The organism is Pseudomonas sp. QS1027 (assembly GCF_002814235.1).
In the GTDB taxonomy this organism is placed as follows: Bacteria; Pseudomonadota; Gammaproteobacteria; order Pseudomonadales; family Pseudomonadaceae; genus Aquipseudomonas.
In genome coordinates this window covers 1-54,639 of the sequence record NZ_PHSU01000026.1, presented here as the reverse complement: position 1 = coordinate 54,639, position 54,639 = coordinate 1, and the positions used below count along the sequence as shown (strand labels likewise).

General features: G+C 63.4%; 58 protein-coding genes (1 of these 58 only partly in view). 29 read left to right on the top strand and 29 right to left on the bottom strand.

Features of this window, described 5'->3' with window-relative positions:
• Positions 1–375, top strand: the 3' portion of a protein-coding gene (gene dnaQ, locus CWE01_RS22510) for a DNA polymerase III subunit epsilon (RefSeq protein ID WP_100942752.1). It extends 381 nt beyond the left edge of the window; 375 of the gene's 756 nt are visible here — the last part of the coding sequence; its start codon lies beyond the left edge, outside the window; the stop codon is at positions 373–375.
• A gap of 163 nt (positions 376–538) precedes the next feature.
• Positions 539–1,111, top strand: a complete 573-nt coding sequence (locus tag CWE01_RS22505) for a GNAT family N-acetyltransferase (protein WP_100942751.1) — start codon at positions 539–541, stop codon at positions 1,109–1,111.
• A gap of 12 nt (positions 1,112–1,123) precedes the next feature.
• Here the strand turns inward: CWE01_RS22505 and CWE01_RS22500 are convergent, their stop codons facing one another.
• On the bottom strand, positions 1,124–2,014 hold the full coding sequence (locus CWE01_RS22500) for a LysR family transcriptional regulator (protein WP_100942750.1): 891 nt from the start codon (positions 2,012–2,014) through the stop codon (positions 1,124–1,126).
• A gap of 99 nt (positions 2,015–2,113) precedes the next feature.
• Positions 2,114–2,350 (bottom strand): hypothetical protein, encoded by a 237-nt coding sequence (locus tag CWE01_RS22495; protein ID WP_100942749.1) that lies wholly within the window; start codon positions 2,348–2,350, stop codon positions 2,114–2,116.
• A 217-nt stretch (positions 2,351–2,567) separates the two neighbouring features.
• Between CWE01_RS22495 and CWE01_RS22490 the strand changes: the two genes are divergently transcribed.
• Positions 2,568–3,128, top strand: a complete 561-nt coding sequence (locus CWE01_RS22490; protein ID WP_100942748.1) for an NADPH-dependent FMN reductase — start codon at positions 2,568–2,570, stop codon at positions 3,126–3,128.
• On the opposite strand, the gene CWE01_RS22485 is transcribed toward CWE01_RS22490, so the two are convergent.
• Positions 3,125–3,787 carry a TetR/AcrR family transcriptional regulator gene (locus CWE01_RS22485; RefSeq protein ID WP_100942747.1) on the bottom strand — a complete coding sequence of 221 codons (663 nt, stop codon included), beginning with the start codon at positions 3,785–3,787 and terminating at the stop codon, positions 3,125–3,127. The genes CWE01_RS22490 and CWE01_RS22485 overlap by 4 nt on opposite strands.
• Positions 3,788–3,841: 54 nt before the next feature.
• Here CWE01_RS22485 and CWE01_RS22480 point away from each other — a divergent pair, with 54 nt between their 5' ends.
• A complete protein-coding gene (locus tag CWE01_RS22480; RefSeq protein ID WP_100942746.1) occupies positions 3,842–4,945 on the top strand; it encodes a DUF2855 family protein in 1,104 nt (367 codons plus the stop codon).
• A gap of 9 nt (positions 4,946–4,954) precedes the next feature.
• On the opposite strand, the gene phnX is transcribed toward CWE01_RS22480, so the two are convergent.
• Both phnX and CWE01_RS22470 read right to left on the bottom strand, forming a co-directional pair.
• Entirely contained in the window at positions 4,955–5,782 is an 828-nt protein-coding gene (phnX, locus tag CWE01_RS22475) for a phosphonoacetaldehyde hydrolase (protein WP_100942745.1), read from the bottom strand.
• Positions 5,783–5,836: 54 nt separating this feature from the next.
• Positions 5,837–6,946, bottom strand: a complete 1,110-nt coding sequence (locus CWE01_RS22470; protein WP_100942744.1) for a 2-aminoethylphosphonate--pyruvate transaminase — start codon at positions 6,944–6,946, stop codon at positions 5,837–5,839.
• Positions 6,947–7,059: 113 nt separating this feature from the next.
• Here CWE01_RS22470 and CWE01_RS22465 point away from each other — a divergent pair, with 113 nt between their 5' ends.
• Positions 7,060–7,944 carry a LysR substrate-binding domain-containing protein gene (locus CWE01_RS22465; protein ID WP_100942743.1) on the top strand — a complete coding sequence of 295 codons (885 nt, stop codon included), beginning with the start codon at positions 7,060–7,062 and terminating at the stop codon, positions 7,942–7,944.
• Here CWE01_RS22465 and CWE01_RS22460 read toward each other — a convergent pair.
• On the bottom strand, positions 7,890–9,722 hold the full coding sequence (locus CWE01_RS22460; protein ID WP_100942742.1) for a type VI secretion system Vgr family protein: 1,833 nt from the start codon (positions 9,720–9,722) through the stop codon (positions 7,890–7,892). The genes CWE01_RS22465 and CWE01_RS22460 overlap by 55 nt on opposite strands.
• Before the next feature lie 214 nt (positions 9,723–9,936).
• Between CWE01_RS22460 and CWE01_RS22455 the strand changes: the two genes are divergently transcribed.
• On the top strand, positions 9,937–10,641 hold the full coding sequence (locus CWE01_RS22455) for a YebC/PmpR family DNA-binding transcriptional regulator (RefSeq protein ID WP_100942741.1): 705 nt from the start codon (positions 9,937–9,939) through the stop codon (positions 10,639–10,641).
• A gap of 169 nt (positions 10,642–10,810) precedes the next feature.
• Here CWE01_RS22455 and CWE01_RS22450 read toward each other — a convergent pair whose 3' ends face one another.
• Positions 10,811–12,121 carry a leucine-rich repeat-containing protein kinase family protein gene (locus CWE01_RS22450; protein ID WP_100942740.1) on the bottom strand — a complete coding sequence of 437 codons (1,311 nt, stop codon included), beginning with the start codon at positions 12,119–12,121 and terminating at the stop codon, positions 10,811–10,813.
• Between the two features lie 99 nt (positions 12,122–12,220).
• Positions 12,221–13,366, bottom strand: a complete 1,146-nt coding sequence (zapE, locus tag CWE01_RS22445) for a cell division protein ZapE (protein ID WP_100942739.1) — start codon at positions 13,364–13,366, stop codon at positions 12,221–12,223.
• Positions 13,367–13,654: 288 nt separating this feature from the next.
• On the opposite strand from zapE, the gene CWE01_RS22440 reads away from it, so the two are divergent.
• The 8 genes from CWE01_RS22440 (at position 13,655) to CWE01_RS22405 (ending at position 20,836) form a co-directional block, all read left to right on the top strand.
• Positions 13,655–14,197, top strand: coding sequence for a spore coat U domain-containing protein (locus CWE01_RS22440; protein ID WP_100942738.1), 543 nt, complete (start codon positions 13,655–13,657; stop codon positions 14,195–14,197).
• A 243-nt stretch (positions 14,198–14,440) separates the two neighbouring features.
• The gene (locus CWE01_RS22435; RefSeq protein WP_100942737.1) at positions 14,441–14,965 is read left to right on the top strand and encodes a spore coat U domain-containing protein; all 525 of its coding nucleotides are present in this window, start codon (positions 14,441–14,443) and stop codon (positions 14,963–14,965) included.
• 101 nt (positions 14,966–15,066) lie between these two features.
• Positions 15,067–15,591, top strand: a complete 525-nt coding sequence (locus tag CWE01_RS22430; protein ID WP_100942736.1) for a spore coat U domain-containing protein — start codon at positions 15,067–15,069, stop codon at positions 15,589–15,591.
• Positions 15,592–15,607: 16 nt separating this feature from the next.
• The gene (locus tag CWE01_RS22425) at positions 15,608–16,144 is read left to right on the top strand and encodes a spore coat U domain-containing protein (protein ID WP_371315563.1); all 537 of its coding nucleotides are present in this window, start codon (positions 15,608–15,610) and stop codon (positions 16,142–16,144) included.
• A 5-nt stretch (positions 16,145–16,149) separates the two neighbouring features.
• Positions 16,150–16,650 carry a spore coat U domain-containing protein gene (locus tag CWE01_RS22420; RefSeq protein ID WP_100942734.1) on the top strand — a complete coding sequence of 167 codons (501 nt, stop codon included), beginning with the start codon at positions 16,150–16,152 and terminating at the stop codon, positions 16,648–16,650.
• Between the two features lie 35 nt (positions 16,651–16,685).
• The gene (locus CWE01_RS22415; protein WP_100942733.1) at positions 16,686–17,480 is read left to right on the top strand and encodes a molecular chaperone; all 795 of its coding nucleotides are present in this window, start codon (positions 16,686–16,688) and stop codon (positions 17,478–17,480) included.
• Between the two features lie 43 nt (positions 17,481–17,523).
• Positions 17,524–19,848 carry a fimbria/pilus outer membrane usher protein gene (locus tag CWE01_RS22410; protein WP_100942784.1) on the top strand — a complete coding sequence of 775 codons (2,325 nt, stop codon included), beginning with the start codon at positions 17,524–17,526 and terminating at the stop codon, positions 19,846–19,848.
• Between the two features lie 22 nt (positions 19,849–19,870).
• The gene (locus CWE01_RS22405) at positions 19,871–20,836 is read left to right on the top strand and encodes a spore coat U domain-containing protein (protein ID WP_100942732.1); all 966 of its coding nucleotides are present in this window, start codon (positions 19,871–19,873) and stop codon (positions 20,834–20,836) included.
• A 10-nt stretch (positions 20,837–20,846) separates the two neighbouring features.
• Here CWE01_RS22405 and CWE01_RS22400 read toward each other — a convergent pair whose 3' ends face one another.
• Genes CWE01_RS22400 through CWE01_RS22370 form a run of 7 tightly spaced genes read right to left on the bottom strand, consistent with a single transcriptional unit; the run spans position 20,847 to position 27,448 of the window.
• A complete protein-coding gene (locus CWE01_RS22400) occupies positions 20,847–21,899 on the bottom strand; it encodes an ABC transporter substrate-binding protein (protein ID WP_100942731.1) in 1,053 nt (350 codons plus the stop codon).
• A 33-nt stretch (positions 21,900–21,932) separates the two neighbouring features.
• A complete protein-coding gene (locus tag CWE01_RS22395) occupies positions 21,933–23,048 on the bottom strand; it encodes an FAD-binding oxidoreductase (RefSeq protein WP_100942730.1) in 1,116 nt (371 codons plus the stop codon).
• Entirely contained in the window at positions 23,045–24,400 is a 1,356-nt protein-coding gene (locus tag CWE01_RS22390; RefSeq protein WP_100942729.1) for an NAD(P)/FAD-dependent oxidoreductase, read from the bottom strand. Before CWE01_RS22390 ends, CWE01_RS22395 begins: the two co-directional genes overlap by 4 nt.
• Positions 24,401–24,454: 54 nt before the next feature.
• Entirely contained in the window at positions 24,455–24,745 is a 291-nt protein-coding gene (locus CWE01_RS22385) for a (2Fe-2S)-binding protein (RefSeq protein WP_100942728.1), read from the bottom strand.
• A gap of 7 nt (positions 24,746–24,752) precedes the next feature.
• Entirely contained in the window at positions 24,753–25,547 is a 795-nt protein-coding gene (locus tag CWE01_RS22380) for an ABC transporter permease (RefSeq protein ID WP_100942727.1), read from the bottom strand.
• On the bottom strand, positions 25,548–26,423 hold the full coding sequence (locus CWE01_RS22375; RefSeq protein WP_100942726.1) for an ABC transporter permease: 876 nt from the start codon (positions 26,421–26,423) through the stop codon (positions 25,548–25,550).
• Positions 26,420–27,448: an ABC transporter ATP-binding protein gene (locus tag CWE01_RS22370; RefSeq protein WP_100942725.1), complete on the bottom strand. Its 1,029-nt coding sequence runs from the start codon at positions 27,446–27,448 to the stop codon at positions 26,420–26,422. Before CWE01_RS22370 ends, CWE01_RS22375 begins: the two co-directional genes overlap by 4 nt.
• Before the next feature lie 247 nt (positions 27,449–27,695).
• Here CWE01_RS22370 and CWE01_RS22365 point away from each other — a divergent pair, with 247 nt between their 5' ends.
• Entirely contained in the window at positions 27,696–28,532 is an 837-nt protein-coding gene (locus tag CWE01_RS22365) for an IclR family transcriptional regulator (protein ID WP_100942724.1), read from the top strand.
• Positions 28,533–28,547: 15 nt separating this feature from the next.
• Here CWE01_RS22365 and CWE01_RS22360 read toward each other — a convergent pair whose 3' ends face one another.
• Together CWE01_RS22360 and CWE01_RS22355 are read right to left on the bottom strand one after the other, a co-directional pair.
• Positions 28,548–29,297, bottom strand: a complete 750-nt coding sequence (locus CWE01_RS22360) for an anti-sigma factor (protein ID WP_100942723.1) — start codon at positions 29,295–29,297, stop codon at positions 28,548–28,550.
• Positions 29,294–29,800 carry an RNA polymerase sigma factor gene (locus CWE01_RS22355; protein ID WP_100942722.1) on the bottom strand — a complete coding sequence of 169 codons (507 nt, stop codon included), beginning with the start codon at positions 29,798–29,800 and terminating at the stop codon, positions 29,294–29,296. Before CWE01_RS22355 ends, CWE01_RS22360 begins: the two co-directional genes overlap by 4 nt.
• Positions 29,801–29,985: 185 nt before the next feature.
• Between CWE01_RS22355 and CWE01_RS22350 the strand changes: the two genes are divergently transcribed.
• Entirely contained in the window at positions 29,986–31,065 is a 1,080-nt protein-coding gene (locus CWE01_RS22350) for a catalase family peroxidase (protein ID WP_100942721.1), read from the top strand.
• Positions 31,062–31,601 carry a cytochrome b gene (locus tag CWE01_RS22345; protein ID WP_100942720.1) on the top strand — a complete coding sequence of 180 codons (540 nt, stop codon included), beginning with the start codon at positions 31,062–31,064 and terminating at the stop codon, positions 31,599–31,601. Before CWE01_RS22350 ends, CWE01_RS22345 begins: the two co-directional genes overlap by 4 nt.
• Before the next feature lie 135 nt (positions 31,602–31,736).
• On the opposite strand, the gene CWE01_RS22340 is transcribed toward CWE01_RS22345, so the two are convergent.
• Positions 31,737–32,975, bottom strand: a complete 1,239-nt coding sequence (locus CWE01_RS22340) for an MFS transporter (RefSeq protein WP_100942719.1) — start codon at positions 32,973–32,975, stop codon at positions 31,737–31,739.
• A gap of 99 nt (positions 32,976–33,074) precedes the next feature.
• Between CWE01_RS22340 and CWE01_RS22335 the strand changes: the two genes are divergently transcribed.
• Positions 33,075–33,527 (top strand): helix-turn-helix domain-containing protein, encoded by a 453-nt coding sequence (locus CWE01_RS22335; protein WP_100942718.1) that lies wholly within the window; start codon positions 33,075–33,077, stop codon positions 33,525–33,527.
• A 133-nt stretch (positions 33,528–33,660) separates the two neighbouring features.
• On the opposite strand, the gene CWE01_RS22330 is transcribed toward CWE01_RS22335, so the two are convergent.
• Both CWE01_RS22330 and CWE01_RS22325 read right to left on the bottom strand, forming a co-directional pair.
• On the bottom strand, positions 33,661–34,377 hold the full coding sequence (locus CWE01_RS22330; RefSeq protein ID WP_100942717.1) for a FadR/GntR family transcriptional regulator: 717 nt from the start codon (positions 34,375–34,377) through the stop codon (positions 33,661–33,663).
• 7 nt (positions 34,378–34,384) lie between these two features.
• Positions 34,385–34,600: a hypothetical protein gene (locus CWE01_RS22325; RefSeq protein WP_100942716.1), complete on the bottom strand. Its 216-nt coding sequence runs from the start codon at positions 34,598–34,600 to the stop codon at positions 34,385–34,387.
• A gap of 129 nt (positions 34,601–34,729) precedes the next feature.
• Here CWE01_RS22325 and CWE01_RS22320 point away from each other — a divergent pair, with 129 nt between their 5' ends.
• Positions 34,730–36,085, top strand: a complete 1,356-nt coding sequence (locus tag CWE01_RS22320) for an MFS transporter (protein WP_100942715.1) — start codon at positions 34,730–34,732, stop codon at positions 36,083–36,085.
• 28 nt (positions 36,086–36,113) lie between these two features.
• The gene (gene gudD, locus CWE01_RS22315; protein WP_100942714.1) at positions 36,114–37,466 is read left to right on the top strand and encodes a glucarate dehydratase; all 1,353 of its coding nucleotides are present in this window, start codon (positions 36,114–36,116) and stop codon (positions 37,464–37,466) included.
• A 3-nt stretch (positions 37,467–37,469) separates the two neighbouring features.
• On the opposite strand, the gene CWE01_RS22310 is transcribed toward gudD, so the two are convergent.
• A complete protein-coding gene (locus tag CWE01_RS22310; protein ID WP_100942713.1) occupies positions 37,470–38,117 on the bottom strand; it encodes a carboxymuconolactone decarboxylase family protein in 648 nt (215 codons plus the stop codon).
• Positions 38,118–38,271: 154 nt separating this feature from the next.
• Between CWE01_RS22310 and CWE01_RS22305 the strand changes: the two genes are divergently transcribed.
• On the top strand, positions 38,272–39,264 hold the full coding sequence (locus tag CWE01_RS22305) for a diaminopimelate epimerase (RefSeq protein ID WP_100942712.1): 993 nt from the start codon (positions 38,272–38,274) through the stop codon (positions 39,262–39,264).
• Between the two features lie 172 nt (positions 39,265–39,436).
• Complete coding sequence (locus tag CWE01_RS22300; RefSeq protein WP_100942711.1) at positions 39,437–40,021, top strand: hypothetical protein; 585 nt, start codon at positions 39,437–39,439, stop codon at positions 40,019–40,021.
• On the opposite strand, the gene CWE01_RS22295 is transcribed toward CWE01_RS22300, so the two are convergent.
• The 3 genes from CWE01_RS22295 to CWE01_RS22285 are packed head-to-tail and all read right to left on the bottom strand — an operon-like array spanning position 40,018 to position 43,033.
• Positions 40,018–40,989, bottom strand: a complete 972-nt coding sequence (locus CWE01_RS22295; protein ID WP_100942710.1) for a hypothetical protein — start codon at positions 40,987–40,989, stop codon at positions 40,018–40,020. The two genes, CWE01_RS22300 and CWE01_RS22295, sit on opposite strands and share 4 nt — an antisense overlap.
• Positions 40,986–42,230, bottom strand: a complete 1,245-nt coding sequence (gene codA, locus CWE01_RS22290) for a cytosine deaminase (RefSeq protein WP_100942709.1) — start codon at positions 42,228–42,230, stop codon at positions 40,986–40,988. Before codA ends, CWE01_RS22295 begins: the two co-directional genes overlap by 4 nt.
• A 26-nt stretch (positions 42,231–42,256) precedes the next feature.
• Positions 42,257–43,033, bottom strand: coding sequence for a helix-turn-helix domain-containing protein (locus tag CWE01_RS22285; protein WP_100942783.1), 777 nt, complete (start codon positions 43,031–43,033; stop codon positions 42,257–42,259).
• 110 nt (positions 43,034–43,143) lie between these two features.
• Here CWE01_RS22285 and CWE01_RS22280 point away from each other — a divergent pair, with 110 nt between their 5' ends.
• The gene (locus tag CWE01_RS22280; RefSeq protein ID WP_100942708.1) at positions 43,144–43,953 is read left to right on the top strand and encodes a sulfite exporter TauE/SafE family protein; all 810 of its coding nucleotides are present in this window, start codon (positions 43,144–43,146) and stop codon (positions 43,951–43,953) included.
• A 51-nt stretch (positions 43,954–44,004) separates the two neighbouring features.
• Here the strand turns inward: CWE01_RS22280 and uvrB are convergent, their stop codons facing one another.
• Positions 44,005–46,020 (bottom strand): excinuclease ABC subunit UvrB, encoded by a 2,016-nt coding sequence (uvrB, locus tag CWE01_RS22275; protein ID WP_100942707.1) that lies wholly within the window; start codon positions 46,018–46,020, stop codon positions 44,005–44,007.
• 325 nt (positions 46,021–46,345) lie between these two features.
• Between uvrB and CWE01_RS22270 the strand changes: the two genes are divergently transcribed.
• Positions 46,346–47,542, top strand: a complete 1,197-nt coding sequence (locus CWE01_RS22270) for an amino acid aminotransferase (protein ID WP_100942706.1) — start codon at positions 46,346–46,348, stop codon at positions 47,540–47,542.
• A 472-nt stretch (positions 47,543–48,014) separates the two neighbouring features.
• Complete coding sequence (locus CWE01_RS22265) at positions 48,015–49,343, top strand: OprD family porin (protein WP_177144758.1); 1,329 nt, start codon at positions 48,015–48,017, stop codon at positions 49,341–49,343.
• 42 nt (positions 49,344–49,385) lie between these two features.
• Here CWE01_RS22265 and CWE01_RS22260 read toward each other — a convergent pair whose 3' ends face one another.
• From CWE01_RS22260 to CWE01_RS22245, 4 genes are read right to left on the bottom strand one after another with little or no spacing between them, the layout of a single operon-like run.
• Positions 49,386–50,159 (bottom strand): GGDEF domain-containing protein, encoded by a 774-nt coding sequence (locus tag CWE01_RS22260; protein WP_100942781.1) that lies wholly within the window; start codon positions 50,157–50,159, stop codon positions 49,386–49,388.
• A 22-nt stretch (positions 50,160–50,181) separates the two neighbouring features.
• The gene (locus CWE01_RS22255; protein ID WP_100942705.1) at positions 50,182–50,571 is read right to left on the bottom strand and encodes a DUF1987 domain-containing protein; all 390 of its coding nucleotides are present in this window, start codon (positions 50,569–50,571) and stop codon (positions 50,182–50,184) included.
• A gap of 19 nt (positions 50,572–50,590) precedes the next feature.
• A complete protein-coding gene (locus CWE01_RS22250) occupies positions 50,591–51,160 on the bottom strand; it encodes a SiaB family protein kinase (RefSeq protein WP_100942704.1) in 570 nt (189 codons plus the stop codon).
• On the bottom strand, positions 51,153–52,376 hold the full coding sequence (locus tag CWE01_RS22245; RefSeq protein WP_256579402.1) for a SpoIIE family protein phosphatase: 1,224 nt from the start codon (positions 52,374–52,376) through the stop codon (positions 51,153–51,155). The genes CWE01_RS22250 and CWE01_RS22245 overlap by 8 nt, the downstream gene beginning before the upstream one ends.
• Positions 52,377–52,687: 311 nt before the next feature.
• Here CWE01_RS22245 and CWE01_RS22240 point away from each other — a divergent pair, with 311 nt between their 5' ends.
• From CWE01_RS22240 to CWE01_RS22225, 4 genes are read left to right on the top strand one after another with little or no spacing between them, the layout of a single operon-like run.
• Positions 52,688–52,960 (top strand): DUF2282 domain-containing protein, encoded by a 273-nt coding sequence (locus tag CWE01_RS22240; protein WP_100942702.1) that lies wholly within the window; start codon positions 52,688–52,690, stop codon positions 52,958–52,960.
• Positions 52,957–53,394, top strand: coding sequence for a DoxX family protein (locus CWE01_RS22235; RefSeq protein WP_100942701.1), 438 nt, complete (start codon positions 52,957–52,959; stop codon positions 53,392–53,394). The genes CWE01_RS22240 and CWE01_RS22235 overlap by 4 nt, the downstream gene beginning before the upstream one ends.
• Before the next feature lie 56 nt (positions 53,395–53,450).
• The gene (locus CWE01_RS22230) at positions 53,451–54,215 is read left to right on the top strand and encodes an alpha/beta fold hydrolase (protein WP_100942700.1); all 765 of its coding nucleotides are present in this window, start codon (positions 53,451–53,453) and stop codon (positions 54,213–54,215) included.
• A gap of 58 nt (positions 54,216–54,273) precedes the next feature.
• Positions 54,274–54,540: a hypothetical protein gene (locus tag CWE01_RS22225; protein ID WP_100942699.1), complete on the top strand. Its 267-nt coding sequence runs from the start codon at positions 54,274–54,276 to the stop codon at positions 54,538–54,540.
• Positions 54,541–54,639 lie beyond the last annotated feature (99 nt).

The window sequence follows — 54,639 nt, the reverse complement described above, 5'->3', positions numbered from 1 at the left end:
GAACGGCACCCGGGGCAGCGCAACAGCCTTGATGCCCTGTGCAAGCGCTACGGCGTCGACAACTCCGGCCGCGAACTGCACGGCGCCTTGCTCGACTCGGAGATTCTCGCCGACGTCTACCTGACCATGACCGGTGGCCAGACCAGCCTGTCCCTGGCCGGCAACGCCACCGATGGCAACGGTTCCGGTGAGGGCTCGGGCAACCAGGCCAGCGAAATCCGCCGCCTGCCGGCCGATCGCCAGCCGGCGCGGATCATTCGTGCCAGTGAAAGCGACCTGGCCGAACACCTGGCGCGTCTCGAGGCCATTGCCAAGTCCGCCGGCGCCCCGGCGCTCTGGACCCAACTGGCCGAGGCCGACGCGCAACGCCACTGAGACTTGCGGATGATCTTTTGTGCAGCGGCGATTGACCTTCTAAGCTGAAGGGGCCGGTGCAGCGAGGCTCACTGTCCGGGGATTGGATGTCCCCGGACAGGAGCTCGACGTTTCTCCTCCCGATCGTGCACCGTGACATCAAGGCTTGAGGATGGTTGGCCCAATGCATTTAGTCACGAACCCGAAGTATCCCGAGGTATCGGTCCGTGTGGCTGACGCTGGTTTCTCCGAGTACATCTGGGGCAGCGATTTCAGCTTTCAGGTCAAGGCCCATGGCTTGGCCGAGATCGGCAAGCGGGTCGATCAATGGCCACTGGTCCCGGTGGCGCCTTATCGCAAGTGTTATGGCATCGATCCCGAGGAGTTCGCCAGCTACCGCGCGGCGGTGGACAGCGAAATCTTCATGGCCTATCTGGACGGCCGCGCGGTCGGTCATGTGGTGGTCAGCACCAACTGGAACGGCTTTGCCCATGTCGACGAGCTGGCGGTCGACGCCTCGGCGCGACGCCATGGGGTGGCCCGGGCGCTGCTGGATGTGGTGCGTTTCTGGAGCCACAAGAAGAACCTGCCGGGGATCATGCTGGAAACCCAGAACAACAACCTGGGCGCCTGCCGCCTGTACGAACGCTGCGGTTATGTCCTGGGCGGGATCGATCATCTGCGTTATCGCGGGATCGATGCGCAGACCGCGGAGGTGGCGGTCTTCTGGTACCTGTTGTTTGCCGGACAGCCCTGACGGGGCGGTGGCTCAGAGCAGCATCGCGGTGGCTTTCTCGCCGACGATTTCCAGCAGGGCCTTCAAGGCGGCGCCCGGTTCGCGCTCCTTGAGGGTCAGGGCGTACAGGGTGACGCCGATGGCCGGTGACACCGGGCAGACATCCAGGCCGCCAGCCCTGGCCCCGACGGCCGTGAACGGGTCGACAATCGCCAAACCTTCGCCGGCTTCGACCATGCTGCGCATCATCTGGTAGGTCTGTACCCGCGTCTGCACCTGGGGCGCCGGTCTCAGGGCCTGCAGCTTGCTGTCGAGCATCAGGCTCAGGGTGTCCTGCTCTTCCAGGCCGACCATCGATTGCCCGGCCAACTCCTGCAGGGCGATGTATTTCTGTTTGGGTTGCAGCCAGCCATGGGGCGCGAGCAATTGCAGCTTGCCCTCGGCCAGGGCCTGGGCGTGGATCTGTGGATGATCGGGGTTGTGCAGGCTCAGGCCCAGTTCGACCTCCCTGAGCAGCAGATCGCGGACGATCTCGCGGGTGTGCTGGCTGGCGAGGGTGCAGGGGGTTTCGCGAAAGCGTCGGCGCAAGGCCGCCAGGCTCTGGGGCAGCAGTTGCTGGGCCAGGGTCGGTGTGCAGACCACCCGCAAGGCGGGGTCCTGATGCTGACGCAGGCTGCCGGCCAGTCGCCGTAGCGGTTCCACTTCCGCGTACAGGCGGTGCAGCAGGGGTTGCAGCTCGCGGGTCTCACGGGTCGCCTGCATCCGCCCGCGCACGCTGGCGAACAGCAGGAAACCCAGCTGCTGCTCGGCATCCTGCAGAGTAGCGCTGACGGTGGCCGCTGGCAGCTGCAGCAACTCGGCGGCGGTGCCGAGATTGCCGGTCTGCAGGAGGGCCTGGATTACTTCGATATGGCGTAAACGCATGCTTGAAGTCCGTGTCCAGCCGGGAGGGAATCAGTGGGCTGATCCTAACTCAAGTCTGCGCACATGACTTCAGGTGGCTGCTGCGCCTGTTGTCCCAGGTCAGGAAGCGGTCGATGTCTCGGGTTCACGGGTGAGCGTGATCCCGGATTGAACCAGCTGGAATGAATTGTGGTCGATTTTGTTAACGCGATCGCCAATGGCCAGTTTATAGGTGGTGACAGGCTCCGTGCCGGCCAGGCCTTCGGCTGAAGGCGTGGATTCCTGGAATTCATGCACGGAATAGACGCGACCTTCCGCATCCCTGGCATGAAATTGTCCGACGAGTACTGCGGCCATCTGTTTAGAACCTCTGGAAATGAACACCCGATTTGCGGCTCAGTAGACCGTGGTTTGGCGGGGGAAGTTTTGCGTGGTGGAAAATATAGTCGCTCTACTCTACAGGCTCCGGGGCATCGATGGGGAAAGCAGTGGACTGACGGGAGAAAAACGTCGGGACAATGGCGCCCGATCATCTATAACTACTGTTCCTTCGCACAGATAGTCGAGAGTTCTCATGAGCAACGTCTACAAGGTCGCTGTCCTGGTTGGCAGCTTGAGAAAACAATCCATCAACCGCAAGGTGGCCCTGGCCCTGGCCGAGCTGGCGCCGGCGAACCTGAAGCTGGTGATTATCGAGATCGGCGATCTGCCGCTTTACAGCGAGGACATCGATACCGACGCGCCGCCGGCGGCCTACAAGGCTTTTCGCGAAAAGGTCCGGGCCACCGACGCGGTGCTGTTTGTCACCCCGGAATACAACCGCTCGGTGCCCGGCGTCCTGAAAAACGCTATCGACGTCGGTTCCCGGCCTTATGGCAAAAGTGTCTGGAGCGGCAAGCCGGGGGCGGTGATCAGTGCCTCGCCGGGAGCGATCGGTGGCTTTGGCGCCAATCACCATCTGCGCCAGTCCCTGGTGTTCCTCGATGTGCCGTGCATGCAACAGCCGGAAGCTTATCTGAGCGGTGCGGGCAGTGCGTTCGACGAGGCGGGCCACCTGTCCGAGTCGGTCAAACCCTTCCTGCAGGGCTTTATCAATGCCTATGGGCACTGGGTTGAGCGCAACAAAAAGGTCTAGAGCGGATTTTCCAGGCGCTGACGGATCAGCCCCTGGGTTTCCCGCAGCCAGGCCTCAATCTGTGCCGCCGACAATTGCGCGGTGATGCAGTAACGCCGCCCACCCCAGACCAGCACCAGCCAGGCATCGATGGCCTCGTCCGAAGGTCTGGAGGCGAGGTCGGTGCAGGCGTCGAAGGCCTCCCGCCATTTCTGTGACAGTTCCTGGAATACCCGTTGATGGTGCTTGGGCTCGGCGATCTGATGTTCGAGCATCAGCAGCGGGTAGTCGAACAGCGGCTGTTCAGGGCTTGCCGGATGACCGCTGAGCTGTACCAGTCGTTCGACCCGTGCCTGCCAACCCAGGCCTGCGGCGCGGATCACCTGATCATCGAGCTGGCACAGCAAACGCTCGACGCTATGGCGAACATAACCGGAGAGCAGCGCGGCCTTGCTCGGGAAATAGTCGTACAGCGTACCGATGGCCACCCCGGCTTCCAGGGCGACCGCGCGGGTGGTCAGGACCGGCCAGCCGCTGCGTTGCCAAATCCGAACAAAGGCTTCGTAAATGGCCTCGACGGTGAATATCGCCCGGGCCTGGCTGGGCCGCTTGAGCGGCTTGGCGCGGGGCTTGAGGCTGTTTGCGGCCGGCTTGCCGGCGTTTCCGAACCCGTTCTTCATGGTCTGCCATTAAGCTGGTTCCATCCCGCAATCGTCGCAGAGAGGAGTCTGATTATGCCAAGTGCCAGCACGGTAACACGACTGATTACCCGCAAGAACGACCTCGACCAGAGCCGGATCGAAACGCAGGAGCGTGCCCTGGTGGCGGGTCCCGGCGAGGCGATCCTCAAGGTCGAACGTTGCTCCCTGACGACCAACAACATTACCTACGCCGCCTATGGCGACTCGATGAACTACTGGGGTTTTTTTCCTACCGGGGAGGCGGAGTGGGGGCATATACCGGTATGGGGCTTTGCCGATGTGCTGGTGTCGAATGTAGACGGGGTAGCGGTGGGTGAGCGCTTCTACGGTTACTTTCCGATGGCCAGCCATCTGTGGATGAAGCCGGAACGGGTGACCGAGCGGGGTTTTTATGACGCCGCCGAGCACCGCAAGGACCTGACCTCGGCCTACAACCAGTACACCCGTTGCAGCTGGGACCCTTACTACAGCGCGGACACCGAGGATTTGCAGATCCTGCTCAAGCCGCTGTTCCTGACTTCGGCGATGCTTGCCGACTTCCTCCAGGACAACCAGTTCTTCGGCGCCACGCGCCTGGTGTTTTCCAGTGCGTCGAGCAAGACCGCCTTTGGTACTGCGGTGTGTCTGGAGGGGCGGCCCGAGTTGACCCGTGTGGCGTTGACGTCGTCGGCCAACCGGGCGTTTGTCGCCGAGTTGGGCTGTTATGAACAGACCCTGGCCTACGATGAACTGGGCTCGTTGGACACTGATCAGCCGACGCTGTATGTGGACTTTTCCGGTGATCTGGCGCTGCGTGATCGAGTGCATCAGCGCCTGGGCCGGCGGTTGCTCTACAGCTGCTTCGCCGGCTCCGCGCAAACCACGGACGAGGCCCGGCTCACGGCGATCGAAGGGCCGCAGCCGGTGTTCTTCTTTGCACCGATCCAGATCCGCAAACGTAACGCCGAATGGGGGCCGGAACGGGTCAGCCAGTACATCGGCGAGGGCCTGCAGCGGTTCTACCGGACGGTGAGCGAAGGGCCGGCGCCGCTGCTGGAGGTGGTCGTGGATGAAGGCTACGAGGCCGCCCGGCAGTTGGTCTCACGCCTCTATCACGGGCAGGTGCCGCCGACCCAGGGCAATATCATCAAGCTCTGAAGCCCCGTATCAGTTGCCCTGCGGCATTTCACCCTTCGCCAGGCGCTTGTTGATATCGACGATCACCTGCGGCAGGTCATTGAGGGTGTCGATCAGGTAGTGTGGCCGGGAGCCGGCGAACAGTGCGTGGATGCGCTGGCGCTCGGCGTCCAGGGTCGCCCGGTCGAGGTCGCGGTACTGCTCGTAGGTCAGCCCCAGCGCATTGCCCGAACACACCAGGGCGACGGTCCACATGCCGGCCCGGCGGCCTTCGAGGATCCCCGGCACCGTGTCGTCGACCTTGACGCAGGCGGCGACATCGTCGATGCCCAGGGCGATCACGTTGGCCAGGGCCTGGGCCGGCCACGGGCGACCGTTCGGCACCTCGTCGGTGGCCACTACATGGTCGGCGACATAACCGTTGCGGGCGGCCAGGGCCACGACCTTCTCCATGACCCGGGCCGGATAACCCGAGCACGAACCGATCTTCAGGCCCTGCTGGCGTAGTGCGGTGATGGTTTCCAGGGCACCGGGAATCAGCGCCGAGTGTTCGGCGATCTTCTCGATCTGCAGGGGCATGAAGCGCTCGTAGATGGCGGTGACGTCCTCGTCGCTCGGCGCGCGGCCGAAGGCCTTGCGGTAGCGTTCGGTGATTGCCGGTTGATCGCACAGCGTGCGGATATGGTCCCATTTGCCCATGCCCATGGGGCCACGGGCTTCTTCGATGGAAACTTGCACGTCGAACTCGGCGAAGGCCTCGACAAAGATCTGGGTCGGGGCGAACGAACCGAAATCGACGACGGTGCCGGCCCAGTCGAGAATCGCGGCTTGCAGTTGGGTGGGGTTGCGGTAGTTCATGTCGATCAGCCTTGAATACGATGAGATAGAAAAGAGAGGCGCGCTTTTGCGTTTCTAGATATCCAGCACTTCCATTTCCCGCAGGACCTCTGCGATAGCGGCAACCGCCGCCTGCATATCGCTGCGCCCGACCTGGCCGATACAGCCCACGCGAAAGGTCTCGACCCGGGTCAGCTTGCCCGGATAAAGAATGAAACCCTTGGCCTTGACCCGTTCGTAGAACGCCTTGAACTGGTAGCGCGGATCTTTCGGTGCATGGAAGGTCACGATGATCGGCGCCTGGATCGCCGCAGGCAGGAAACTGCGCAAGCCGAGCCCGGCCATTTCTTCCAGCAGCACCTGGCAGTTGTCGGCATAACGGCCGAGACGGGCGGGCAGGCCACCTTCTTCGTGGTACTGCACCAGCGCCTCGTGCAGCGCCGCGACCACATGGGTCGGCGGGGTGAAACGCCATTGGCCGGTCTTGGCCATATAGGCGTGCTGATCGTGCAAATCCATCGCCAGCGAATGGGAGTTGCCGGCGGCCGCGGCCAGCGTTTCCTTGCGGGCCAAGACAAAACCCATCCCGGGCACGCCCTCCAGGCATTTGCCCGAGGCGGCGATCAGCGCATCGAACGGCACCTGGCGAGCGTCGATGGGTAGGGCGCCGAACGAGCTCATGGCGTCGATGATCAGGCGTTTGCCGTGACGCGCGACCACCTCGGCGATGTCCGCCAGCGGATTGAGGATGCCGGTGCTGGTCTCGCAATGAATCAGCGCGACATGACTGACGGTCGGATCGGCCAGCAGCAAGTGCTCGACATCAATGGCGGTGGTCGGCTGGTCCTCGGCGGTTTCGAAGGTGCTGAACGAACGGCCGAGCACTGCGCAGATCTTCGCCAGGCGCTGGCCGTAGGCGCCGTTGATCAGCACCAGGACTTTCCCGTCCCGTGGCACCAGTGTGCCGATGGCCGCCTCCACGGCAAAGGTGCCGCTGCCTTGCAAGGGCACGCAATAGTGGCTGTCGGCACCGTTGACGATTGCCAGCAGTTGCTCGCAAAGGCTCGCCGTCAGCTGGTTGAAGCCCTCATCCCAGGAGCCCCAGTCCTGGCTCATCGCCTGACGGGTGCGGGCTGAGGTGGTCAGTGGACCCGGGGTGAGCAGGAGGGGAGCGGCAGTACGCATGCTGGTTTCTCGCGGCGGGGATCGTTGACGGGATACAGGGCATAAATTGCAGTTTGGCTTGTCATCAATCAAATTGTTTGTTGTTATGCGAGCTATCAGTGAGGCCGATAGCCATGAACCTGTTCCAACTGCGCGCATTCGATGCCGTGGCCCGCGAGGGTAGTTTTACCCGTGCCGCGGCCCGGTTGTTCATCAGCCAGCCAGCCGTGACCGGACATATCAAGGCCCTGGAAGAGCACTACCAGGTCACCTTGCTCAGGCGCACCGCGCGACGGGTGGAGCTGACCGCCGAGGGCACCCGGCTGGCGGCGATTACCCGGGCCATGTTCGGCCTGGTCGAGGAAGCCCAGGCCATGCTCGAAGCCAATCGACAGCTGTTGACCGGACGTCTGGAGATTGCCGCCGACGGGCCGCATATGGTCATGCCGATGCTCGCCCGGCTGCGGGCGCGCTACCCGGGGATTACCGTCAACCTGAGGTTGGGCAATGCCCAGGAAACCCTGGCGGCGCTGTTGTCCGAGCATGCCGATGTGGCGGTGCTGACCGAGGTCGAGCCACGCAAGGGCCTGTACCTGCAACCGCTGAGCGAGTCACGGATCTGTGCGCTGGTGCCCCAGGGGCATCCGTGGCTGGCCGAACCGCAGGGCATTGCCCTGGAGCAACTGGACCAGGTGATCATGGTGCTGCGTGAGCCGAGCTCGATCACCCGGCGCACCTTCGACCAGGCCTGTGCCCAGGCTGCCGTGAATCCGCGGGTACTGCTGGAGCTGGACAGCCGCGAGGCGGTGACCGAAGCGGTGGCCGCGAAGCTGGGGGTGGGCATCGTCTCGTCGTTGGAAGTCAGTCCTGACCCCCGGGTACGGGCGTTGCCGATCAATGGTGACGGCCTCGGCAACCGGCACCAGATCGGTTGCCTGGAGCGCCGCAAGGAACTGCGGCTGATTCAGGCATTCCTTGGGCTGGTGCCGGAAACGCTGGAGGCATTCAAGCCATCCTGAAGAAAGGCCTGGCGCTGGCGCAGGCTCCAGTGCTGCTGGATGTACGCATGCAGGGCCACGCATTGTCCGGGGTAGAGCAGCCACAGCTGTTCCGGCGTGGCCGCCAACTCCAGGGCCAGTCGCCGTCTGCCGGCGGAACTCAGCAGGGCGGCGCCACGGCTGTCACTGCGGCCTTCCAGCAGGATGTCATCGCGGCTCAGGCGCGCCAGTTCCTTGAGCCCGGGCCGGGGCATTCGCACGACGTACCAGATGTTTTCGCATAGGCAGCGGGCGGCGGCTATCGGTGGTTCACAGGGTTGCTCATACAGATAGAACTCCCCGGGGTCATCGTCCGGCGCCCCGCCGCTGTCCTGCCCCTCCCACGGCGCAGCGGCACCGGGAGGTTTGTCGGCCAGGGGCGGCGGGTCAAAGGCGGCGTACAGGTCCCGATCGGTGAGAAAACCACAGATCACCGGTTGGTCCGGCTCGTTCTCGACAAAGTCGATCAGTACCTGGCTGCCGACCCGTGGGGGCTGGCTTTGCACGACCCCGGGCGATACCCAACAGCCCGGCGCGCAGTCCGCGGGCTGGACGCTGTTCGGCAATTGCACCCGCAGGCGTCCCTGGGCATCCGGCCGGGCGGTGCCGGCATGTGTACCCAGGACCGTGCCGATCTGATAACCCGGCGCCGTCGGGCGTTTTTCCCGCAAGGAGGGGCGAAACGGCGTGGCCCAGGGGATGGCCCTGAAGTGATTGCTGTAGCCGTCGCTGAAACACTCGTCATGCGGGCCGTCATCCTCCTCGATACTGAAGGCATCGACGGGATATCGGTCCAGGCACTGTTCGCCCAGATGCTGCACCTCGGTGATCAGCCATTGATCGTTGAGTGCCTGCCGTGGATGGCCGCCGATCCGCCGGACTTCGCCGCTGCGCAGGCTGTCCAGGTTGCTGTAGCCCCGGATCTGGCGTTGTTCGCAGCGCAGCCGCTCGAGGGTGCGCTGGCTGCGTTGCTGCTCGTGGCGCTGGCGCTCGGTGGGGCTGGTGGTGTGCAGGCCGTAGGCGTTGGTCTGGTTGGCGGCGCCGTCGTCGGGCGCTTGCAGCGGCCACGCGCAAGCATGCCCGGGCAGTCGGCTGTCATGGCTGGCGAGCATCTGGTGACGCTCGTAGAGTTGGCTGATAAAGGCCTGTTCCAGTCCCGCGGCACTGTCGTGACAAGGCACGACACCGGCCCGTTCGGGAAAGCTTTGCGGGTCTTCGGCGAATACCAGGACATGTCGGTGCGGCGCCTGTTCGAAGTGATAGTGGATGCCTTCTTCCTCGCAGAGCCGGTTCAGCAACTGCAGGTCGTTTTCATCCTGTTGCAGGCACAGGGCCCGGCGCGGGTACAGGCCACGCTCGAGCTCGAAGCGGTAATCGGCGGCCTCCAGGTCGTGGGCTTCAAGCAGCCGCAGGAGAATCGCCGGTACGCTCAGGTCGCAGAAGGCCCGGCGTCGTGGGCAACGTGCCAGGGCTTGCAGGCGGGGCATCAACACCACCTGGTAATGACAGAGTCGTGGCTCCAGGTAGCGGCTGCTGATCTCCTCAATGATCCCGTGCCAGCTGGCCTGCCCGTGGCCCAGACTCAACAGGGCCGGGCGATGCAGCAGGGGCTCGAGGTCCAGGGCGGTGTCGCCCAGCAGTTCCATTTCGAAGCGAAAGGGTTCGTTCAAGGCCTCGCGGCCCTTGAAGCGGATGACCGGCAAGGGGTCAGGGAGCAGGCCGATGCTCAGTGAGATCTGTCGTTCCTTGTCCTGAGGCATTTCGTCTCTTCTCCACGGATTTGCGGCAGAGGGTACGAAAAGCCGTGGGCGCATGGACACCGCAAAACGATGTTTGGGAAATTGCCTACGAACATCAGGGTAGAGTCGTAATCTTCGTCAGGTTTTGGTCGATTGGCGGGGACTGGCCGTATAAACTGGGCGGCAAAGCGTCGGCCAATAAATGTCACGACGCCTCTGATCGAGAGAGTGAGTAATGGGCGCACAGTGGAAGGTTAAACACAAAGAAGCGGCGGCCAACGCCAAGGGCAAGATTTTTGGCAAGCTGGTCAAGGAAATCACCATCGCCGCGCGCAACGGTGCGGACGTTTCCACCAACGCACACCTGCGTCTGGTGGTCGAGCAGGCGAAAAAGGCCTCGATGCCCCGCGAGACCCTGGAACGCGCCATCAAGAAAGGCTCGGGCCAACTGGGCGAAACCGTTCAGTATCACCGCGTGACCTACGAAGGCTTCGCCCCGCACCAGGTGCCGTTGATCGTTGAATGCGTCACCGACAACATCAACCGCACCGTCGCGGAAATCCGCGTGGCGTTCCGCAAGGGCCAACTGGGTGCGTCGGGCTCGGTGTCCTGGGACTTCAACCATGTCGGCCTGATCGAAGCCTCTCCGGACAGCCCGGATGCGGACCCGGAAATGGCGGCGATCGAAGCCGGCGCCCAGGATTTCGAGCCGGGTGAAGAGGGCGCGACCCTGTTCCTCACCGAGCCGACCGATCTCGATGCGGTGCAGAAAGCCCTGCCGGAGCAAGGTTTCACCGTGTTGTCGGCCAAGCTGGGTTACCAGGCGAAGAACCCGGTCAGCGGCCTGAGCGACGAGCAGATGGCTGAAGTCGAAGCCTTCCTCGAAGGCCTGGACAACCACGACGACGTGCAAGACATGTTTGTCGGCCTGGCGGGCTGATCCCAGCGTACCGCAGGAGCCGGCTTCGAGGGCCTCATCGCCAGCAAGCCGGCTCCTGCAAGTCCGTGTTTCACCGCAAGCTATCGCCGAGCCCGGCCCTGTAGGAGCCGGCTTGCTGGCGATGGCGGCCTGAGCGGCGCTGCCAGTCTCCAGAGATTGTTCGCTGTTACTACAGCAAATCCGCGCAGATCGCCTCGAACCCCGGGCGAGCCAGCACATCCGGCTGGATGCAGCGCAGCTGCAGGTCCTTGAGCGATTCAAGCACGCGCGGCTCCATCTCCCCGTCGATCCGCTCCAGCAACTCGCCGAGCAGAATCCCGAATGCACGCACCTCGATCCGTTGCAGCGCGCGGGTTTCCAGGCTGTCGGTCGGTGCATGGAATGACGCGGCGCCAAAATCCCCGAGCAGGCAGTCTCCGGCTTCGTTGTAGAGAATATTGTGTGCGTACAGGTCGCCATGGCAGAGCCCCAGGCGATGCAGGTGCGCGCCCACCGAGGCGATCCCGCGCGCCATGCGCAAGGCTTGTCCGGGGCTGAAGCGGGTCTCGTCCTGGTACACATCCCGGCTGCACGAGTCGAGACTCGGCAGCGCGGCAAGATTGGCGAACTGCGGATCGATCAGTTCCATCACCAGGCCGGCCTGGGCATCGGGATGGCCGGCGATGCGCCCTTCGACCTTGATCAGGTTCGGATGCAGGCCCGCCGCGATGCAGGCATTCATTTCATTCAGGGGCGAACCGTCGCTGGTCATGCTGCCCTTGTACAGCTTGACCGCCACCGGCAAGGCCGGCGCCTCGGCACGGTTCCAGCGGGCCTGGCTGATCACTCCCGAGGCGCCTTCGCCCAGGCGCTGGGCCAGTTGCAGCTGGCTCCAGTCGATGCTCGGCGTGGTGTCGCCGACCAGCACTTCACCGGTGTGATCGAGCTTCGGGTTACCGGCATAGGCGATCCAGGCCAGGCTCGGCAGGGTCAGCAGCCACTCGGGCAGCTCGTCCAGCTGGTTGGCGGCGATGCGGATCAGCTCCAGCCGGTGACAGTCCGCCAGGCTGGCGGGCAAGGTACGCAGGCGATTGCCCGCCAGCATGAGCTTCTGCAGCAGGGGCCGGCGCCCCAACTCCTCCGGCAACTCGGTGATGCGATTGTCGGTCAGGATCAGCCAGCGCAGCAGGGGCGGCAGGGCGGCGGCCGGCACCTGCTCGATACGGTTGGCCTTGAAGGCGACCATGCTCAATTTGGCACACTGGCCCAGGCACACCGGCAACTCGGTGAACTGGTTGTCCGAGCAGAACAGGATGCGCAGGTGTGGCAGCCGATGCAGGTCGTCCGGCAGGCTGCTCAGGGCGTTGCCGCTCAGGTTGAGGATTTCCAGGGAGTCGGCCAGCTGGAAAATTTCCCGGGGGAACTCGGTCAGCCCGCAGGACAGGTCGAGTCGCTTGATACCGGTCAGTTGACCGGCGCGCAGTTGGGCAAGGGTATCCATAAGCGGGCGTGAGTACTCGTCGCGATCATCGAAAAAAGATCGCCATGATAGCAATGTTGTTCAGCGACGGCGCTCTGATGAGCGAGTGCGGGGCGGGTGTCAGCCCGGGTTGAGGGACTCGGGCCCGACTTCGACCAGTTGCCCCAGCCGGCTGCGGGTGCGTGCCAGGTCGATGGCGTTGCCGCCGAGGCTGTCGCGCAGCGGCCGTTCGCCGATCAGCAACAGGCGCTTGTCCTGGTCGTAGAGCACGTCGATCAGGTTGATAAAGCGCTGCTGGGCCGCGATCGAGCAGTCTTCCAGCCTGGGCAGTTCATCGACGATCCAGGTGTCGAAACGTCGGCACAGTTCCAGGTAGTCCATCACGGCCGTGGGCTGGTCGCACAGGTCGGCGAACTCGAAACGCACGGTGTGTTCGCTACACAGGCGCACCTTCAGTTGCCGGGCGCCGACCTGCAGGGCAAAGGCCTGGGCCTGGCGCTGCGGTAATTGCAGGGTCTGGCGTTGTGCCGGACTGCCCGGCCAGACGTACTGGCCCAGGGTGAATTGCTGTTGGTCATGGCTGCGCGGCTGGCTGCGGTAATCATGCGGGCCGCCGACTTCCATGACTTCCATGCGAGCGTTGATCAGGTCGATCACCGGCTTGAAGCGGGCGTGATAGAGCGGGTTGGGCAGCAGGCCTTCGGGCGGGTAATTGGAGGTCACCAACAGCAGCACGCCACGCTGGAACAGCGCCTTGAACAGCCGATTGATGAGCATGGCATCGCCGATGTCATGGACATGGAACTCGTCGAAGCACAGCAGCCGGCAGTCCTTGAGCAGTTCGTCCAGGGTCTGGCCCAGGGCATCCGGCGCTTCCCGGTGGCGGAACATGCCCTGGTGCAGGTGGGTAAAGAAATCGTGGAAGTGCACCCGTTGCTTCTCGGCAATCGGCACGGCCTGGAAAAAGCCGTCCAGCAACCAGCTCTTGCCACGTCCGACCGCGCCGTGCAGGTACAGGCTGCGCTGGCGGCCCTGGGGCGCGCTGTACAGCAACGCAGTGGCCTGTTGCGCCATGCGTTCGATGACCCGCTGCTGGCTCAGGCTGAGGGTGTAGCCCTGATGCTTGGCTTTGCGGTGGAAATACTCGTGCACGTCGTGGGACGGCGGTGCGACGCTGCCCCTGCCGGCGAAAGCCTTGCCGAAAAAGCGGCGCAAGGCGGGCCAACGGGATTTCACGCCAGGGCGATGGGGAGGCAGAGCGGCCAACGGAGAAGATCCCCTTGCATGAAAGTCCAGATCGAGTTCATTCGTCAGATGCATCAGAAAAGGCGTGAAGGCATATCGCCATATCGATTAATCTTTAACCACTTTCAAGTTTTACCGTGACGCTTCAATCAAGGCAACCTCTATCCAAAAGGAATGAGGCCTTTGAAAACTCTATGGTTTGGGCGTTGTCCCTTGTTCCGGGCCCTGTAAACCTGCCGTCCGGCGCAGGCGCAGGCGCAGACCAGGCCCCTGTTTGTACACCGTCCTGAATCCTGGTGGTATCGAGCCATGAAACACCTCAAGCGCGCAGGGACGGTTTTCGGCCTTGCCTGCCTGCTGATCAACAGTGCGCAGGCAGCGGTCAGCGGGCATATCCAGGCCCAGTTGATTATCAGTGCCGGCTGTCAGGTCACCAGTGGCACCATCGGCGCTGGGGCTGCTGGCAATAATTCGGGCCTGCTGGATTTCGGTAGCCAGGGCCCGACCTGGAACGCTCCGTTGAATGCCCAACTGCACAGCAGCAACGGCAACCTGGCGGTGACGTGCGGTGCCACGTCCAGTGGTCCCACCAGCTTCACCGTGAGTATCAATGGCGGCACCCACGGCGACGGCATTTCCCGTTATTTGAGCAACGGCAGCCGGAACGTTCCCTACCGGCTCACCGTCGACGCCGCCGGCACCGACAACTACCGCATCGGTCAGCAACATACCTTTGCCGCGGGCAGCGGCACGCAGATCCCCATTCCCGTCTATGGCGCCGTTTTGGCCAATCAGGGAGCCCTGCCAGCCGGGACTTACAGCGATACCCTGACCGTTACGCTGGACTGGTAACCGCGTAATCACGATGCGCCTGGGCGATACCGACGGTGTGCTGCCGGACGTGGGCTTCTCAAGGGGCACGGAAACAGGATCATGCGGTTGATAGAGGATTACCCAGTGGAAACATGGGTAAGCTTTACATCATCAGGTATGAAAACGCCTACGAATTGTTACTAAATGTCTTACTTTGCTGGACGCATTTTCCTTCACTGCTAACCTGATTTCAGCAAGCCATCCCTCAAAAGGATTGAGGCCGTGAATGGATCTGTTGTTTTGGCAATATTGAGCACGCTGTGCTGCGTGCCGGTACTGGCCGCGCAACTCCAGGTGGAGGTGCGAGTCAATGTGCAGCGTGGTTGCCAGTTGGTCGGCGTGACCCGTGATTCGGGCATCGAGCAACTCGGCGTGCTGGATTTTGGCGATATCGCCCGTCTCGACGGCCCGTCGGGGGCGCTGGGGGCCACGTTGTCGAATCATCGCCTGCCGCGCCTGGAATGCAATCCCGACACCCCTTATCAAATGCGCATCGACGGCGGCCAGCATGGCGGTGTCGGCGATGTCCGCTATCTGGCCGGCAGCGATCCCGGCAGCACCATTCCTTATCGACTCTACCGTGATCCGGCGCGGCGTATTGCGCTGCCGGTCAATCAGCCCGTCACTGGCACCGTGCCCGACAGTGGCTCCGTTGAGTTGCCGTTGTATGGGCGAATCGAGCCACTGGCGCAAATACCGCGCGTCAGCCGTTATACCGATGTGGTGAAGGTGACCGTCACCTGGTAGCACTGCTCATGCAGGACCTGTCGGTGGATCCGGCAGGAAAGGGAACGCCGCCCAGGGTGGGTGGCCAGTAGGTTCAATCCTGATGGAATTAGGATCGGCATATGAAGTCTGGCAACCACGCATTGATTGCTGTCGGCACCTTGTTCTTTCTGGCCGACAGTGCCCACGCGGCGATCACCGGGCAAATCCAGGCCCGGCTGGTGATTTCCTCCGCCTGTGAGGTGAGCCGCGCCACTCCCCTTGGCGCGAGCATGGCCGCCCGCCTGGACTTCGGCAGCCAGGGCCCGACCTGGAACCGTCCGCTCAACGCCAACCTGCAAGGCAACAGCAGCAATCTCCAGGTGACCTGCAATTCCCAGGTCACCGGCTTCACCGTGACCATTGATGGTGGCAGCAACGGCGACGGTGTCTCCCGTTACCTGAGCAATGGCCGGCAAAGCATTCCCTACCGACTGTTCATCGATGCCGGCGGCACCGACAGCTACAGCATCGGTCAGCAACGCAATTTCGCGGTGGGCAACGGCACCCAGGTACCGATTCCGGTCTATGGCGCCGTGGTCGCGAATACCAATGCACTGCCGGAGGGCGTCTATAGCGACCTTCTGACCGTCACGTTGGACTGGTAACTCAACAGAGGAAAGCATCATGCAGCTTGTATCGCGACTCGGTTTGTCATTGCTCGGCCTGACGCTGATGACCAGCGCCAACGCCGCCACCACGGTCACCGGCCAGATCAGCTCGACCCTGATCCTGACCAGCAGTTGCCTGGTCAACGGAGGCGCCGGCAGCAGCGGCCTGAACTTCGGTTCGCTGAATTTCGGCACCACCACCAGCCTGTTCACCAATACCGGCACCCAACTGACGGCCGCTGGCGGCGGGGCGGTGTCGATCCAGTGCTCGTCCGGGACCACGCCGACGGTGACCATCCAGGGTGGCCTGCATGACGGCCAGTCCCCCGGTGGCAGCCGGGCCCTGTACGACGGGGTGGCCAATTTCGTGCCCTACGACCTCTACACCGACTCCGGCTACAACAACCTGCTGACGAGCACCGGGGTGATTCCCCTGGCGGCCAGCACGGGGGCGGCCCAGACCATCAGTCTTTATGGCCGGGCGGTGGGTAAACCCGGGCTGCCGGCGGGGACCTATACCGACACCATTGCCGTACAGCTGAGCTTCTAGGTGCGATGGCCGGGCATGGATGCGCCCTGGTGCTGCTGGCCTGCGCGAGCAGCCTGCCGCAGCCGCTGGCGGCGGTGACCAGCGCGAGCTTCCAGGTCAGCGCCAGTATTGTCGCCGGTTGCCTGGTGGTGGGCGGCGGCTCCAACTACGGCAACCTGAACTACGGCAGCTACTCGGCGTTGTCCACCAGCACGGTATCGAGCGCCTTGACCGGCGGGGTGCAATTGCAATGCACACCAGGGGTGACCTTGAGCATGAGCGTCGACGGCGGACAGAACAACAGCAGCGGCCGGCACCTGAAGCTCAACAGCGGCAGTGCCCAGGTGGCTTATCAGTTGTTCAGCGACGCCGGCCTGAGCCAGAGCCTGGGTATCAGCCAGAGCATCAGCGTGGCCTATGGCAACGCGAACAACATCAGCCTGCCGATCTACGGCCGGGTGGTTTTACCGGGTAATCAGCCGGCGGGGACCTACAGCGATGTGCTGCAGGTACAGCTGTCCTGGTAGGGGGCGTTTTAATTGAAACAACAAGGAGTTGGCCTATGTGTTCAGCCTCCCGGCGCTTGCCGGCCGTGCGTTACGGACTGCTGGCGGTGCTTTTGCTGGGTGTGGCCAGGGTTCAGGCGGCGAGTTCGGTCCTGATCTGGCCGATCGATCCGGTGCTGGAGGCCGATCAACAGGCCAGTGCCCTGTGGCTGGAGAATCGCGGCAATGAAACCGCCAATCTGCAGGTGCGGGTATTCGCCTGGAGCCAGAGCGGTTTCGACGACCAGTACCAGAATCAGCGCGACGTGATCGGCAGCCCGCCGGTGGCGCGGATCGAGCCGGGGCAGAAACAGTTGGTGCGCCTGACCCGCACCCGCGACGTGCCCCCCGGCCAGGAACAGGCCTACCGCATCATCATCGACGAGATCCCGGCGGCGAAGGCGCCGAACGGGCCCGAGTCGGACGGCAAGACCGCGGCGGCGATCCAGTTCCAGATGCGCTACTCGGTGCCATTGTTCGCCTACGGTGCGGGACTCTGGAGCAAGCCGGACCTGACGCGCCCGCGTGACCCGAAAGGCGCCGGGGTCGCGGACCTGAGCTGGCGCAAGGTGAGCCAGGGCGGGCGTGCCTACCTCGAGATTCGCAACCGCGGCGCGGTGCACGCGCGGCTGACCGATGTGGCGGTCAAACAGGGCGGCCAGACCCGGCCGTTGGCCGAAGGGCTGATGGGCTATGTGTTGCCGGGCGCAACCATGCGTTGGCCGCTACCGGAGCCATTGGCCGGCGGCCAGGAATTGCTGCTGCGGGTCAACGGTGCGCCGCAGACCCAGAGCGTCAAGGCGGATCAGTGAAGAACAGGGAGTGAGCTGAGTGTGGGCTCGTTATATCCAATGTCTGCCGTGGATCGCGTCGGGGTGCTGCTGGCTGGTGTTCATCCCCAGGGCGGCTGCCGGTGAGCTGCCGCCACCGCCCAGCAGCCTGGAGGCGATCGCCGATGCGCAGTTGTACCTTGAGCTGCTGGTCAACCAGATGGATACCGGCAAGGTCATCGTCGTCGATCAGCGGGCGGGCCACTTGTTTCTGCCGGCTTCCGACCTGCAGGCGCTCGGCATGAAGTTGCCGGCGTCGGTGGCCGCCGAAGTGGCGCTCGACCAGTTGCCGGGGCTGCACAGCGAATACGACAGCCAGGGCCAGCGCCTGTTACTGACCGTGCCGCCGGACTGGTTGCCGGCGCAGTTCCTCGGCAACCGCCAGGCCTACCCGCGGACCCAGGCGCTGACCAGCTTCGGCGCGTTGCTCAACTATGACCTGTACCTCAACGACACCGACGATGCCGGCACCTACCTGGCCGCCTGGAACGAAGTGCGGGTGTTCGACACCTGGGGCACCGTCTCCAACACCGGCCAGTACCGCAGCAGTATCGGCGCGAGCGCGGGCGGTGGGTTGAACAACGGTTATCGGCGCTACGACACCACCTGGCGTTATTCCGACGATGAGAGTCTGTTGACCTACGAGGCCGGCGACGTGGTCAGCAGTGCCTTGCCCTGGAGCAATTCGGTGCGCCTGGGCGGGGTGCAACTGTCGAGGGACTTCAGCGTACGCCCGGACCTGGTGACCTATCCCTTGCCGCAATTCGCCGGCGAGGCGGCGGTGCCGTCCTCGGTGGACCTGTTTATCAACGGTTTCAAGTCTTCCAGCAACAACGTGCAGCCCGGTCCCTATACCTTGACCAATATTCCGTTCATCAACGGTGCGGGCGAGGCGGTGGTTGTGACCACCGATGCCCTGGGGCGGCAGGTCTCCACCACCGTGCCGTTCTATGTCACCAGCGCCCTGCTGCAAAAGGGGATGTCGGACTTTGCGCTGACCGCCGGTAACCTGCGCCGCGATTATGCCTTGCGGGATTTCGGCTATGGCCCGGGCGTGACCTCCGGCAGCCTGCGTTACGGCCTGAGCGACAGCTTCACCCTGGAAAGCCATGCCGAGGCTGCCAGTGACCTGACCCTCGGCGGGATCGGCGGCAACCTGCGCCTGGGCAACCTGGGGGTGCTCAACAGCGCCATCAGCCAGAGTCGTTACGATGGGCGCCAGGGTCAGCAGATCAGCCTCGGCTACCAGTACAGCAGCCAGCGCTACAGCCTGTCCTACCAACGGATCGAGCGCCACGATCAATACGCCGACCTGACGCTGATCGACACCCCCAATATCAGCCTGAGCAAGCGCAGCGAGCAGGTCACCGCCAGCCTCAACCTCGACCGCTGGGGCAGCCTGGGCGCCGGTTATTTCGATATCCGTGCCGCTGACGATACCCGCACCCGTTTGCTCAACCTGACCTGGAACCGTCCGCTGTGGGGCAACAGCAGCTTCTACTTGTCGGCCAACCGCGAAATCGGCGACAGCCACTGGGCGGTCCAGGCCCAGGTGGTGATTCCCTTCGACCTCAGCGGCAGCCTGAGCCTGAGTGTCGAGCGCAGCAAGACCGGCGAGAGTCGCGAGCGGGTCAACTTCAGCCGCGCCGTACCGACCCAGGGCGGGGTGGGCTACAACCTCGGTTATGCCCATGGCCAGGGCCCGGACTATCGCCAGGCCGACCTGACCTGGCGCCTGCAGTCGGTGCAGTTGCAGGCCGGCGTGTATGGCAGCAGCGATGCCGAAACCCGCTGGGCCGACGCCAGCGGTTCGCTGGTCTGGATGGACAAGCAGGTGTTCGCCGCCAACCGCATCGACGATGCGTTCGTGGTGGTCAGCACCAACGGTTATCCGAACGTTCCGGTGCGTTACGAAAACCAGCGGGTGGGGGCGACCGACAAGTCCGGGAAGCTGCTGGTGACCGGCAGCAGTGGCTACTATCGCGGCAAGTACGAGATCGATCCGCTGAACCTGCCGGCCAACGTCCAGAGTCCGAATGTCGAGCAGCGCGTGGCGGTCCGCCGGGGCAGCGGTTACCTGCTGGAGTTCCCGTTGAACCGGATCATTGCCGCGAGCGTTGGGCTGGTGGATGTGCAGAACAAGCCATTGCCGTTGGGGGCCAACGTACTCCACGAGCAGACCGGGGCCAGGGCGGTGGTGGGCTGGGACGGCCTGGTCTACCTGGAGAACCTGGCGAAGCAGAACAGCTTGCAGGTGACCCTGGCCGACGGCAGCCGCTGTCGGGTGCAGTTCGCCATGGACGATTCCACCGAGCAGGTGCCGATGATCGGTCCGCTGGTTTGTCGATAGACACAGGAGGTGTCGGGTGGGGATGCGGAGTGTGGTGTTGGGCGTACTGTTGAGCGGGTTGGCCAGCCAGGCCCAGGCGTTGTGCTCGGTGATCGCGACCAACGCGATCGGTTTCGGCGCGGTGAGCTCGATCCTGGTCCGCACCACCGCGCAAGCCTCGTCCACCACCAACGCCGGGTTGCGCTGCACCGGTTCGCTACTGACCCTGCTGACCCTGAACGATCATTTCTATGCCACGGTCAGTGCTTCCACCACCGGCATGGTCGGACCGACCGGGGACGTCATCAGCTACAACCTCTATGCCACCAACAACACCGGCGCCGCCTACCTGGTGAACCGGGGCACGGCTTATGATTTTGCTCGCAACGGCATTATCGACGCCCTCGGACTACTCGGTGGTAGCACGCCCAAGACCGTGCCGATCTATGTCAATACGATTATCGGCAGCAACGTGGCGGCGGGGATCTATACCGAGACCCTGAGCATTTTCTGGGACTGGAGTTACTGCGCCGGCATCGGCGCGCTGGGCGTCTGCCTGGGGCGTGACACCAACTCGGGGACCGCCAGCCTCACGGTGAACATGACCGTCAACAACGACTGCACGGTGACCGCGCCGAATATCAGCTTTGGCGGCTTTCCGGTGATCAGCGCCTTCAGTCCGGTCAGCCAGACGGTCAATGTTTCCTGCACCAAGGGCAGCCCCTACACGGTCGGCCTGGACCCGGGCCAGAACGCCAGTGGCGGGCGCCGGCGGATGGTCTCGGGGGGCAACTACCTTTCCTACGACATCTTCAAAAGTGCCGGGACCACGGTCTGGGGCAGCGTCGGCGCGGCCCGGCGATCAAGCACCGATGCCGAGATCAACCCGGGTAACGGCCTGGGCACGGGCAGCCAGGTGTTCAACTACAACGCCAGGGTCTACACCGACCAGAGCACGCCGCCAGCCGGGGCCTATACCGACAACGTGATTCTGGACGTGGGCTTTTGAGGGACGTCTTCTAGCGCTCGATACTGCGGTTCCAGCGTGCGTTCCACTCAGGCCGCAGCAGGTTGACCTGATCCCAGTCGATGGCCACCGCGGTGTCCAGATATTGCTTCATGGCCTCGACCTGGCCGCGGGTCTTGTCGGTGGTCGGGGTGTTGGGGTTGGACGGAATCTGGTCGCCATCCTCCAGCGCCGCCGCCTGGGCCTCAGGGGTCAGCAGGAACTCGGCGAGTTTCTGCGCCAAGGCCGGCTCGGTGTTGTTGGCAATCGCACACTCGGCGACGTTCAGCACCACCGCGCCTTCCTTGGGTTGCGCGTACTCCACCGGGATGCCCTTGAGCTTGAGCGCGGTGACCTGGGTCGGGGTCAGCGGAAACAGCGCCGCTTCGTCGGTCTGGACCATCTCGGAAAGCTTGGCCGAACTCGGGATGTACTCCAGCACATTGCGTCCCACACTACCCGGCCAGGCCTTGAAACCCGGCTCGACATTGGTCTCGCTGCCGCCCTGGATCCGGTTGAACATCAGGAAACCATGGAGGCCGAAGGTCGAGGACGACATTGACTGGAACACCACTTTGTCCTTGTACTTGCTGTCCGCCATGTCCATCCACGAGGTCGGCGCGGCCCAGCCTTTTGCCTTGAACAGCCGGGTGTTGTAGGCCAGCCCGGTCACCCCCAGGCTGACCGCCACCGCCTGGTCCTTGATCCGGCCCTTGGCCGGGATCTGCGCCAGGGTCGGGCTGTCTTCGAGCTTGCTGCACAGGCCCATGGAGATGGCTCGGTACATGATCCCGTCATCGAGAAAGATCACGTGCAACTGCGGATTGTCCTTGCTCGCCTGGACCTTGGCGAGGATGTCGGCGGAGGTGCCCGGCACGATGACCACCTTGACGTGATTGGCCTTTTCGAAGGGCGGCAGCACCTCGTCGGTGTACAAACGCTCCATGGTCCCGCCGTTCATGCCCAGGTACAGCGTCGGCTCGGCCTGGGCCGGCGCGGCGCTCAGCAGGGCCATGAGAGGCAGGCAGGACAAACCGATCAGGGCATTGCGTTGAGTCTTCTTCATGGCGCGATCTTCCTCTGGGTTCTGACGGCCCGCTCAAACGGCGGGAGTGGCGTGGAAACGGGTAATGGAAAAAGCTTCTATCGGCGTCGACGACTGGCCCTGGCACACCAGCTCGGCGAGGACTTCGCCCACCGCCGGAGCGATCTGGAAGCCCGCCCCGGCAAAGCCGAAGGCGTGCAGCAGGCCGGGTTGGGTACTGCTCGGGCCGATCACCGGCTGGCGGTCGGGCAGGTAGCCTTCGGTGCCGCTCCAGGTGCGAATCGCCTGGGCTCCCTCAAGAAACGGATAGAGTTCGACGGCCTGGCGCAGAATCTCCAGCACGGCGCTCTGCCCGGGTCGGGCCCGGGCGTGGTCGAGGGCAAAACCCTGGCCGCCACCCAATACGCAGTTGCCGCGACTGACCTGGCGGGCATAGATGCCGCCGCCCTCGACACCGGTGCTGGCGTCCATCACCAGGGGCAAGGGTTCGGTCACCAGCATCGCCGGATGGCCGGCGTGCATCGGCACCGCTTCACCGAACTGTGCGGCGAGGCTGCCGGCCCAGGCACCGGCGCAATTGAGCAGCCAGGGCGCGCGGACTTCGAGGCCCTTTTGCGTGCGCAGGACAAAACGTCGGCCGTCGTGCTCGACCTCGGTCACCTCGCTCTGCTCCAGTACTGTCGCGCCGAGCCGGCGGGCGGCCCGGGCAAATGCCGGAGAGACCAGCCGGGGATTGGCGTGACCGTCGTCGGGGCAGAAGGAGGCGCCCTCGGCGACCTGGCCGACCCACGGAAAACGTTGGCGTAATTGCTCGCGGTCAAGCACTTGCAGGTCGAGCCCGAAGCCCTGGCTGCTGTCGGCATAGGCTTGCAGGGCGGCCAGGTCGTCGAGGCTGCGGGCCAGCTTGAGATGTCCGGAGCGCTGGTATTCACCGTCGATGCCGATCAGCTCAGGCAGACGGGCCCAGATCCCGTGGGCACGCTGGGACAGCGGCAACTGCGACAACGGTCGACCCTGGCGGCGCACGCCGCCGTAGTTCACACCGCTGGAATGCGAGCCGCAGAAGTCCCGCTCCAGCAGCGTCACGCTGCGGCCTTGACGACTCAGGGCCAGGGCCGCCGAGGCACCGACAATGCCACCGCCGAGAATCACCACGTCGACTTCGATCATGGCGCGACCTCCACACCGAACGGCAGCGGCTTGATGGGCGCCTGGGCCCGCAGGCGACCAATGCTGTCCAGGGCCAGGCCACTTTCACAGGCGATGATTTCCGCCGCCGCCGCGCCGCAGATCCGGCCCTGGCAGCGGCCCATGCCGACCCGGCAATGGGCCTTGACCCGATTGATTTCCCAGTGGCCTTCGCGGACCACCCCACGCACCTCACCGACGCTGACTTCCTCGCAACGACAGAGCATCAGCGTGTCCGGGGCGTCCGCGGCCCAGCGTTCAGGGAAGGGGAAGGCCTGTTCCAGGCCTTGGCGGAAGCCGCCGATACGCTCCAGGCGACTCTCCAGAAAGGCTATTCGATGTGGATCGACGACGCGGCCGAGGTCCTCCAACAGGGCCAGGGCGGCGCGTTCGCCGGCCATTTCCGCCGCGTCGGCGCCCATGATCCCGGCGCCATCGCCGGCCAGATATACGCCCGCCACGCTGCTGCGTCCGGCGCTGTCGCGCTCCGGCAGCCAGGCGCGGTTCAAGGGGTTCCAGGCGAAACGGCAGCCGAGCAGATCGGCCAACTGGGTTTCGCTGCGCAGTCCGTGGGCGAAAGCCAGCGCGTCGCAGTCAAGCGAACGCGGGACGCCGCCCTGGCGCCAGTGCAACGACTGCACGCGCTGCTCGCCGTCAATCTGTTGCAGCTGGGCGTCCTGATGTACCGGGATACCGTGGGCCGTCAGCCAACTGCGGTAATACAGGCCCTTGGCGAGGGTCAGCGGTTGCCTGAGCAAGCCGGGCAGGGCGCGGCACTGGGCGCTGAATGGCGTGCTGTCGAGCACCGCCACCACCTTCGCCCCGGCCTTGGCATATTGATAGGCCACCAGATACAGCAGTGGTCCGCTGCCGGCGAATACCACCCGTTGGCCGATGGCACAGCCCTGGTATTTCAGGGCAATCTGCGCGGCGCCGAGACTGTAGACCCCGGGCAAGGTCCAGCCGGGGATCGGCAGCACCCGGTCGGTGGCGCCGGTGGCGACGATCACTTGCGAGTAGTCGAGGCGCCCGGCCCGGCCTTGTTGCAGTGTGTCGAGGGCAGCGTCTTCGGCGTTCCACACCAGGGTGTCGGGCCGGTAGTCGAGCTGTCCGCGCAGATGCTCCAGGGTCTGGTGAATCGCGACGGCCTTGCGGGCTTCGAACCCATAGAGCTTCACTGGCGAACGCCGGAAGTTTTCCGGCTGACGCCGATAGATCTGCCCGCCGCCGCGCGCGGCTTCATCCAGCAGGCAGGGGCGCAGGCCATGGGCAACCAGGGTTTGTGCGGCACGAATACCGGCCGGTCCGGCACCGACGATCACTATCTCAGACATGCTCAATCCGCCGCCCGCTGGAAAAATGCCACGACCTGTTTGTCGGTGCGCACGTCATGCTGGTTTTCTCCCTTCCCGACTCACTTGCTGCCCGGCTTCGAGCATCGTCGAACAGGCGCGCACCCGGCGCCCGTCGGCCAGCCTGACCCAGCAATCCTGGCAGGCGCCCATCAGGCAGAACCCGGCACGGGGCTCGCCGTTGAAGTCGCTGTGGCGCAGAAATTCACCGGCGGTGAGCAGCGCGGTCAGCAGGGTATCGCCCTGCAAACCGCTGGCCGGTTCGCCGTCGAGGGTAAAGTCCAGGGCCGGGCGGTCGCCTTCGGCCAATCGTGTCAGCAGCGCCATGTCGGCCTCATTGTTTGCCTACCAGTACCCGGTCCAGGCCGTAGACCCGGTCGAGCAGAATCATCGTCAGCGCGGTCAGCGCGATCACCAGGGCCGAGACCGCCGCCATCATCGGGTCGATGGATTCGGTGGCGTAGACGTACATGCGCACCGGCAGGGTCTGGGTCGAGGGGGAGGTGACGAAGATCGACAGCGTCACTTCGTCGAAGCTATTGATAAAGGCCAGCAGCCAACCACCGGCCACGCCGGGCAGGATCATCGGCAGGGTGATCTGGCGGAACAGCGTGAAGCGCCCGGCCCCGAGGGATTCGGCGGCCTGCTCGGCGCTACGGTCCATGCCGATGGCGGCAGCCAATACCAGGCGCAGCACATAAGGCGTGATCACCAGCACATGGGCGGCGATCAACCAGGCGAAGCTGCCGTTGACCCCCATCAGGGCGAACAGGCGCAACAGCGCGACCCCGAGCACCAGGTGCGGGATGATGATCGGCGAGAGAAACAGGCCATTGAGAAAGTCCCGCCCGGGAAACTGGTGACGGGTCATCGCCAGGGCCGCCGGGACCGCGATCAGGGTCGCCAGGCTGGCGGCGCTGAAGGCCAGGATCAGGCTGTTGTAGAACGCCTGGACAAAGTCTGCGCGTTCGAACACCGCGCGGAACCAGCGCAACGAGAAGTGCGTGGTCGGCAGGCTCAGGGTGTTTTCCGGGGTGAAGGCCACCAGGCACACCACCACCAGCGGCGCCATCATGAACACCACGATCAGGCTGTGGAACAGCAGGGCCAACGGGCCGTTTCTGGACATTTACGCGGCCCCCAAAGATTTTTTGTAGCGACGCTCGATCATCCGGTTCCATGACAGCATGATCAGCAGGTTGAGCAGCAACAGCACCACGGCAATCGCCGCGCCCATCGGCCAGTTGAGTTCCGAGAGGTACTGGTCGTAGACCAGGGTCGCGACCATCTTCAGCCGGCGTCCGCCGAGCAGGCCGGGAATCGCGAAGGAACTGGCCGAGAGGCCGAACACGATCAGCGTGCCGGACAACACCCCGGGCATGACCTGCGGCAATACCACCAGGCGCATCACCGTGGTGTGGCTGGCGCCGAGGGACAGCGCGGCCTGTTCGGCGGCCGGATCGAGCTTTTGCAGCGAGGTCCAGACCGGGATGATCATGAACGGCAGCATCACGTGGACCAGGGCGATCACCACCGCGAACGGCGTGTAGAGCAGCTTCATCGGCGCCAGGCCGAAGGCTTGCAGGCTCTGGTTGACCAGGCCGTCGGCGCCGAGCAGGAGGCTCCAGCCGAAAGCCCGGACCACCACCGAAATCAGCAGCGGGGTGAGGATCAGGATCAGGAAGATCGAGCGCCAGGGTGTGCCCATGCGGCTGAGGATGTAGGCTTCGGGCACCCCGATCAGCACGCAGAGCAGGGTGGTCAGGCCGCTGATCCAGAAGGTCCGCAGGAAGATTTCATAGAAGTACGGATCGCTGAACAGCACACCGTAGTGTTCCAGTGTGTAGGCGTCGTTTTTGACCCCGGTCTGGTAATCGAAGACGTTGAACGAAAGCACGGCGGTCAGGCCCAGCGGCAGGATCAGCAGGCCGAGGTAGAGCAGCAGCGCCGGCGCCGACAACAGGTAACCGCGCCGCCCCTGGCGCATCCGCGCGAGCAGGCTCATGCCGGCACCTCGCCGTGCTCCAGCACCCGCAACAGCTCGGCCGGCCAATCCAGGCCCACCGCCGTGCCTTCGTTCAGCGGCGCCGAACCGTCATTGCGGCGCACCACCGTGATCTCGCCGATGACGGTGTCGATCCGGTACAGCCACTGGCTGCCGAGAAAGAACCGGCTGAGGATTTTGCCGGGCAGGCGCCCGCTGCCGGCGGCCAGCAGGTCGATCTTTTCCGGGCGCAGGCTCAGGGTCAATTCGCCTTCGCCCGGCAGTTGGCGGACTTGCGGGCAACCACTGGCATCGCGGTCCCCGGGCAGCAGGTTGGCCTTGCCGACGAAGCCGGAAATAAAGCGTGTGCGCGGGTGTTCGTAGAGTTTGTAGGGTTCGTCGATCTGGGTGATGCGCCCGGCCTGCATCACCACCACGCGGTCGCTGATGGAGAGTGCTTCGGCCTGGTCGTGGGTGACCATCAGGGTGGTGATGCCGACTTCGCGCTGGATGCGGCGAATCTCGAACTGCATCTCTTCGCGCAGATTGGCGTCGAGGTTGGACAACGGTTCGTCGAGCAACAGCACCGGCGGTTCGATCACCAGGGCGCGGGCCAGGGCGACCCGCTGGCGCTGGCCGCCGGACAGCTCGCGCGGATAACGCTCGGCGTGCTGGTGCAGACGCACCAGTTGCAACACCGTCGCCACCCGCTTGCGCACTTCGGCGGCCGGCACCTTGCGCATGCGCAGGCCGAAGGCGACGTTGTCCTCGACACTCATATGGGGAAACAGCGCGTAGCTCTGGAACACCACACCGAGACCACGACTGCTGGGCTTGGCGTGGGTGATATCGCGGTTGTCGAGAAGAATCGCGCCGGCGCTGACTTCGACGAAGCCGGCGATCATTTGCAGGGTCGTGGTCTTGCCGCAACCGGAGGGACCGAGCAGCGAGACGAACTCGCCCTTGTCCACCGAGAGATGCGTGGCGACTACGGCATCGATCTCGCCGTAACGCTTGTACACGCCTTCAAGTCGTAGAAAGGCCATAACTGCGTTCCACCTGTGTGTTGTTGTGTACGCCGGGGCGCACTTTTTTTGTCATGGGCAGAGACGAAAGGGTATTGCCGGGGGTGCGTGGTGCTCGACGTGTGTCGGCTACCGGTGTTGTTCGAATCGCCCCTTGTGGACGCAGAGTAGGACGAAGCCTAGGATGTGCGAAAGAGTGAATTTCACTGAAAGAATGATTATTTTCACTTTCATTCATTGAACAAATTTTCAGGCGAGAAAAGTGCCAATGGATTCCACTGAACGGAATGATAAGAAAAGCGAAGTGGGTGTCAGCGCGGTGTCGCGGCTGTTTGCCGTGCTGCGTAGCCTGGGGGAGACGCCGGAGGGCGGCGAACGGGTGACCCAGTTGGCCGAGCGGGTCGGTTTGTCCCAGCCGACCACGCATCGGCTGCTGCGCAGCCTGGTGGACGAGGGCATGGTCGAGCAGGACGGGCGCAGCAAGCGTTATCGCCTGAGCCTGGACTTTTTTGCCCTGGCGGCCCGGGCCGGGCAAACCGGCAATCTGCGTGAACTGGTACGACCGGCGTTATTGCGTTTGTCGGCATCGCTGGGGGATTCGCTGTTCCTCCTGGCCCGCAGCGGCTTTGATGCGATCTGCCTGGACCGTAGCGAAGGACCCTTTCCGATCCGCACCTTTACCGGCGATATCGGTGGGCGCGTGGCCCTGGGGGTGGGGCAGGGCAGTTTGGCGATCCTTGCTTTCCTGCCGGAAGAGGAGCGGGAAACGGTGATCCGCTACAACCTGCCGCGCCTGCGGGATTTCCATCTGTATGACGAGGTGCTGCTGCGTTCGGAGGTGGAGAATGTGCGCAAGCTCGGGTATGCCGGCCGCAACACCGGGGTGTTGCAGGGCATGGCCGGGGTGGCGGTACCGATTCTGGATCGCGAGGGGCGGGCAGTGGCGGCGTTGAGCGTGGCCACCATCAGCGACCGCCTGGGACCGGATCGCCTGCCGACGGTGGTGGAGTTGCTCAAGCGTGAGGCGGCGGCGATCGGGCCACGGATCAATCCATTTGATCCGTTGTTGCGGCGGCCGTCGCAGATATTTGGTGCCGCGCAGTAGCGTGGTTTGCCTTGCCTAGAACCGCGTGGTCTGCTGCAGCAACTGCGCCGCCGGGCTGTCCGCCGGAGCCACCATCGCGTAGTTGTAGCCGCTGCCGGACCAGTACTCGGTCTGCAGCTCGCCATCCCGCCGCCCACCACGGTCCAGCAGATGATTCTGCGGGCCCGGTGGCCGTACGTAGTAGCTGATCCGCTGCCCTTGCGGGTTCTCATACAAGACCATCGCCGCCGCGCCCTGCTCGGTGCTCAGCAAGCGCGCACTGACCGGCTTGAACCCGGCGTTCTGCAGGTTCGGCAAACGGTTGGCCTGGGTGAAGTAACGGTCGAGCCAGCCTTGCAGGTCGCCGCTCTGCTCGACCTTGAAGTCTGCCGGCAGGATGTCCTGGGTGGCGAACATGCGATAGGCCTGGACCGCGTCGGCCATCGGCGCGGGCAGCGGGAAGGTCATCTGCCGCGCCTGCCAGCCGCTGACACCGCCGATGCTCACGGCAATCAGCAACACCGCGGCGCTGGCGAAGTGCCGACGGGACTGACCGCGCAGGCGTCGGCGAATCACTGTCGGGTCCAGCGCCGGGTTCGCCGGCATCTGCAAGGCACCGCCCAGGGCTGCGCGCAAATGCTGGGCATCGCGCTGCCAGTCGCGGACCTGTTCGGCCAGTTCCGGGTTGCTCGCCAGGTACGTCTCCAGCAACTGCCGGTCGGCGTCGCTGAGCTGATGATCGACGTAGGCGTGCAGGTCGCGTTCGCTTGGAGGAATAGTGATCATTTCAATATCCGCAGGGAGGGGCTGGTGATTTCGCCTTCGCTGAGTTGGCGCAGGGCCTGGCGGGCGCGGGACAGACGCGACATCACGGTGCCGGTGGGGACGTCGAGGATTTCGGCGACTTCCTTGTAACTCAAGCCTTCCACCGAGACCCAGAGCAACAAGGCCCGTTGTTCGGTGGGCAACAGCTCGAAGGCTTCCAGGGTCGACTGGGCCACCACCGTGCGTTCCACCGAGGGCTGGGCATCGTCGCGACCGGTAAAGAACTCGAGCATCCGCGCATAACGCTTGCCGCGACGGTGGGAGTCGATGAACTGGCGATACAGGATCGAGAACAGCCAGGCCCGCAGGTCGCCTTCGGCCCGTTTGTCGCCCCAACTCGACAGGGCCCGCTCCAGGCTGGCCTGGACCAGGTCGTCGGCGCTGCTGGGATTGCGCGTCAGCGACACGGCGAAGCGCCGCATCCGCGGGATCAGTTCACGTAACTGCTCATCGAGATCGTTCATGGAGTCCTGCAGGTTTTTAACCAGTCACTACGCTTGGACTAGCAAGACGCCTGGCCTCGAAGGTTATTCCAACGGGCGGAAAATAAATATCCGAAAAAATAAATCGGGGCGCCTGGAATAAACCCGGACGACCTTCGTCTTATAGCTCCTTCACCGTGTGGCCGCCTGAGGCCCTGGAGTTTTTCATGGTAGATCACACACCACCGCCCCTCAGCGGCTCAAGCAAGGTCTTGCGCCTGGCCGGCATTGCCGCCGTGCTCGCCGCCCTGGTCGGAGCCTTTGCCTATGTCAACGGTCGGCTCGACCCGGAGCGCCTGACGCCCGGGCGTATCGTCAATACCTTCGAGAAAAACAACGGCCTGCATCCCGGCTTCAGACGCAACCATGCCAAGGGGGTGTGCGTGGCCGGGTATTTTGAAAGCAGCGATGCCGCCCGTGCCTATTCCACTGCCCAGGTCTTTCGCGAAGGCAGCGTACCGGTGGAAGGACGTTTTGCCTTGCCCAGTGGCAATCCCTACGCACCGGACAGCAGCGTACCGATTCGCAGCCTCGGCTTGCGTTTCACCCAGGCCAACGGCCAGCAATGGCGCACCGGGATGAACAGCATGCCGGTGTTTCCGGTAGGCACCCCCGAGGCATTTTTCCAGCAACTCAAGGCGGCCTCGCCCGACCCGAGTACCGGCAAGCCGAACCCGGCGGCCATGGCGGCGTTCTTCGCCAGTCATCCGGAAACCGCGCCGTTCCTGCAATGGGTCAAGACCGCCAAGCCGTCGGCCAGCTACGCCACCGAAAGCTACAACGGCCTGAATGCCTTCTACCTGGTCGACGCGGCCGGCCAGCGCCAGGCCGTGCGCTGGGGGCTGGTGCCGCTGAGCCAGGATGCCGCGGGCGCGACGGCGCCGGACGGTGCCGATTTCCTTGCCAAGGACCTGGCGCAGCGCCTGGCAGCCGGGCCGCTGAAATGGCAGTTGCGCCTGACCCTGGCCAATCCCGGCGACCCGACGGACGATGCCAGCCGGCAGTGGACCGGCGAGCACAAGGTGCTCAACGCCGGCACCCTGGTGCTGGAGAGCACCCAGCCCCAGGATGACGGCGATTGCCGCGATATCAACTACGACCCGCTGATCCTGCCGAGCGGCATCGAGGCCTCGGCCGATCCCCTGCTGGCGGCGCGTTCGGCGGCCTATGCCAGTTCCTATCTGCGTCGTACCAGTGAAGTCGGCTCCTTGCCCGCTGCCCATTCGCCACAGGAGTCCCGCCCATGAGCGCCCCTTCGAATCACTTCGCGCCCCTGGCGCGCCTGCTGCATTGGCTGATGGCGCTGATGATCCTGGCGATGCTGTTTATCGGTGCCGGCATGGCGGCCTCGGTGTCCGAACGGCATGAGTGGTTGCTGCACCTGCACAAGCCGCTGGGGATTGCGATTCTGCTGTTGGTGGTGGTGCGTCTGGTGGTGCGTTTCAGTACCCGCCAACCGCCGTTGCCGAAAGACTTGCCGGGCTGGCAGGTGCTGGCGGCGAAGTTGTCCCATGTGTTGCTGTATGCCCTGATGCTGGTATTGCCGCTGCTGGGCTGGGCGATGATTTCGGCGGCGGGGGATCCGGTGATGCTGAGCAGTTCACTGCAATTGCCGTCGATCGTGCCGGCCAATCCGACGACCTTTGCCTTTTTGCGCAAAGCCCATGGCTACCTGGCGTATCTGTTGTTCCTGACGGTATTGGTGCACCTGGCGGCGGCGCTGTTCCATGGCTGGATTCGCCGGGATGGGGTGTTGGAAAGCATGGTGCGCGGCAAGGATTGAAGGCTGTCCGGCACGACCGAAACCTGTAGGAGCCGGCTTGCTGGCGATAGCGATCTGTGCGGCACCGCGAACAGCCCAGCCTGCCGGCTGATCGCCAGCAAGCCGGCTCCTACAGTTTCTGCGTTGAGTCGAGTGTCATGTACAGCCGAAACCCTCAGGTTCAGGATTTTCCCCCGATCTTACCGACCACAACCAATAGCCCAGTGCCGCAGTGCTGATCGCGGCCCCCAACAGACAAACCCCCAGCCAACCCGCCCAGGCATACACCGTCGTCGCCCCGACGGCTCCCGCCGCACTACCCACCGAATAAAACACCATGTAACCCGCCGCCAGCCGGCTTTGCGCCTGCGGCCTGACGCTATAGATCAGCGTCTGGCTGGTGACATGCGCCGCCTGCAAGCCCAGGTCCAGGGCAATCACCCCCAGCAGCAAGGCCCACAACGACGATTGGGTAAAGGCAATCGGCAGCCAGGACAGCAGCATCAGCAACAAGGCGCCACCGCTGGTCCATTGCGCCCAGCCGCGATCCGCCAGTTGCCCGGCCCGGGCGGCGCCCAGGGCACTGGCGGCTCCGGCCAGGCCGAACAGGCCGATCTCGGTGTGGGACAGCGACAGCGGCGGGGCGCTCAGGGGCAACACCAATGGCGTCCACAACACCGTGCCAGCGGCAAAGATCAGCATCGCCAGCACGGCCCGATCCCGCAGGACCTTTTCCTCCTTGAACAGCGTGAAGACCGAAACGATCAGCGCCCCATACGGCTGTCGCATCTTCGTCGGTTCGTGCTTGGGCAGCACCCGCCAGAGGGCCAGCGCCATGACCAGTGTCAGTCCCGATGACAGCAGGTACACCGAACGCCAACCGGCCAGGTCGGCCATGCCGCCGGCCACACTGCGGGCGAGCAGCAGGCCGACCACGATACCGCTGGTGACCGTCCCGACCACCTGGCCGCGTTCACCCGGTGCTGCCAGATGGGCGGCATAGGCCACCAGCACCTGGGTCACCACGGCCAGCAGGCCGACGCCGGCCAATCCCATCAGCAACCAGGCACTGCTGGGGGCCAGGGCGGTGACCAGCAGCGCCACCACCGAAAGCAGCATCTGCCCGACGATCAGGCGCCGGCGGTTGAACAGGTCGCCGAGCGGAACCAGCAACAACAGGCCCAGCCCGTAGCCGATCTGCGTCAGGCTGATCACGATGCCCACGCTGGCGTGGTCCATGGCGAAGGTCTCGGCCATGGCGTCCAGCAGCGGTTGGGCGAAATAGACATTGCCCACCGACAACCCGCAGGCGACGGCGAACAGCAGCACCACCGCGCCGGGCAGGCGTGTGGCGGTGTCCAGGGCGTGGGCGGTGAGCGGTGCTTCAGATTCCATGATCGGCTCCGGATTTGTGGTTGCTTTTTGAAACCAGTTGTACCCTGGAGAGACTGGTTTTATATTGCAACCACATTTTTTTCGGCGGAGCTTCAGGCCATGGTCAAGCGTTCGAGTCTGGAGGGGGGCGAATGTCCGGTGGCCCGGGCACTGGATGCCATCGGCGATGGCTGGTCGTTGCTGATCATTCGTGATGCGTTCGACGGCATCCGTCGTTTTGGCGAGTTCCAGCGCAATCTGGGCATGGCCAAGAATATTCTCGCGACGCGGCTGAAAAACCTGGTGGCCCATGGCGTGCTGGAGATTGTCCCGGCGTCCGATGGCAGCGCGTATCAGGAGTACGTGTTGACGGCGAAGGGCAAGGGGTTGTTCCACCTGATCATCGGTTTGCGCCAGTGGGGTGAGGCATACCTCTACGAGCCGGGTGAGCGCCATTCAGTGATGGTCGATCAGCAGCAGGGCGCGGCGTTGCGACCGCTGGAACTGCGCGCCGAGGATGGCCGCCTGCTGGGGCCGGAGGATTGTCGGCGGATTGCGGCGGATGAGGTGTGACCACCGCTGATCCTGAGCCCAACGCCGCTTTTGTAGGAGCCGGCTTGCCGGCGATAGCGATTCGCGCAGCACGGCCAAAACCTCAGCCTGCCGGCTGATCGCCAGCAAGCTGGCTCCTACAGAACTCGGCGGGTCATTCGCGGGAAAACCGCTCGCGGCTGTTGCTCAGGTGCGTCCACATCGCCGCCCGCGCGGCATCCGGGTCCTGGCGGCGGATGGCGTTGAGGATCGCCTCGTGTTCCAGGCTGGCGAGCTGGCCCAGTTGCGCCAGGTCGGCATCGCCGCGCTCCGCCCCCGGCACCCGGGTGCGCGGAATCATCGAGCTGCCCAGGTGCAGCAGGATCTCGGAAAAGTAGGCATTGCCGGTGGCTTCGGCGATCAGCAGGTGAAAACGCTGGTCGGCCGCCACGCAACTGTCGTTGTTGGCCAGCAGGCTCCGATACTCATCCAGCGCCGCACGCATCTGCTTGAGGTGCTCATCGCTGCGCCTGCGTGCCGCCAGTGCCGCCGCCTGGGTCTCCAGGCCCAGGCGCAGTTCCAGCAGATCGCGCACGCTCAACGCGGTTTCCACATTCAGGCGCAGGCCGTGGGGCTCCTGGCGCTCCAGCACGAAACTGCCGACACCATGATGGGTTTCCACCCAGCCCGACGCCTGCAATTTGGAAATCGCCTCGCGCACCACCGTACGGCTGACCTTGTGCTCGCAGACAATGGCGCTTTCCGACGGCAGCTTGTCGCCCGGCTTCAAATGCCCCAGGCGAATCTGTTGGGTCAGGTGATCGACCAGGTCGTGGGCCAGGTTGGGGCTGCGTTTGCGCCGCGGCGCAGAGGGGGCGGTTTCAGTGTTCATGGGCGTGTCACGCAGGGGCGAGGGGAAAGCTTAACACTCGTATGACAAGAGGCGTAGCAATGACCGTCAGCATGTATGACAACTTGAAGTCAGAAGCCGTTCTTTCTAAATGATGGCGCTGGCCAAGCCTTTTTGTGGACCGCTGATGGATATTTTTATTTTTGATAAAGTACTTATAAATCAAATAGATATTATTTTGTTTGATATTTTTTGCGTTCGCCATCGGCGATTCCTGTCCAGAAATCGCAATCTGGGCACTTGTTGCCCTATTTTTCTACTCGTATGATGACTGTCGACTGGTTCGTCTGATCCAGCACCCCCGCACACAAAAATAACCCGTGGGAGACTCGTCGTGAACAACACCCTGGATACGTCCGCAACAGCGGAACGCGATTCCTTGCTGGCCGTCGCCGTGGCGAAGGTCAAGCGCCATGTGCTGCCGCTGTTCGTCATCATGTTTATCGTCAACTACATCGACCGGGTGAACATCGGCTTCGTGCGCACGCACCTGGAACACGACCTGGGGATCGGCGCCGCCGCCTACGGTTTTGGGGCCGGGTTGTTCTTTATCGGTTATGCCCTGTTCGAAGTGCCGTCCAATATCCTCTTGCAGAAGGTCGGCGCACGGCTCTGGCTGACCCGCATCATGTTCACCTGGGGACTGGTCGCCACGGCCATGGCCTTTGTCCAGAACGAAACCCACTTCTATATCCTGCGTTTCCTGCTCGGGGTGGCCGAGGCCGGCTTCTTTCCCGGGGTGATCTACTACTTCACCCGCTGGCTGCCAGGGGTTGAGCGCGGCAAGGCGATCGCCATCTTCCTCAGCGGCTCGGCCGTGGCCTCGCTGATTTCCGGCCCGCTGTCCGGGGCCCTGTTGCAGCTCGAAGGTTTCGGCTGGCACGGCTGGCAGTGGATGTTCATCATCGAAGGCCTGGCCTCGGTGGTGCTCTGCGGCTTCACCTGGTTCTGGCTCGACTCCACGCCCAAGGACGCGAAGTGGCTGAGTGTCGCCGAGCAACAGGTGCTGGTGCAGGTCATCGAAGACGAACAGCAGCAGCGCGACGCCTCGATGCCGATCAAGCCGTCGATCTGGAGCCTGCTCAAGGATCGCCAGATCCTGTTGTTCTGCGTGTTGTATTTCTGCATCCAGCTGACCATCTATGCCGCCACCTTCTGGCTGCCGAGCATCATCAAGAAGATGGGCCAGATGAGCGACCTGCAGGTGGGTTTCTTCAACTCGATTCCCTGGCTGATCTCGATCATTGCCATGTATGCCTTCGCGGCCGCCTCGGGCAAGTGGAAACACCAGCAGGCCTGGGTCGCCTCGGCGCTGCTGATCGCCGCGCTGGGGATGTTCATGTCCACCACCGGCGGGCCGATCTTCGCCTTTGTCGCGGTGTGCTTCGCGGCCATCGGCTTCAAGTCCGCCTCGTCGCTGTTCTGGCCGATTCCCCAGGCGTACCTGGATGCGCGCATCGCCGCGGCGGTGATTGCCCTGGTCAACTCCACGGGCAACCTCGGCGGTTTCGTCGCGCCGACGACCTTCGGCTGGCTGGAGGAGCACACCGGTTCGATCCAGGGCGGCTTGTACGGCCTGGCGGCGGCTTCGGTGATCGCCGCGATCCTGGTGTTCTTTGCCCGCACCCAGCCCAAACCGACCCACACATTGCCGGGATCGGTCAGCCCGGCCCTGAACAAATCCCATTAAAGACTGCGGTTGAACACAGGTACCCATCATGACGACAAACACTTTGCACGCGGCCGGCCAGGCCCCCGTCATCACCAGCTTGCAGGTCATCCCGGTGGCCGGCCACGACAGCATGCTGCTGAACCTGAGCGGTGCCCATGGTCCGTTTTTCACCCGCAATATCGTGATCATCACCGACAGCAGCGGTCGCACCGGCGTCGGTGAAGTACCGGGCGGCGAGCGTATCCGCGCGACCCTGGAAGATGCCCGTTCGCTGTTGCTGGGGCAGTCCATCGGCAACTACCAGAAGCTGCTCAACCAGGTGCGCCGCACCTTCGCCGAGCGCGATGCCGGCGGTCGCGGCCAGCAGACCTTCGACCTGCGCATCACCATTCATGCGGTGACGGCCCTGGAAGCCGCGCTGCTCGACCTGCTCGGCCAGTTCCTCGGTGTGCCCGTGGCGGCCTTGCTGGGTGAGGGGCAGCAGCGCGAGGCGGTGAAGGTGCTGGGTTATCTGTTCTATATCGGTGATCGCGGCAAGACCGACCTGGCCTACCGAAATGAAGCCGGGGCGGATGACGCCTGGTTCCGCCTGCGTCACGAAGAGGCGATGACCCCCGAGGCCATCGTCAAGCTCGCCGAAGCCGCCCAGGCGCGTTACGGCTTCAATGACTTCAAACTCAAGGGCGGCGTGCTCAGTGGCGCGGCGGAAATCGACGCGGTGACGGCCCTGGCCGAGCGCTTCCCCCTGGCGCGGATCACCCTTGACCCCAACGGTGCCTGGTCGCTGAAAGAGGCCATCGCCCTGTGCCGTGATCAACACCATGTACTGGCTTATGCCGAGGACCCTTGCGGTGCCGAGAATGGCTATTCCGGTCGCGAAGTCATGGCCGAGTTCCGCCGGGCCACGGGCCTGCCGACGGCGACCAATATGATCGCCACCGACTGGCGGGAAATGGGTCATGCGATTCAGTTGCATGCCGTCGATATTCCCCTCGCCGACCCGCATTTCTGGACCATGCAGGGTTCGGTCCGGGTCGCGCAGATGTGTCATGAATGGGGCCTGACCTGGGGCTCGCATTCCAACAACCACTTCGATATTTCCCTGGCGATGTTCACCCATGTGGCCGCTGCCGCGCCGGGTGAGATCACCGCCATCGACACCCACTGGATCTGGCAGGACGGCCAGGGCCTGACCAGGGAGCCGTTGCAGATCGTCGACGGTTTTATCCAGGTCCCGCAAAAGCCGGGATTGGGTATCGAACTGGATATGGACGCGGTGGCCAAGGCCCATGAGTGCTACAAGAACATGGGCCTCGGCGCCCGCGACGACGCCGTGGCGATGCAGTTCCTGATTCCCGGCTGGTCGTTCAACAACAAGCGCCCGTGCCTGGTGCGCTGAGGCCTATTCGGGGCTGAACAGCGTCACGGCGACGATCTGCTCGCCGTCGACGCGCACTTGCAACACGCCTCGGGGGACTGGCTGGTCCTGCTGGTAGCACTCCAGCAGAACCCGGTCCGCCGCCGTGGCGGTGGCTTGGAACTGATGGGTTTTACGCAGCAGGGCTCGTGCTTCGGGAGAGATCGGGAAGGCACCATGGCCTTCACGAACCGCCTCGCAGAACGCCAGGGTCACGGCTCTCGGCGTGCGGGCCGGTGGCGAGGGCATGTCGGCATCGGCGAACAACTGGTTGAGTTGGTCGGCGGTTTCCACAGCCCTCGGAAAGCCGGTGAAGGCCGACACCTGCAACAGGAGTTCGGTGTATTCGCCGGGTGCCAGTCCCGAGGCCAGGCCGGTCTTGAAGTGCACGCTGAGGGGGGCACCGACCATGCCGGCAGCGACGATCGCGGCAAAGGTCGCGGCTTCACGTAGCCTCGGGTCAAGGCCGGGGCGCTGATGCAGATAGCCATAGACGACGCCGACCGCCAGCTCGCCCAATGCCGGAGCGGTATGAAACAACGCATCCAGGCGCGCACCGCCGCCAGGGACCCACTCGATAAACTGTTTGCGACCTTCGCGGTAAAGTGTGGCCACCGGATCCTTGCTGTTCATGTTCTGTCCTCTGCGAAAAAGTAGGGTTCGCGCGTCGACGACAGCAGGACATCGACGGGTAAAAGCCTAGTCAGTCCGGCGAAAAAATGCTCCCGGGAACAGCGGTTTTGCCACTAGAGTGGTGGGCTTGAGAGGACGATTCCAGAGAGGGTGTATGCCGACGTTTTACGACGCACGTGGGAATATCTATGCCGTGGCGAGCCCCGCCGAAGTGCGCGGGCTGGGCCTGGATCTGCCGGCGGATGCCGCACAGGCCGCGCTGCTGCGTCGTACCTGGGCGCTTGAGGCAGTGGAGGCACTCTGTGGCTGGGGAGGGCAGGCGCCTGGGCGAGATGGCAAACACCATCGTTCCGATGGCTTGCTGGTGGGGCCGTTCCAGGCGCAGGCGCCGTTCGATCTGTTGATCGTCAATACCGACGGCACCCTGGCCGAGCGCAGCGGCAACGGCCTGACGATTTTTGCCCAGGCGCTGACCGAGCAGGGCTTGATGCCGGTTCAGGGTGCTTGTCTGTTGCGGGTCCATCACGATCAGCCGGGTGGCCTCTCTCCGGTTGCCACCTCGGTCGAGTCGGCGCATGTCGAAGGGCAGCAGGGGTTCTGGCTGGACCTGGGGAAACCGGCGTTCGGTCCGGCGGCTGTGGCTGCCCAGAGTGTCGGCGAGGCGGAATTGAACGGCCGCCAGTTGAGCCACGTCACGCAGTTGTCGGGCCTGAACGCCGACTGGCAGCGCAGCCAGTTCGTGCGTATCGGCAATCCGCACTGCGTCACCCTGGTCGACGAGCAGGCGTTGCTGCCGAGCAACGCACAGATGGGTGAGTCTGCCCTGGAGCCTGGCCTGACCCGCATCGCCTATGCCCCGCCGAGCGGTGCTGGTGAACCTTGCCCGGCGGGCGTGAATCTGCAATGGGCAGCCCTGGTGGCGCCGGGGCAATTGCAGGCCCGGGTGTTCGAGCGCGGCGAAGGGCCAACGGCGTCTTCCGGTACCAGCGCCAGCGCGGTGGCCTGTGCGGCCTGGCGGGTCGGTTGGGTCGAGGCCGGCGAAGTCCGGGTCGGCATGCCGGGCGGTACGGCACCGATTCGCCTGGTGGCTCGGGAGGGTGAGTTGCAGAGTGTCCATCTGTTTGGCGCGGCCCGGCGTCAATCCTGAGGCCGACATCGAGACCGGAAAAAGTCCCCCCTGCGCGGGTCCGTTTTGCCCTTGTCCGGCCCTGGCGGTTTTGGCTTGATGAATCGGCAGGGAGGAAGGCCGACGAGCGCCTTGCCCTGATCGGCCCGTTAGAACGGGTCCGAATTTCCGACTCGTTTAAAGGGAATTTACGATGAGAGCAGTTAAAGGTTTATTCAGCGCGCTGGCGTGTGCCGGGCTGGTGTTCACCACCGCCTCCACGTGTGCTCAGGCGGTGCCCGAGCCGGCCATCAGCGATAAGAAAGTGGTCACCAGTACCGACGCGGTCGAGTCCAGTCCGGCGGAACTGCTGGAGGGCAGTCGCACCGATTATTTTTCATGCTCGGTGGGCCGCTTCAGGGGCGAACTCGAGGCCCGGGTGGTGTTCGCCTCCGCCGGCAATACGGCGTACTTCGATGTCAGTGCGGTGAGGTACCGGATTGTTCGCAGCAGTGGCCAGGGCGGTGGTAACAGGGCCAATGTGAACTTCCACCTGGATACCTTGAACAAACAGGGCGTGGTCCGGGCCAGTGACCCCTACCGCTCGCCGGACGCGATGCGCCAGGATGGCAGCTGGCACCTGCTCGACGTCAACCGGATCGTGCGCACGGATTATCAGGGCGCGGTGACCTTCGAGTTTGTGTTTGACCGCTCGGTGGCCAGTGACACCCGGTGTGCGGCCCACAAGACCTACCAGTGGGCCGGTGCCTCGACCGCGCGTTCCAGCGCGGCCAACTAAAGGGCATCAAGTCCTGGCGCTTCGCGAATCAGGAAGTGATCGAGGTTGTCGATTTCACAACTGAACACACTGAAGGTCTGTTCCGGGTTCTTCTTGCTCGGCACTTGCTTCAATTGCGGCGTGACGCCGTAGAAGAAGCAATACAGGTCTTCGGCGTGGTCGATGACGCTGTTGATCTCCTCCAGGAACACTGTGCGCTGGCGGTAGTTCTCGATCAGGCTTTTACTCAGGTAGACATTGATCGAGTAGCGCTTCTTGTCGGCCCAGACCGGTTTGTCGAAAACCACGCTGAAGCTGGTCTTGTAGTCCTTGATTTCCTTGATCCTGCCCCAGTAGATCAGGCCCTGGCGGTCCTGGCAGTATTCGACCTTCTTGAAAAAGGCGTTGTAGTTCAGGGTCAGGTCGCCAATGGTCAGGGGCATGCGTTTGAGCAGGTCCTTGTTGGCGTGGTTGGAGACGAAGCACTCCACCGGGTGGGCGAACACGCTGGTGCGGTTCGGTGGGGCCTTGGCTTCGTGGGGGGCGGCGCTGTCGATGATGGGCGCCGCCGGCTCCGCTGTCGGTTGCTCCGGGCGGGTGCCGCTGGCGGTGGGCGTCTTGCGTGTATAAGTGCGGCGGGTCAGCAGCAGCTCGACGGGGAAGTTCTGTTCACCTTCGATATCGTCCAGCGGCTGCTCCCCATCGAGCACACCCGGTGCGGTTTCCGCGCTCAGGTACGGGCAGTCCGCCAGGTGCCGGGTACTGGGCATGTTCTTGAAGTGCGGGGTGCGTTTGAAGCGCGGGTTGCTGGCGTTGTAGGTGGTCAGCCGGTTGTTGCTGTCGAACGCCGCGCGGCAGGCATCGTTCGGGCACTGGAAGCTTTCCCGGCTGGAATCGAACTCCACCGTCTCGTCGAAATTCAGGTCGCGGACGTCGTAGATCGTCAGTTTTTCGTCGAGGCTGATGCAGTAGGCCTTGTCGAATTTCATACCGGGTCCTGCCACTGCAGCTGCGCCGGCTGGCGTTTCACCAGGACCTTGCCGTCGCGGATCGAATACAGCGGCAGGCCCTGGCTGCGGATCATCTCGTAGTCGCTGTCCGCCGAGAGGATCAGCAGGTTGGCCGGGCGTCCGACCTCCAGCCCGTAGCGTTCACCCAGGGCCATGGCCTTGGCGCTGTTGTCGGTGACCAGGTCCAGTGCGCTTTGCAGGTTGCGATAACCGAGCATATGGCAGATATGCAGCCCCGCCTCCAGCACCCGCAGGATATTGCCGTTGCCCAGCGGATACCACGGGTCGACGATCGAGTCCTGGCCGAAGCAGACATTCATCCCGGCTTCCAGCAACTCGTTCACCCGGGTCACGCCCCGGCGTTTCGGAAAGTTGTCGAAGCGTCCCTGCAAGTGAATGCTCTCGGTGGGGCAGGAGACGAAACTGATCCCCGAGGCTTTCAGCAAGCGGAACAGCTTGGCGCAGTAGGCATTGTCGTAGGAGCCCATGGCCGTGGTGTGGCTGGCGGTCACCCGCGAGCCCATGTCGCGGCTGCGGGCTTCTTCGGCCAGCACTTCGAGGAAACGCGAGTGCGGATCGTCGGTTTCGTCGCAATGCACATCCACCAGGCAGCCGGTTTTTTCCGCCAGGTCCATCAGGAATTTCACCGAGGACACGCCCTGATCGCGGGTGTACTCGAAATGCGGGATACCGCCCACCACGTCGGCACCGAGATTGATCGCCTCGACCATCAGTTCCCGGCCATTGCGATAGGACTCGATGCCTTCCTGGGGAAACGCCACGATCTGCAGGTCGATCAGGTGCCGGGTTTCCTCGCGCACTTCGAGCATGGCCTTGAGTGCGGTCAGTTGCGGATCGGTGACGTCGACATGGGTCCGCACATGCTGGATGCCATGGGCGGCGAGGCTGCGGATGGTTTTTTTCGCGCGGGCCTTGGTGTCTTCCTGGGTGATGGTCGCCTTGCGCTCGCCCCAGCACTCGATGCCTTCGAACAGGGTGCCGCTCATGTTCCAGCGCGGTTCGCCGGCGGTGAGGGTGGCGTCGAGGTGGATATGCGGTTCGACGAAAGGCGGGACGAGCAGGTTGCCCTGGGCGTCGAGATCGTCCGGGCCGGCGCTCAACGGGCCGGTTTGCGGGGTGATGCTCGCGATCCGTGCGTGTTCCAGGTGCAGGTCATACAGGCCTTCGCGGTGACGCAGCTTGGCGTTGAGGATATGCATGGGCGGGGTCCTTGTCGTACGTGTCGTCATAAGGTATCCGAAGTCTGCAGGAAACTGCTTGGAGATCTCCCCAGAACGCGACGGAACATGGTCGAAAATGCCGCCGGGCTCTGGTAGCCGAAATCCAGGGCAATCCGTGTGACCGACTCGCCTTGACTCAATCGGGCCAGAGCGAGGACCACGCAGACCTGTTGTCGCCATTGGGAAAAGCTCTGGACGGTCTGGTCCTGAAACAGTCGTCCGAAGCTGCGCAGGCTCATGTGCAGGCGGTCGGCCCAGGCCTGGGGCGGCTGGCGGATATCCGGTTGCTCGACGAAGGCCTGGCACAGTGGCAGCAGGCGCGGGTCCTGGGGCAGCGGGATATGCAAAGGCAAGCTGTGGGCGCTGGCCAGCTCATGCAGCAACAGGGTGATCAGCGCGCCATCGCGGCCCTGTTCGTCGTAGTCAGCTGGCATATCGACGGCGGCGATCAGCAATTGCCGTAGCAATGCCGAGACTTCCAGTACCTGGCAGGCCCGGCTCATGTTGCTGACAGCGTCGGGCTCGATGTAGAGGCTGCGGGTACTGACACCGAGCATCAGCACCTGATGGGGTACGCCGGGAGGAATCCATACCGCGCGTTGCGGTGGGACGATCCAGTTGCCGCCATCGGTGAGCACATGCATCACCCCCGTGGCGCCATAGAGCAATTGCGCCCGACGGTGCTGATGGCGGACCAGCAGGTGCCCGTGGGGATAATCGGTGCCGATGGCGATCACGGCCTGGGGCAGGTGATCGAACAGGGCGAGGGAGGTATTGCGCATGGCGGTGTTTATCTGGCCGAAACGCAAACAGTATTGACGGACTTGCGCAAGCACGCCAAGTGTCAGCCGCTTAAGGTTGGGTTTCTCTCTTTCTGAAAGGACCCGATGTGATGCTTTATGGGCTGTTGGCACTGTTTGGCGGGCTGGCTGGGATGACCAGCGTGTTGTTCGGTTTTGGTGGCGGTTTCGTGGTGGTGCCGTTGTTGTACTGGACCCTGGGCGGCAGCCCGGACCCGGCGATCAGCGCGGCGGCGATGCAGATTGCCGTGGCCACCTCGACCTGCGTGATGATCGTCAATGCCCTGGTCGCCACGGGCAAGCACCGGCGAGCTGGGAATCTGCGGCGCGCCTATATCTGGCCGTTGGCGGGGTTTATCGGGCTTGGCTCGGTGCTCGGGGCGGTATTGGCGAGCCTGGTCAGCAGTGAGGCGGTGCGCTGGGCCTTTATTGCCTACCTGGCGTTGACCATTGTCGATTGCCTGGCTCGGCGCGGATTTATGCAGCAGGGCGAGACTCGCCCGGCGCAACCGCTCAAGCCCGTGGTCACGGTGGGTGGCGGCTTGCTGATCGGAGTCGTGGCGACCTTTCTCGGTGTCGGTGGCAGCGTGATGACGGTGCCGCTGTTGCGCCGCAGCGGCCTGAGCATGAGCCTCGCGACGGCCATGGCCAATCCGTTGAGCGTGCCGGTGGCGGTGGTGGGGACCCTGACCTATGTCGCAATGGCCGGGTTCCGGCCACTGGGGCTGGGGCCCTGGTTTGCCGGGTATGTGGACTTGCTGGCGTTCGCGGTGCTGATCCTCGGATCCCTGGCGGGGATGCGCCTGGCGACGCCGTTGATCGGGCGCCTGCCGGATCGTTTGCATGCCAGGGTCTACATCGGCTTGCTGGCGTTGGTGCTGTTGGCGATGCTACTGGACTGACCCGCCCATCAATACGCCCTGCTCCTACAGGGGCGGTGCCCGGCCTCAGGATCAGACGGTCAGCAGGCGCTCGCGCAACTTGGCAACCTCGTCGCGCATCTGCGCCGCCGCCTCGAACTCCAGGTCGCGGGCCAACTGGTACATCTTCTCTTCCAACTGGCGGATACGCTTGGTGATCTCGCTCGGCGAACGCAGTTCGTTTTCGTAGCGGGCGTTTTCCTCGGCGGCCTTGGCCATGCCCTTGCGCTTCTTGCTGCGCGAACCGGGCACGGTGGCGCCTTCCATGATATCGGCGACATCCTTGAACACGCCCTTGGGCGTGATGCCGTTGGCCAGGTTGTGGGCGATCTGCTTGTCGCGCCGGCGCTCGGTCTCGCCGATCGCCCGTTCCATGGAACCGGTGATGCGGTCCGCATAGAGGATCGCCCGGCCATTGAGGTTACGCGCCGCCCGACCGATGGTCTGGATCAGCGAGCGCTCGGAGCGCAGGAAACCTTCCTTGTCCGCATCGAGGATCGCCACCAGCGACACCTCGGGCATGTCCAGGCCCTCGCGCAGCAGGTTGATCCCCACCAGCACATCGAAGGTGCCCAGGCGCAGGTCGCGGATGATTTCCACCCGCTCCACGGTGTCGATGTCCGAGTGCAGGTAACGCACCCGCACGCCGTGGTCGGCGAGGTAGTCGGTGAGGTCTTCGGCCATGCGCTTGGTCAGGGTGGTGACCAGCACGCGCTCTTCCACGGCCACGCGTTTGGCTATTTCCGAGAGCAGGTCGTCGACCTGGGTCAGCGCCGGGCGGATCTCCACCTGCGGGTCCACCAAACCGGTGGGACGAACCACCTGCTCGACGACCCGGCCGGCATGCTCGGCTTCGTAGTTGCCGGGGGTGGCGGAGACAAAAATGGTCTGCGGGCTCACCGCTTCCCATTCGTCGAAGCGCATCGGCCGGTTGTCCAGCGCCGAGGGCAGGCGGAAACCGTACTCCACCAGGGTTTCCTTGCGCGAACGGTCGCCCTTGTACATGGCGCCGACTTGCGGAACGCTGACGTGGGACTCGTCGATCACCAGCAGCGCGTCGGCCGGCAGGTAGTCGTAGAGGGTCGGCGGCGCCTCCCCGGAAGCGCGTCCCGAGAGGTAGCGCGAGTAGTTTTCGATACCGTTGCAGTAACCCAGTTCGAGGATCATTTCCAGGTCGAAGCGGGTGCGTTGCTCCAGGCGCTGGGCTTCCACCAGCTTGTTGTTGTCGCGCAGGTAGCCCAGGCGTTCCTTGAGCTCCTCCTTGATCCCGTCGATGGCGCCGAGCAGGGTTTCCCTCGGTGTCACGTAGTGGCTTTTCGGATAGAAGGTAAAGCGCGGCAGCTTGCGGATCACTTCGCCGGTCAGTGGGTCGAAGGCCGAGAGGCTTTCCACTTCGTCGTCGAACAGCTCGATGCGGATCGCTTCCAGGTCGGATTCGGCCGGGTACACATCGATCACGTCGCCGCGCACACGGAACGTCGCCCGGGCGAAATCCATGTCGTTGCGGGTGTATTGCAGGTCGGCCAGGCGGCGCAGCAGGGCGCGCTGGTCGAGTTTGTCGCCACGGTCCACGTGCAGGACCATCTTCAGGTAGGTTTCCGGGCTGCCCAGGCCATAGATGCAGGACACCGTGGTGACGATGATGGCGTCCTTGCGCTCCAGCAGCGCCTTGGTCGCCGACAGGCGCATCTGTTCGATATGGTCGTTGATCGACGCATCCTTCTCGATAAAGGTATCGGAGGAGGGCACGTAGGCTTCCGGCTGGTAGTAGTCGTAGTAGGAAACGAAATACTCCACGGCGTTGTTCGGGAAAAACGCCTTGAACTCGCCGTACAACTGCGCGGCCAGGGTCTTGTTCGGCGCCAGCACCAGGGTCGGGCGCTGCACCTGGGCGATCACGTTGGCGATGCTGAAGGTCTTGCCCGAGCCGGTCACCCCGAGCAGGGTCTGGTGAGCCAGGCCGGCTTCGATGCCCTCGACCATCTGACGGATGGCTTCGGGCTGGTCGCCGGCGGGCTGGAAGCGGGTGACGAGCTGGAATTCGGACATAACCTACCTCTGGGTTCATTCCCGCCTGACAGTCGTGGCGAAAACGAGAAAGACCTCTTACGACCGATGTCGTAGGGAAAAACCATGATAATGCTGGATATGGTGCCCGGGAGGACAGCTTTCAAGGCAAGCGTTACCCCGGCAGTCTGTTGCAATTGGACGGGCGTCCCGCAAATAAATCAAAAAACTTGTCATATTCCGACAATAGTCGGTCGCCCTGACCGGTGATGGCCTCTATACTAGCTCCCCGTTTGTGCACCGCTCTAGTGCAATCGGCCGGAGCGTTGTCACTTCCCTCCACCCCCCATTCAGAGCCGCCGCAATAATGAGCCTGTTCTCCGCTGTCGAAATGGCACCACGCGATCCTATCCTGGGCCTCAACGAAGCATTCAATGCCGATACCCGTACCGACAAGGTCAATCTGGGTGTGGGTGTTTACTGTGACGAAAGTGGGAAAATTCCACTGTTGCGGGCCGTTGTCGAAGCCGAAACCCAGCGCGCGGCTCAGCATGCCTCCCGTGGCTACTTGCCGATCGACGGTATTGCCGCCTACGACAAGGCCGTGCAAACCCTGTTGTTCGGTCAGGATTCGCCGCTGATCGCCGCCGGTCGTGTGCTCACCACCCAAGCGGTGGGTGGTACCGGCGCACTGAAAATCGGTGCCGACTTCCTCAAGCAACTGCTGCCGAACGCCACCGTGGCCATCAGTGACCCGAGCTGGGAAAACCACCGCGCGCTGTTCGAAGCCGCGGGTTTCCCGGTGCAGAACTATCGTTACTACGATGCCGCGAGCAATGGTGTGAACCGTGCCGGCCTGCTGGAAGACCTCAACGCGCTGCCGGCCAAGTCCATCGTCGTGCTGCACGCCTGCTGCCACAACCCGACCGGTGTCGACCTGACCCCGGCCGACTGGCAGGACGTGCTGAACGTCGTCAAAACCAAGGACCTGGTACCGTTCCTCGACATGGCGTACCAGGGCTTTGGTGACGGCATCGATGAAGACGCCGCCGCCGTGCGCCTGTTCGCCGAGTCGGGCCTGACCTTCTTCGTTTCCAGTTCGTTCTCCAAATCGTTCTCGCTGTATGGCGAGCGTGTCGGTGCACTGTCGATCGTCAGCGAATCGAAGGAAGAGACCGCCCGTGTCCTGTCCCAGGTCAAGCGCGTGATCCGCACCAACTACTCCAACCCGCCGACCCACGGTGCGACCATCGTCGCGGCGGTGTTGAACAGCCCTGAGCTGTGCGCCCGGTGGGAAGCCGAGCTGGCGGAAATGCGCCTGCGCATTCGTGGCATGCGCATGCAGATGGTCGACCTGCTGGCCCAGCACGGCGCCAAGCGTGACTTCAGCTTCGTCGGTCGCCAGCGCGGGATGTTCTCCTACTCCGGCCTGACCGTCGAGCAAGTGGCCCGCCTGAAAAACGAGTTCGGCATCTATGCACTGGATACCGGCCGTATCTGCGTGGCCTCGTTGAACCAGCGCAATATCGACGCGGTGGTGAAGGCGATCGTTCAGGTGATCTGACCCCGCCGGTAGTGCCCTGGCGCCCCATGAAAAAGGCCTGCAGCGATGCAGGCCTTTTTTTCGTCTGTGAAACATGAACCGCAACTTAAAACTCGGTGAAGAAATCTTCACCGCTACTTAAATCAGTGTTCATGAAGACCGCGGGTAAAAAATTATATATAGGTGGTGGCAATCACAATAACAAAAGAGGCCATGGGTTGACGGTTCAAAGTGCGTTGTAACTTATTGGGAAAACCCCATGGGCGATAACGTGGAAAGCCTTGTTTAAAAGGGCTGCGGGGTGTTTTTGACACACCCGGGAATCGCCAATGCTACACCCGCCACCTCCTTCGCTGACACGAAGATTGTCCTTGCCTTCGGGCACTTTCTGCCCTTTACCGCTTTACGTTTCCACCCCTTCGCGCGGAGGACGGAGTGTACCCGTCGATCGCACTAACAAGAGGGTGAAACATTATTAACCAGGGGAATTACAATGATGTCGACCAAACTCAACTTCCTGACGCTGGCGGTCTCGCTGGGCATGGCCCAGGCGGCCATGGCGACCACCGTGACGGATCAAGACGATGCCAAGGGTTTCGTCGAGGACAGCAGCCTCAACCTGCACCTGAAGAACCAATACTTCGACCGTGACGTGAAAAACGGTCCGGCGGACAAGAAGGACTGGACCCAGGGCATCTTCGGCAACTACAGCTCCGGCTTCACCCAGGGCACCGTCGGTTTCGGCGTGGATGCCTTCGGTTACTGGGGGATCAAGCTCGATGGCGGCGCCGGTACGGCCGGCACCGGTAACCTGCCGGTGGGCCGCAACGGTGAGCCCGAGGACGATTACGCCAAGGCCGGCGGTGCGGTGAAGATGCGGATCTCCAAGACCGAATTGCTCTACGGTGATATGCAGCCCACCGCGCCGGTCTTCGCCGCCGGCGGTACCCGGCTGATTCCGGAAACCGCTACCGGCTTCGACCTGTTGAGCAGCGAGATCAAGGACCTGGACCTGGAAGCCGGGCATTTCACCAGCGGCACCGGGGTGGTCTCCACCAGCAACGATCACTCGTTGTATGCCACCTACGCCAACGTCACCGCCAGCGCCGTCAACTACCTCGGCGGCAAGTACAAGGTCAACGACAACCTCAACTTCACCCTCTACGGTTCCGAGTTCGAAGACGTCTGGCGTCAGTACTACACCAACGGCAACTACACCCTGGCGCTCTCGCCGGGTCAGTCGCTGAACTTCGACTTCAACCTGTACAAGACCAATGACGAAGGCGCGGCCAAGGCCGGCCCGATCAACAACACCGCGTTCTCCTTCGCCACGGCCTACACCTTCCTGACCGCGCATACCGTGACCCTGGCGTTCCAGAAGATCCACGGCGACACGCCGTTCGACTATGTCGGCTTCGGCACCAACGGCCCGGGCGACGGTGGCGATTCGATCATGCTGGCCAACTCCGTGCAGTACTCGGACTTCAACGGCCCGGGCGAGAAGTCCTGGCAGGCGCGCTATGACCTGAACATGCTGACCTACGGGGTGCCGGGCTTGAGCTTCATGACCCGCTATATCTACGGTGACGATATCGATGGCACCAAGATGGCTTCGAACAGCGCCTACAACCTGCTGCACTACGGTGCCGACGGTACGCACCACGAGACTGACGTCGAAGCCAAGTACGTGGTGCAAAGCGGCCCGGCGAAGGACCTGTCGCTGCGCCTGCGCCAGTCGTTCCACCGTGCCAATGCCGATCAGCCTGAAGGCGACAACAATGAGCTGCGCCTGATCGCCGATTACCCTATCTCGATCTTCTGATCAGAGGGTGGGAAGAGGAGGGCCCAGGCGCTCCTCTTCCTGTTATTCCAGCGGACAGACATCGGCTTCTGTCCGCGCTGCCTCGACGCGATTCCTGCCCGAGCGCTTGGCCTGGTACAAGGCCGCATCCGCCAAACCATAGGCCGTGTCGAAACTGGTGCCCATGGGGCTGGCACTGACCCCGAAACTCGCGGTGATCTGCCGGTTCACCGGATGCCCGAAGACATGCGAAGCAATGCTGTCTCGCAGGGCTTCGGCAAGGCACAGACCTTCCTCGAGCGTACCGGCGGGAATCAGTACGGTAAATTCCTCTCCGCCGACGCGACCAATAAATCCCGCATTGCCCACGGCCCGGCGCAAACAACCGACGATGCCTTGAATCACCGCATCGCCTGCCGGATGGCCGAACTCGTCGTTGACTTGCTTGAAGTGGTCGATGTCCAGCACCACCATCGCCGCGCCGGTTTTGCACAGCGCCTGCACGGTCAGGTCAATGATCGCACCACGGTTCAGCACATCGGTCAGCGCATCGTGGGTGGCACGGTATTCGAGCTGGCGAGCGAGGGTTTGCAGTTGGGCATTGAGGGTGTTCATTTCGCGCTCGGCGCGGTCGCTGCGGCGTATCAGCCGGCGCGTCTCGCGCATGAGCCGTTCGAAGTGCACGGTCAGCTCGCCGAGTGCCTGCTGGTACACCGGGGCGTCGGCTTCAGTCAGGGCCAGGATCGAACGGGCGTGTTCAAGGGCGTCGGTTTCGCTCCTGAACAGGTCGTGTGCCGCGTCATCCTGTGCGCCGGCTGAAGTGACTGAAGCGGTCATGCTCATCATCCTTCTCCAGGAATCATTGGAGAGTCGTTGCGTGGTCGTTGAAGATGATGGCGGTAAAGTCGGCCTTCAACTCTTCGCCGAACTCGAAGATGGTTTCATCTTCTTCATCGTGGTACCAGTTCACCTGCATCTCGTTACCCGATTGAGCGGCCTTGTCCAGTGCGTCGAAAATGCTGAACAGCATCTTGGTACTGGAGCTGTTGAAGTAGGCCAGGGCAATATGGGTGGTGATGGTGGTGTCCTCGCGGGCGGCGAGGTAGGTGCGCAGTTGCTGGAGAACGGGGGCATAGAAGGCGGCGGCATTTTCCGGGTAGGACTCGCCTTTTATCGTCAGCAGATTCTGATCGAAGCGAAAGTCGACTTCCGGTGATGTGGCGGTTGCTTCAATGTAAAAATTATCCATGGCGATTGCGTCACTCTACTTAGATAGTGGCTTTAAGGCAGAACAGCGTGGTTCCCGGCTCGTCCGCTCTTGGGTAGAAATCGAATTCCAATGGGGCGCAGGCATCGCGCGCCATTGTCAGGAAGCCCAGGCCAGCGCCCTTGCTGTCCGCAGGGGTTTCCGCACGCAAGGTCACTTTGTACGCTTGCTTGATCTCTTCCAGCGACATGTTGCGCAGGGGCTCGAGCTTTTCCCGCAGGCGGTCGACATCACTGGTGGCGATCGGGTTGGCACAGAGCATCAGGTGGCGATCACCTTCCGCGCTGATGCACACCGCACCCTGGCGCAACGACGACTCTTCACGCGGCTCGGTGGGCAACGAGTCGGAGGAGTAGTGAATGATGTTTTGCGACAATTCGACGAAGGAGGAAAACAATTTGCGTCGCGTCGGCCCGTTCACCCCGGAGATTTCCAGTTGCAGTCGGACCACCTCGGCCATGGCGGTAATGATGGTGTGCGAGAAATAACCCATGTGATAGAAAATCACATTGCGCTGCTGGGCCAGGTCGAAGAAGTGGCAATCGGCCTGGGCCGTATTCGAATTAATCATGATTGTTTCCAAGACGCGCGCAGAAGAGGGTGAGATCGTCACGCCGGTTTTGCTCTCCTTGCCAATTGGCCAGCGTGCGTTGCAAGGCTTCGCAGATGACGGTCGCTGGCTGATTGCGGTGTTCCAGTATCGTGTCGAAGGTCTTGCTCTTGCCGAAGGCAATGTTGCGCGGGCCGCCAATCTGGTCGGTCAGGCCGTCGGTGGCGATGAATACCAGGCTGTCCGGCACTATCGTCACGCGGCTTAGCGGCCATTGGTAGTCGATGTCGCTGCCCACGTAGCCGACGCCCACGCGCTGGCCGGCGAGGGTTTCCAGCTGTTGGGCAGCAGGCGGCAAGAGGTACAGCGACATGCGTGCACCGGCAAAGCTCAGGGTCTGGCTGGCGCTGTCGAACCAGAAGAAAGCGGCGTCCAGGCCATCGTCGGACTCGGGGGTTTCATCGACGCCCTGGACTTGTCCGAGCAGTTCCTTGACGCTTTTATTGACCGCCGACAGCAGCGCGCCGGGATCGCGCGGCCCGAGCTGGACCAGCGCCTGGGTCAAGGAAGAAGAGGCGATCAGGGTCATGAAGGCGCCGGGAACACCGTGCCCGGTACAGTCGGCAATCGCCCCGAACCAGCCATCGGGGTAGGCGCAGAAATGATAGAAGTCGCCGCCGACGACATCCCGCGGCTCCCACAGCAGCACGGCATCGTCCAGGGTCGACTTCAGGGCATCCCGCGAGGCCCGCAGCATGGCGCGCTGGATAACGCTGGCGTATTCGATGCTCTGCATGATCTGGCGATTTTTCTCGGCCTGCATGGCCGCGACCACTTCCATCAACTGCAGGCCATTGCCCAAGCCGGCGAATTGGTCGTTGCGGGTGATGATAAAACCGTCGGCCAGGGTCTTTTCGCCAAACTCCACGGTCTTGAACGTCAGTTCTTCGATGCTCATCCCGGCATCGACAATCAACGGCTCCTTGTCCATGAAGGCAATGCAGCTTTTCTTGTCGTACAGCTCGCGGTGAAACGGCTTGCTCATCATCGACAGGAAGATGTTGCGGTTGATCAGGCCGATGGGGCGCTCGTCTTCGAGTACCGCCAGGCAGACGATTTCCTTGTGGGCGTTGAAGGTCTCCATCACCAGGGCATTGGTACTGTCGGAGTCAATCACCGGCACTTCAATGCACAAATCACCGGCGCAGCGATGATCTCTAGGCCGCTGTGGACGCATAAAGGGGAAGTTTTCTGCGCGCATGCTGGGGTCGCCGGGCGAGGTGAAGGCACAATGCTATCCGTGCAATATGAAGCTTATATGACGGTCTCTCGCCGGCTCGCCGAGCCGGGTCCGCGACGGGATGACTGCCCGTGCACGACGGGGCGTGTATCACACTGTGTACGAGCCTGCGGCGGATACATCCCGCGACTTCCCGGCCGCTTGCGCGACACAGAAGGGATACACGCTCGCGATTAACTTTGCTGGTCGAACAACGCAGCCCATGACGCTGCTGATTCGCGCCATCCATTGTTGATCGGGAGATGTCCATGAAGCGCCCCTATGCGGCCCTTGCCGCCACCCTTGCATTCTCGCTGACGGTCCTCGCCAGCGCTGCCCATGCCGCCGATGAAAGTCCCAAGGAAAAATGCTACGGCGTGTCCAAGGCCGGCCAGAACGATTGTGCCGCCGGCAAAGGCACCTCTTGTGCCGGCACCGCCGAGGCCGACTACCAGGGCAATGCCTGGGTGCTGGTGGACAAGGGCACCTGCATCCAGATCAAGACGCCCAAGGGCGTTGGCTCCCTGACGGAGCAGCCATGAGTCGCGGCAACAGCGGCGCGGCCGCCGGCCTGACGCGCCTGCTGCCTGAGCCCCTGTTGCTGCTGGTGGCGCGGCTGGGGATCGCCTCGGTGTTCTTTCTCTCGGGACGCACCAAGGTGCAAGGCCTGTTGACGATCAAGCCGTCGACCTACGTGCTGTTCCGTTCGGAGTACGTGTTGCCGTTGATTCCGTCCGACCTGGCGGCGCACCTGGCGACCTATGCCGAGCACCTGTTTCCGATCCTGCTGGTGCTGGGCTTGCTGACACGACCGGCCGCCGCGGCACTGCTGGGAATGACCCTGGTCATCGAGCTCTTCGTGTATCCCGATGCCTGGCCGACGCACCTGACCTGGGCCGGCCTGCTGTTGCCACTGATCGCTTATGGCGGCGGTCGCTGGTCGCTCGATGCGCTGTTGCAGCGCCAACGCCGGTAACGCACCACCCATCATCCACCATCACATCAGGCCCTGGCGGCCTGTGGGGAAACACCATGCGCAAGCTTCCAACCCTGGCCCTGACCGCACTGGCCCTGGCGACACCGATATTTGCCAGCGCCGCCGATGCGACGCCGCCCACTGGCGCGAAAAACATCGTCATCGTCCATGGCTCCTTCGTCGACGGATCGGGCTGGCGGGTCGTTCACGACATCCTGATCCACAAGGGCTACAAGGTCACCGTCGTGCACCAGCCGGCGACCGGCATGGACGAGGACGTCGCGGCCACCCGGCTGGTCCTCGACCAGCAGGTCGGTCCGGTGGTGCTGGTCGGCCACAGCTCCGGCGGCGCGGTGATCGGCATGGCCGGTGACCGCGACAAGGTCAAGGCACTGGTCTATGTCGCCGCGCTGCAACCGGAAGTCGGCGAAAGCCTGACCCAGTTGCTGGACTCCATGCCGACGCAGAACAACGACGTCCACGCTACCCGTGACGGGTATTTGTTCGTCGACCGCGCCAAGTTCGGCGAGGACTTTGCCGCCGACCAGACCACCAACCGCACCGACTTCCTCGCGGCTTCGCAAGTACCGGCGACCACCGCGACCTTCGGCGCACGGACCTGGGCCGCGGCCTGGCACCAGAAACCGAGCTACGGGATTGTCGCCACTGAAGACAAGGCCCTGAACCCCGATCTGCAGCGCTGGATGTACAAGCGCGCCGGTTCCACGGTGACCGAGATCAAGGGCAGCCACACGCTGTACATCTCGCAGCCCGAGGCGGTGGCGAAAGTCATCGAGCAGGCCGCGTTGAACGTCAAGTAACGCTCACCCCTATCTGAATCATCACTGCTGTCCCCCTGACTGAACCTGGAGAAATATCATGGCTACCACCGCATCCCGTTTGAGCCTTGCCACTGCTGCCGCGTTGCTCGCACTGGCGTCCGCGTCCTTTGCCGTATCGGCCAGTGCCGCCGAGAAGGAGCAGCCGGGCCGCTGCTACGGCGTCAACAGCTGCAAGGGCGAAAGCCTCTGCGCCACTGCCAAGAACGACTGCAAGGGACTGAACAGCTGCAAGGGGCAGGGCGTCATCGTCAAGACCCCGAGTGAGTGCCTCAAGGCCGGCGGCACCCTGACCGAGCCGAAGTAAGGGCAGGGCTTGCTGGACATTAAGGAAACTTGAAGCCAGGTGGGTCCCTGTGGCGAGCGGGCTTGCCCGCTCGCCACAGGGACCCACCTGGCTTCAGAT

Bases quoted from the DNA above. Each gene is read 5' to 3' on its own strand.
- CWE01_RS22505 (WP_100942751.1), top strand. From the start codon at position 539: ATGCATTTAGTCACGAACCCGAAGTATCCCGAGGTATCGGTCCGTGTG.
- CWE01_RS22500 (WP_100942750.1), bottom strand. From the start codon at position 2,014: ATGCGTTTACGCCATATCGAAGTAATCCAGGCCCTCCTGCAGACCGGC.
- CWE01_RS22495 (WP_100942749.1), bottom strand. From the start codon at position 2,350: ATGGCCGCAGTACTCGTCGGACAATTTCATGCCAGGGATGCGGAAGGT.
- CWE01_RS22490 (WP_100942748.1), top strand. From the start codon at position 2,568: ATGAGCAACGTCTACAAGGTCGCTGTCCTGGTTGGCAGCTTGAGAAAA.
- CWE01_RS22485 (WP_100942747.1), bottom strand. From the start codon at position 3,787: ATGAAGAACGGGTTCGGAAACGCCGGCAAGCCGGCCGCAAACAGCCTC.
- CWE01_RS22480 (WP_100942746.1), top strand. From the start codon at position 3,842: ATGCCAAGTGCCAGCACGGTAACACGACTGATTACCCGCAAGAACGAC.
- phnX (WP_100942745.1), bottom strand. From the start codon at position 5,782: ATGAACTACCGCAACCCCACCCAACTGCAAGCCGCGATTCTCGACTGG.
- CWE01_RS22470 (WP_100942744.1), bottom strand. From the start codon at position 6,946: ATGCGTACTGCCGCTCCCCTCCTGCTCACCCCGGGTCCACTGACCACC.
- CWE01_RS22465 (WP_100942743.1), top strand. From the start codon at position 7,060: ATGAACCTGTTCCAACTGCGCGCATTCGATGCCGTGGCCCGCGAGGGT.
- CWE01_RS22460 (WP_100942742.1), bottom strand. From the start codon at position 9,722: ATGCCTCAGGACAAGGAACGACAGATCTCACTGAGCATCGGCCTGCTC.
- CWE01_RS22455 (WP_100942741.1), top strand. From the start codon at position 9,937: ATGGGCGCACAGTGGAAGGTTAAACACAAAGAAGCGGCGGCCAACGCC.
- CWE01_RS22450 (WP_100942740.1), bottom strand. From the start codon at position 12,121: ATGGATACCCTTGCCCAACTGCGCGCCGGTCAACTGACCGGTATCAAG.
- CWE01_RS22440 (WP_100942738.1), top strand. From the start codon at position 13,655: ATGAAACACCTCAAGCGCGCAGGGACGGTTTTCGGCCTTGCCTGCCTG.
- CWE01_RS22430 (WP_100942736.1), top strand. From the start codon at position 15,067: ATGAAGTCTGGCAACCACGCATTGATTGCTGTCGGCACCTTGTTCTTT.
- CWE01_RS22420 (WP_100942734.1), top strand. From the start codon at position 16,150: ATGGCCGGGCATGGATGCGCCCTGGTGCTGCTGGCCTGCGCGAGCAGC.
- CWE01_RS22415 (WP_100942733.1), top strand. From the start codon at position 16,686: ATGTGTTCAGCCTCCCGGCGCTTGCCGGCCGTGCGTTACGGACTGCTG.
- CWE01_RS22405 (WP_100942732.1), top strand. From the start codon at position 19,871: ATGCGGAGTGTGGTGTTGGGCGTACTGTTGAGCGGGTTGGCCAGCCAG.
- CWE01_RS22400 (WP_100942731.1), bottom strand. From the start codon at position 21,899: ATGAAGAAGACTCAACGCAATGCCCTGATCGGTTTGTCCTGCCTGCCT.
- CWE01_RS22395 (WP_100942730.1), bottom strand. From the start codon at position 23,048: ATGATCGAAGTCGACGTGGTGATTCTCGGCGGTGGCATTGTCGGTGCC.
- CWE01_RS22390 (WP_100942729.1), bottom strand. From the start codon at position 24,400: ATGTCTGAGATAGTGATCGTCGGTGCCGGACCGGCCGGTATTCGTGCC.
- CWE01_RS22385 (WP_100942728.1), bottom strand. From the start codon at position 24,745: ATGGCGCTGCTGACACGATTGGCCGAAGGCGACCGCCCGGCCCTGGAC.
- CWE01_RS22380 (WP_100942727.1), bottom strand. From the start codon at position 25,547: ATGTCCAGAAACGGCCCGTTGGCCCTGCTGTTCCACAGCCTGATCGTG.
- CWE01_RS22375 (WP_100942726.1), bottom strand. From the start codon at position 26,423: ATGAGCCTGCTCGCGCGGATGCGCCAGGGGCGGCGCGGTTACCTGTTG.
- CWE01_RS22370 (WP_100942725.1), bottom strand. From the start codon at position 27,448: ATGGCCTTTCTACGACTTGAAGGCGTGTACAAGCGTTACGGCGAGATC.
- CWE01_RS22365 (WP_100942724.1), top strand. From the start codon at position 27,696: ATGGATTCCACTGAACGGAATGATAAGAAAAGCGAAGTGGGTGTCAGC.
- CWE01_RS22360 (WP_100942723.1), bottom strand. From the start codon at position 29,297: ATGATCACTATTCCTCCAAGCGAACGCGACCTGCACGCCTACGTCGAT.
- CWE01_RS22355 (WP_100942722.1), bottom strand. From the start codon at position 29,800: ATGAACGATCTCGATGAGCAGTTACGTGAACTGATCCCGCGGATGCGG.
- CWE01_RS22350 (WP_100942721.1), top strand. From the start codon at position 29,986: ATGGTAGATCACACACCACCGCCCCTCAGCGGCTCAAGCAAGGTCTTG.
- CWE01_RS22345 (WP_100942720.1), top strand. From the start codon at position 31,062: ATGAGCGCCCCTTCGAATCACTTCGCGCCCCTGGCGCGCCTGCTGCAT.
- CWE01_RS22340 (WP_100942719.1), bottom strand. From the start codon at position 32,975: ATGGAATCTGAAGCACCGCTCACCGCCCACGCCCTGGACACCGCCACA.
- CWE01_RS22335 (WP_100942718.1), top strand. From the start codon at position 33,075: ATGGTCAAGCGTTCGAGTCTGGAGGGGGGCGAATGTCCGGTGGCCCGG.
- CWE01_RS22330 (WP_100942717.1), bottom strand. From the start codon at position 34,377: ATGAACACTGAAACCGCCCCCTCTGCGCCGCGGCGCAAACGCAGCCCC.
- CWE01_RS22325 (WP_100942716.1), bottom strand. From the start codon at position 34,600: ATGGCGAACGCAAAAAATATCAAACAAAATAATATCTATTTGATTTAT.
- gudD (WP_100942714.1), top strand. From the start codon at position 36,114: ATGACGACAAACACTTTGCACGCGGCCGGCCAGGCCCCCGTCATCACC.
- CWE01_RS22310 (WP_100942713.1), bottom strand. From the start codon at position 38,117: ATGAACAGCAAGGATCCGGTGGCCACACTTTACCGCGAAGGTCGCAAA.
- CWE01_RS22305 (WP_100942712.1), top strand. From the start codon at position 38,272: ATGCCGACGTTTTACGACGCACGTGGGAATATCTATGCCGTGGCGAGC.
- CWE01_RS22300 (WP_100942711.1), top strand. From the start codon at position 39,437: ATGAGAGCAGTTAAAGGTTTATTCAGCGCGCTGGCGTGTGCCGGGCTG.
- CWE01_RS22295 (WP_100942710.1), bottom strand. From the start codon at position 40,989: ATGAAATTCGACAAGGCCTACTGCATCAGCCTCGACGAAAAACTGACG.
- codA (WP_100942709.1), bottom strand. From the start codon at position 42,230: ATGCATATCCTCAACGCCAAGCTGCGTCACCGCGAAGGCCTGTATGAC.
- CWE01_RS22285 (WP_100942783.1), bottom strand. From the start codon at position 43,033: ATGCGCAATACCTCCCTCGCCCTGTTCGATCACCTGCCCCAGGCCGTG.
- CWE01_RS22280 (WP_100942708.1), top strand. From the start codon at position 43,144: ATGCTTTATGGGCTGTTGGCACTGTTTGGCGGGCTGGCTGGGATGACC.
- uvrB (WP_100942707.1), bottom strand. From the start codon at position 46,020: ATGTCCGAATTCCAGCTCGTCACCCGCTTCCAGCCCGCCGGCGACCAG.
- CWE01_RS22270 (WP_100942706.1), top strand. From the start codon at position 46,346: ATGAGCCTGTTCTCCGCTGTCGAAATGGCACCACGCGATCCTATCCTG.
- CWE01_RS22265 (WP_177144758.1), top strand. From the start codon at position 48,015: ATGATGTCGACCAAACTCAACTTCCTGACGCTGGCGGTCTCGCTGGGC.
- CWE01_RS22260 (WP_100942781.1), bottom strand. From the start codon at position 50,159: ATGACCGCTTCAGTCACTTCAGCCGGCGCACAGGATGACGCGGCACAC.
- CWE01_RS22255 (WP_100942705.1), bottom strand. From the start codon at position 50,571: ATGGATAATTTTTACATTGAAGCAACCGCCACATCACCGGAAGTCGAC.
- CWE01_RS22250 (WP_100942704.1), bottom strand. From the start codon at position 51,160: ATGATTAATTCGAATACGGCCCAGGCCGATTGCCACTTCTTCGACCTG.
- CWE01_RS22245 (WP_256579402.1), bottom strand. From the start codon at position 52,376: ATGCGTCCACAGCGGCCTAGAGATCATCGCTGCGCCGGTGATTTGTGC.
- CWE01_RS22240 (WP_100942702.1), top strand. From the start codon at position 52,688: ATGAAGCGCCCCTATGCGGCCCTTGCCGCCACCCTTGCATTCTCGCTG.
- CWE01_RS22235 (WP_100942701.1), top strand. From the start codon at position 52,957: ATGAGTCGCGGCAACAGCGGCGCGGCCGCCGGCCTGACGCGCCTGCTG.
- CWE01_RS22230 (WP_100942700.1), top strand. From the start codon at position 53,451: ATGCGCAAGCTTCCAACCCTGGCCCTGACCGCACTGGCCCTGGCGACA.
- CWE01_RS22225 (WP_100942699.1), top strand. From the start codon at position 54,274: ATGGCTACCACCGCATCCCGTTTGAGCCTTGCCACTGCTGCCGCGTTG.